Origin of the sequence: Mesorhizobium sp. SARCC-RB16n (genome assembly GCF_008520305.1) — a bacterium.
In the GTDB taxonomy this organism is placed as follows: Bacteria; Pseudomonadota; Alphaproteobacteria; order Rhizobiales; family Rhizobiaceae; genus Mesorhizobium.
The window spans coordinates 1-57,671 of the sequence record NZ_ML703300.1 but is presented as its reverse complement, the minus strand read 5'-3'; the positions used below and the strand labels follow the sequence as shown (position 1 = coordinate 57,671).

Annotated in this window: 54 protein-coding genes and 2 pseudogenes (1 of these 56 running past the window's edge); 23 read left to right on the top strand and 33 right to left on the bottom strand. The window is 59.3% G+C overall.

Annotation, left to right across the window (positions count from 1 at the left end; genetic code table 11):
• A protein-coding gene (locus C7I87_RS32215) for an IS110 family RNA-guided transposase (RefSeq protein WP_306440525.1) crosses the window boundary here: on the bottom strand, positions 1-695 show its 5' portion. The gene continues 529 nt to the left of window position 1, outside the view; only the first 695 of its 1,224 coding nucleotides appear in the window; it begins with the start codon at positions 693-695; its stop codon lies beyond the left edge, outside the window.
• Positions 696-940: 245 nt separating this feature from the next.
• Between C7I87_RS32215 and C7I87_RS36900 the strand changes: the two are divergent.
• From C7I87_RS36900 to C7I87_RS32185, 5 genes and pseudogenes are all read left to right on the top strand, one after another.
• A pseudogene (locus tag C7I87_RS36900) lies at positions 941-1,231 on the top strand (transposase); the annotation flags it as partial.
• Between the two features lie 575 nt (positions 1,232-1,806).
• Complete coding sequence (locus C7I87_RS32200) at positions 1,807-2,604, top strand: hypothetical protein (protein WP_149907996.1); 798 nt, start codon at positions 1,807-1,809, stop codon at positions 2,602-2,604.
• A 129-nt stretch (positions 2,605-2,733) separates the two neighbouring features.
• Positions 2,734-2,988, top strand: a complete 255-nt coding sequence (locus C7I87_RS32195) for a hypothetical protein (RefSeq protein WP_246696491.1) — start codon at positions 2,734-2,736, stop codon at positions 2,986-2,988.
• A complete protein-coding gene (locus tag C7I87_RS32190) occupies positions 2,957-3,277 on the top strand; it encodes a hypothetical protein (RefSeq protein WP_149907995.1) in 321 nt (106 codons plus the stop codon). Before C7I87_RS32195 ends, C7I87_RS32190 begins: the two co-directional genes overlap by 32 nt.
• Positions 3,267-3,530 carry a hypothetical protein gene (locus C7I87_RS32185; RefSeq protein ID WP_149907994.1) on the top strand — a complete coding sequence of 88 codons (264 nt, stop codon included), beginning with the start codon at positions 3,267-3,269 and terminating at the stop codon, positions 3,528-3,530. Before C7I87_RS32190 ends, C7I87_RS32185 begins: the two co-directional genes overlap by 11 nt.
• A gap of 27 nt (positions 3,531-3,557) precedes the next feature.
• On the opposite strand, the gene C7I87_RS32180 is transcribed toward C7I87_RS32185, so the two are convergent.
• Complete coding sequence (locus C7I87_RS32180; RefSeq protein WP_149907993.1) at positions 3,558-4,355, bottom strand: hypothetical protein; 798 nt, start codon at positions 4,353-4,355, stop codon at positions 3,558-3,560.
• 926 nt (positions 4,356-5,281) lie between these two features.
• Here C7I87_RS32180 and C7I87_RS32170 point away from each other — a divergent pair.
• Both C7I87_RS32170 and C7I87_RS32165 read left to right on the top strand, forming a co-directional pair.
• Positions 5,282-7,603, top strand: coding sequence for an AAA family ATPase (locus C7I87_RS32170; RefSeq protein ID WP_149907991.1), 2,322 nt, complete (start codon positions 5,282-5,284; stop codon positions 7,601-7,603).
• Positions 7,600-9,546: a UvrD-helicase domain-containing protein gene (locus tag C7I87_RS32165; RefSeq protein ID WP_149907990.1), complete on the top strand. Its 1,947-nt coding sequence runs from the start codon at positions 7,600-7,602 to the stop codon at positions 9,544-9,546. The genes C7I87_RS32170 and C7I87_RS32165 overlap by 4 nt, the downstream gene beginning before the upstream one ends.
• A 153-nt stretch (positions 9,547-9,699) precedes the next feature.
• Here the strand turns inward: C7I87_RS32165 and C7I87_RS32160 are convergent, their stop codons facing one another.
• Together C7I87_RS32160 and C7I87_RS36560 are read right to left on the bottom strand one after the other, a co-directional pair.
• Positions 9,700-10,152 carry a LysR substrate-binding domain-containing protein gene (locus C7I87_RS32160; protein WP_188394080.1) on the bottom strand — a complete coding sequence of 151 codons (453 nt, stop codon included), beginning with the start codon at positions 10,150-10,152 and terminating at the stop codon, positions 9,700-9,702.
• The gene (locus C7I87_RS36560) at positions 10,149-10,283 is read right to left on the bottom strand and encodes a hypothetical protein (protein ID WP_281409078.1); all 135 of its coding nucleotides are present in this window, start codon (positions 10,281-10,283) and stop codon (positions 10,149-10,151) included. Before C7I87_RS36560 ends, C7I87_RS32160 begins: the two co-directional genes overlap by 4 nt.
• A 605-nt stretch (positions 10,284-10,888) precedes the next feature.
• Between C7I87_RS36560 and C7I87_RS32155 the strand changes: the two genes are divergently transcribed.
• On the top strand, positions 10,889-11,524 hold the full coding sequence (locus tag C7I87_RS32155) for a transglutaminase-like cysteine peptidase (protein WP_246696490.1): 636 nt from the start codon (positions 10,889-10,891) through the stop codon (positions 11,522-11,524).
• Positions 11,525-11,630: 106 nt separating this feature from the next.
• Here C7I87_RS32155 and mctP read toward each other — a convergent pair whose 3' ends face one another.
• The 4 genes from mctP to C7I87_RS32135 all read right to left on the bottom strand — a co-directional run bounded on the left by mctP (position 11,631) and on the right by C7I87_RS32135 (position 18,059).
• Positions 11,631-13,145: a monocarboxylate uptake permease MctP gene (gene mctP / locus C7I87_RS32150; protein ID WP_149907988.1), complete on the bottom strand. Its 1,515-nt coding sequence runs from the start codon at positions 13,143-13,145 to the stop codon at positions 11,631-11,633.
• Positions 13,142-13,318, bottom strand: a complete 177-nt coding sequence (locus C7I87_RS32145; protein ID WP_149907987.1) for a DUF3311 domain-containing protein — start codon at positions 13,316-13,318, stop codon at positions 13,142-13,144. Before C7I87_RS32145 ends, mctP begins: the two co-directional genes overlap by 4 nt.
• 204 nt (positions 13,319-13,522) lie before the next feature.
• Positions 13,523-15,112: a putative bifunctional diguanylate cyclase/phosphodiesterase gene (locus C7I87_RS32140; RefSeq protein WP_149907986.1), complete on the bottom strand. Its 1,590-nt coding sequence runs from the start codon at positions 15,110-15,112 to the stop codon at positions 13,523-13,525.
• Positions 15,113-15,464: 352 nt separating this feature from the next.
• Positions 15,465-18,059, bottom strand: a complete 2,595-nt coding sequence (locus C7I87_RS32135) for a putative bifunctional diguanylate cyclase/phosphodiesterase (protein ID WP_149907985.1) — start codon at positions 18,057-18,059, stop codon at positions 15,465-15,467.
• 299 nt (positions 18,060-18,358) lie between these two features.
• Between C7I87_RS32135 and C7I87_RS32130 the strand changes: the two are divergent.
• Positions 18,359-18,759 (top strand): annotated as a pseudogene (locus C7I87_RS32130) (SMC-Scp complex subunit ScpB); the annotation flags it as partial.
• A 164-nt stretch (positions 18,760-18,923) separates the two neighbouring features.
• Entirely contained in the window at positions 18,924-19,016 is a 93-nt protein-coding gene (locus C7I87_RS36895) for a helix-turn-helix domain-containing protein (protein ID WP_246696489.1), read from the top strand.
• Positions 19,017-19,046: 30 nt separating this feature from the next.
• Here C7I87_RS36895 and C7I87_RS36555 read toward each other — a convergent pair whose 3' ends face one another.
• The 4 genes from C7I87_RS36555 to C7I87_RS35455 form a co-directional block, all read right to left on the bottom strand.
• Positions 19,047-19,181 carry a hypothetical protein gene (locus C7I87_RS36555; protein WP_281409077.1) on the bottom strand — a complete coding sequence of 45 codons (135 nt, stop codon included), beginning with the start codon at positions 19,179-19,181 and terminating at the stop codon, positions 19,047-19,049.
• A gap of 126 nt (positions 19,182-19,307) precedes the next feature.
• Complete coding sequence (locus tag C7I87_RS35460; protein ID WP_188394079.1) at positions 19,308-20,258, bottom strand: S8/S53 family peptidase; 951 nt, start codon at positions 20,256-20,258, stop codon at positions 19,308-19,310.
• A gap of 65 nt (positions 20,259-20,323) precedes the next feature.
• Positions 20,324-20,902 carry a hypothetical protein gene (locus C7I87_RS32115; RefSeq protein ID WP_149907984.1) on the bottom strand — a complete coding sequence of 193 codons (579 nt, stop codon included), beginning with the start codon at positions 20,900-20,902 and terminating at the stop codon, positions 20,324-20,326.
• Positions 20,899-21,054: a hypothetical protein gene (locus C7I87_RS35455; protein WP_188394078.1), complete on the bottom strand. Its 156-nt coding sequence runs from the start codon at positions 21,052-21,054 to the stop codon at positions 20,899-20,901. The genes C7I87_RS32115 and C7I87_RS35455 overlap by 4 nt, the downstream gene beginning before the upstream one ends.
• Before the next feature lie 943 nt (positions 21,055-21,997).
• Between C7I87_RS35455 and C7I87_RS32110 the strand changes: the two genes are divergently transcribed.
• The 5 genes from C7I87_RS32110 (at position 21,998) to C7I87_RS32090 (ending at position 29,207) form a co-directional block, all read left to right on the top strand.
• The gene (locus C7I87_RS32110; protein ID WP_149907983.1) at positions 21,998-22,246 is read left to right on the top strand and encodes a DUF680 domain-containing protein; all 249 of its coding nucleotides are present in this window, start codon (positions 21,998-22,000) and stop codon (positions 22,244-22,246) included.
• A 357-nt stretch (positions 22,247-22,603) separates the two neighbouring features.
• Positions 22,604-23,863, top strand: a complete 1,260-nt coding sequence (locus C7I87_RS32105; RefSeq protein WP_149907982.1) for an efflux RND transporter periplasmic adaptor subunit — start codon at positions 22,604-22,606, stop codon at positions 23,861-23,863.
• A 100-nt stretch (positions 23,864-23,963) separates the two neighbouring features.
• Positions 23,964-27,080 carry an efflux RND transporter permease subunit gene (locus C7I87_RS32100; RefSeq protein ID WP_149907981.1) on the top strand — a complete coding sequence of 1,039 codons (3,117 nt, stop codon included), beginning with the start codon at positions 23,964-23,966 and terminating at the stop codon, positions 27,078-27,080.
• 80 nt (positions 27,081-27,160) lie between these two features.
• Complete coding sequence (locus C7I87_RS32095) at positions 27,161-27,838, top strand: response regulator transcription factor (RefSeq protein ID WP_210250680.1); 678 nt, start codon at positions 27,161-27,163, stop codon at positions 27,836-27,838.
• Positions 27,825-29,207 (top strand): sensor histidine kinase, encoded by a 1,383-nt coding sequence (locus tag C7I87_RS32090; RefSeq protein ID WP_149907979.1) that lies wholly within the window; start codon positions 27,825-27,827, stop codon positions 29,205-29,207. Before C7I87_RS32095 ends, C7I87_RS32090 begins: the two co-directional genes overlap by 14 nt.
• 121 nt (positions 29,208-29,328) lie before the next feature.
• Here C7I87_RS32090 and C7I87_RS36890 read toward each other — a convergent pair whose 3' ends face one another.
• From C7I87_RS36890 to C7I87_RS31995, 19 genes are all read right to left on the bottom strand, one after another.
• Positions 29,329-29,820, bottom strand: a complete 492-nt coding sequence (locus C7I87_RS36890) for a GNAT family N-acetyltransferase (protein ID WP_373424809.1) — start codon at positions 29,818-29,820, stop codon at positions 29,329-29,331.
• Positions 29,807-30,697 (bottom strand): phosphotransferase, encoded by an 891-nt coding sequence (locus C7I87_RS32080; protein ID WP_149907977.1) that lies wholly within the window; start codon positions 30,695-30,697, stop codon positions 29,807-29,809. The genes C7I87_RS36890 and C7I87_RS32080 overlap by 14 nt, the downstream gene beginning before the upstream one ends.
• Position 30,698: 1 nt before the next feature.
• Positions 30,699-30,953, bottom strand: a complete 255-nt coding sequence (locus C7I87_RS32075; protein ID WP_149907976.1) for a hypothetical protein — start codon at positions 30,951-30,953, stop codon at positions 30,699-30,701.
• Positions 30,954-31,611: 658 nt separating this feature from the next.
• Complete coding sequence (locus C7I87_RS32070) at positions 31,612-31,890, bottom strand: DNA -binding domain-containing protein (protein ID WP_149907975.1); 279 nt, start codon at positions 31,888-31,890, stop codon at positions 31,612-31,614.
• 776 nt (positions 31,891-32,666) lie between these two features.
• A complete protein-coding gene (locus C7I87_RS32065) occupies positions 32,667-33,107 on the bottom strand; it encodes a Ros/MucR family transcriptional regulator (protein WP_149907974.1) in 441 nt (146 codons plus the stop codon).
• A gap of 499 nt (positions 33,108-33,606) precedes the next feature.
• Positions 33,607-34,371 carry a phosphonate C-P lyase system protein PhnL gene (phnL, locus tag C7I87_RS32060; RefSeq protein ID WP_149907973.1) on the bottom strand — a complete coding sequence of 255 codons (765 nt, stop codon included), beginning with the start codon at positions 34,369-34,371 and terminating at the stop codon, positions 33,607-33,609.
• Positions 34,372-34,415: 44 nt separating this feature from the next.
• Positions 34,416-35,615, bottom strand: a complete 1,200-nt coding sequence (locus C7I87_RS32055; protein ID WP_149907972.1) for an alpha-D-ribose 1-methylphosphonate 5-triphosphate diphosphatase — start codon at positions 35,613-35,615, stop codon at positions 34,416-34,418.
• Positions 35,616-36,416 carry a phosphonate C-P lyase system protein PhnK gene (gene phnK, locus C7I87_RS32050; protein ID WP_149907971.1) on the bottom strand — a complete coding sequence of 267 codons (801 nt, stop codon included), beginning with the start codon at positions 36,414-36,416 and terminating at the stop codon, positions 35,616-35,618.
• Entirely contained in the window at positions 36,413-37,357 is a 945-nt protein-coding gene (locus C7I87_RS32045) for an alpha-D-ribose 1-methylphosphonate 5-phosphate C-P-lyase PhnJ (protein ID WP_149907970.1), read from the bottom strand. The genes phnK and C7I87_RS32045 overlap by 4 nt, the downstream gene beginning before the upstream one ends.
• Positions 37,354-38,460, bottom strand: a complete 1,107-nt coding sequence (locus tag C7I87_RS32040) for a carbon-phosphorus lyase complex subunit (RefSeq protein WP_149907969.1) — start codon at positions 38,458-38,460, stop codon at positions 37,354-37,356. The genes C7I87_RS32045 and C7I87_RS32040 overlap by 4 nt, the downstream gene beginning before the upstream one ends.
• Entirely contained in the window at positions 38,461-39,060 is a 600-nt protein-coding gene (gene phnH / locus C7I87_RS32035) for a phosphonate C-P lyase system protein PhnH (protein ID WP_246696488.1), read from the bottom strand.
• Positions 39,060-39,515 carry a phosphonate C-P lyase system protein PhnG gene (gene phnG, locus C7I87_RS32030; RefSeq protein WP_281409079.1) on the bottom strand — a complete coding sequence of 152 codons (456 nt, stop codon included), beginning with the start codon at positions 39,513-39,515 and terminating at the stop codon, positions 39,060-39,062. The genes phnH and phnG overlap by 1 nt, the downstream gene beginning before the upstream one ends.
• 191 nt (positions 39,516-39,706) lie before the next feature.
• Entirely contained in the window at positions 39,707-40,408 is a 702-nt protein-coding gene (phnF, locus tag C7I87_RS32025) for a phosphonate metabolism transcriptional regulator PhnF (protein WP_149907966.1), read from the bottom strand.
• A gap of 75 nt (positions 40,409-40,483) precedes the next feature.
• On the bottom strand, positions 40,484-41,710 hold the full coding sequence (locus C7I87_RS32020; RefSeq protein ID WP_149907965.1) for an alkaline phosphatase family protein: 1,227 nt from the start codon (positions 41,708-41,710) through the stop codon (positions 40,484-40,486).
• Between the two features lie 27 nt (positions 41,711-41,737).
• Entirely contained in the window at positions 41,738-42,766 is a 1,029-nt protein-coding gene (locus C7I87_RS32015; protein WP_149907964.1) for an ABC transporter ATP-binding protein, read from the bottom strand.
• Complete coding sequence (locus C7I87_RS32010; RefSeq protein ID WP_149907963.1) at positions 42,763-43,776, bottom strand: ABC transporter ATP-binding protein; 1,014 nt, start codon at positions 43,774-43,776, stop codon at positions 42,763-42,765. The genes C7I87_RS32015 and C7I87_RS32010 overlap by 4 nt, the downstream gene beginning before the upstream one ends.
• A 31-nt stretch (positions 43,777-43,807) precedes the next feature.
• A complete protein-coding gene (locus C7I87_RS32005; RefSeq protein ID WP_246696487.1) occupies positions 43,808-45,322 on the bottom strand; it encodes an ABC transporter substrate-binding protein in 1,515 nt (504 codons plus the stop codon).
• Positions 45,323-45,390: 68 nt separating this feature from the next.
• On the bottom strand, positions 45,391-46,272 hold the full coding sequence (locus C7I87_RS32000; protein WP_246696486.1) for an ABC transporter permease: 882 nt from the start codon (positions 46,270-46,272) through the stop codon (positions 45,391-45,393).
• Positions 46,273-46,274: 2 nt separating this feature from the next.
• Complete coding sequence (locus tag C7I87_RS31995) at positions 46,275-47,186, bottom strand: ABC transporter permease (protein WP_149907961.1); 912 nt, start codon at positions 47,184-47,186, stop codon at positions 46,275-46,277.
• 273 nt (positions 47,187-47,459) lie between these two features.
• Here C7I87_RS31995 and C7I87_RS31990 point away from each other — a divergent pair, with 273 nt between their 5' ends.
• The 8 genes from C7I87_RS31990 to C7I87_RS36200 all read left to right on the top strand — a co-directional run bounded on the left by C7I87_RS31990 (position 47,460) and on the right by C7I87_RS36200 (position 55,044).
• On the top strand, positions 47,460-48,236 hold the full coding sequence (locus C7I87_RS31990) for a DeoR/GlpR family DNA-binding transcription regulator (protein ID WP_149907960.1): 777 nt from the start codon (positions 47,460-47,462) through the stop codon (positions 48,234-48,236).
• A gap of 221 nt (positions 48,237-48,457) precedes the next feature.
• The gene (locus C7I87_RS31985; RefSeq protein WP_149907959.1) at positions 48,458-50,017 is read left to right on the top strand and encodes an ABC transporter substrate-binding protein; all 1,560 of its coding nucleotides are present in this window, start codon (positions 48,458-48,460) and stop codon (positions 50,015-50,017) included.
• 5 nt (positions 50,018-50,022) lie between these two features.
• The gene (locus C7I87_RS31980; protein ID WP_149907997.1) at positions 50,023-51,045 is read left to right on the top strand and encodes an ABC transporter ATP-binding protein; all 1,023 of its coding nucleotides are present in this window, start codon (positions 50,023-50,025) and stop codon (positions 51,043-51,045) included.
• The gene (locus C7I87_RS31975; protein ID WP_246696485.1) at positions 51,042-52,004 is read left to right on the top strand and encodes an ABC transporter ATP-binding protein; all 963 of its coding nucleotides are present in this window, start codon (positions 51,042-51,044) and stop codon (positions 52,002-52,004) included. The genes C7I87_RS31980 and C7I87_RS31975 overlap by 4 nt, the downstream gene beginning before the upstream one ends.
• A complete protein-coding gene (locus tag C7I87_RS31970; RefSeq protein WP_149907957.1) occupies positions 52,001-52,942 on the top strand; it encodes an ABC transporter permease in 942 nt (313 codons plus the stop codon). Before C7I87_RS31975 ends, C7I87_RS31970 begins: the two co-directional genes overlap by 4 nt.
• Before the next feature lie 9 nt (positions 52,943-52,951).
• Positions 52,952-53,785, top strand: coding sequence for an ABC transporter permease (locus C7I87_RS31965; protein ID WP_149907956.1), 834 nt, complete (start codon positions 52,952-52,954; stop codon positions 53,783-53,785).
• Between the two features lie 12 nt (positions 53,786-53,797).
• A complete protein-coding gene (locus C7I87_RS36205; RefSeq protein ID WP_246696484.1) occupies positions 53,798-54,277 on the top strand; it encodes an alkaline phosphatase family protein in 480 nt (159 codons plus the stop codon).
• Positions 54,278-54,336: 59 nt separating this feature from the next.
• On the top strand, positions 54,337-55,044 hold the full coding sequence (locus tag C7I87_RS36200; protein ID WP_246696483.1) for an alkaline phosphatase family protein: 708 nt from the start codon (positions 54,337-54,339) through the stop codon (positions 55,042-55,044).
• Positions 55,045-55,149: 105 nt separating this feature from the next.
• On the opposite strand, the gene C7I87_RS31955 is transcribed toward C7I87_RS36200, so the two are convergent.
• Complete coding sequence (locus C7I87_RS31955) at positions 55,150-56,724, bottom strand: putative bifunctional diguanylate cyclase/phosphodiesterase (RefSeq protein WP_149907955.1); 1,575 nt, start codon at positions 56,722-56,724, stop codon at positions 55,150-55,152.
• Positions 56,725-57,085: 361 nt separating this feature from the next.
• Positions 57,086-57,671 (bottom strand): SIS domain-containing protein (locus C7I87_RS31950; RefSeq protein WP_149907954.1); only part of this gene is annotated, 586 nt, incomplete at its 5' end.

Here is a 57,671-nt window from a genome sequence, read left to right as displayed (position 1 = left end):
ATTGCCGCGGCAACGCTTGCAGCCACCGTGACGTCGAGGCCGGGCAACGTCATCAAGCGGCGGATTGTCGGATCCTGGAGCGCATGCACCGCGATATCCGCCTCGACTACCGTCAAAGCCTCGTTGATCTGGTTAATCAAGCCGAGGTGGCGCTGGATGGCAGTGCGCTCATCCGCAGGCAATATTTGCTTCGTCAACCATTTGCGCCCGCTGATTCCGACCAGGTTCCCATGCGGACACGGCGGGATCAGGTGGGCGTGGAGGATTGACTGGATCAGGTTCTTCAGCCGCGAACGCTGGCGAACCAGCTGTGTCCGCCTGGTGACCTGTCTTCGGAGGGCAAGGGTCCCCGGATCCGGAACCCAGACCTCCGGCAGAAAGCCCGAGGCATAGAGCTTCGCAAGGACAGTGGCGTCGATCGTGTCAGTCTTCACCTTCGCGTGCGCGATCATGTGCACCTGCTTGGGATTGGCGATCACGATCCGATCCACGTAGGGTGACAGCACTTCAGCGACGGCCGTGGCATTGCCGGTCGCCTCGATCACCACATGATCATCGTGGGTGAGTTCCCTCCTGGCGAACTCCTCGAGCTTATTGCGCAGCATTTGAACGCGGCCGAGCTTGACGATCTTGCCATCAAGCAACGACACGACTTCGGCGGCTACGCGGTGTATGTCCATGCCGATAATACGCACGGTTCCCTCCATCGTTGGTCACGAACAGGGAGCCAGCGGGCAACACGACAAATACGGATCCGCGCTCGCAGCGCATCCGGGCGAGTCGTAGGGGCGGCCAGATAACGTGCTCGAACTCGCAGTTCATCTGCATACGACGGCCTGCCCGCACTTGCGTGCTCCCGGTGCCCCGTGGCCCGGATGCGCCAAGCTTAACGAAACCTGACGACCGAACAAACGATGGCACCGAGAACAACATGCCGGATAACGGCTTCGTCGAAAGCTTCGACGGCCGCCTGCGCGATGAGCTCTTGAACGAGACGCTGTTCACCTCGCTGGCCCAGGCGCGCGTGGCGACCGCCCTGTGGCGCTCCGACTACAACACCGCGAGGCCGCACTCGCAGATCGCTTGGCAGACACCGGACGAGTTCGCCAGCACCTTCACCCCGCGACGTTCGCTCGCGCTGCGCTACGCCAACGGCTCCGCGCCAGCGCCCGTCGCTCCACTCGCCCAGCAGGGCACACCCAACGCCGGAAACGAACTCAAAACTGGATAGAAACGGGGGGCAAGGTCAGGAGCTTGCAAACCTCCTATGGGGAATGCCGTCACCTCCTGAACGGGTGAAGGGCAAGGCCGACTACGGGAGCACCAACGTTCGCAAGACCAACTACTTCCATTGGCAGCAGTATCTCGGGGTCGAGCACCGTTGCGTTGTGCCGGTGACTAGCTTCGCGGAGCCCAGCCCGGTTGACGTGAAGACCCCGAGACGGGCATCAAGAAGAACTATTGGTTTGCCCTCAGCGAGGACCGTCCGCTGTTCTTTTTTGCCGGACTCTGGACACGATGGCACGGCATGCGCAAAGCGAAGGATGATCCGGCTGACCATGAGGTCTACGGATTTCTTACAACCGAGCCCAACGCCCTGATGGCGCCAATCCACGGTGATCCTCACCACGCGGCAGGAGGTGGAAACCTGGCTCACAGCCCCGTGGTCCGAAGCGCGGCACATGCAGCGGCGAGCCCCAGACGATGCCTTGGTGATAGTCGAGAAGCCGGCCACACAGATCAAGTTTCCGCAGAGGGCCGCAGATGCGGATGGCCAACTCCTTTGCTCTATAGTAGCCAATGGGCATGATCGACCTCTGGGACTTCGACACCTACGATGGTGAGATTTGTGAATATTTGGATGGGTGCACGCGGGTTTTCGCTAGCTATCTGGACGAGGAGAAGCGGTTAGACGAAATCGTTCCACCGGTCGATCCGAGGGAGCGCGTGCATTTCCTGGTTCCAACCAACCGCTACTACGAGGCATATAGGGCAGCGGTAGAAGGTCTTGGCCCGATCATGAGCACCAAGACGTTTCGAGCCTTTCACTACACGCGAATGACCGACGATGAGGTGGCAGCGCTTTGGTCAACTGGCATCGTGACGACCTCTTTGGGTTTTCTTAAGGAGCGCGTGGCTCAGCAAGTCGCCGCCGGCAAGCTGACGCCGGAACAGGGGCAGAGGATTGTTTCGAAAAGTGCGCTTGGGCGTCAGGGCGAGCTAGACAACAGGAGTGGCTTTTGGACAGTCGCTGCTCCGGTCAGTCCAGGCGATAATGCGGCGAAATCTCTGGTGGATCATTGGGGCGGCGAGGGTGCCTACTGGGCGTTCGGGGCAGAAGAACCTGAAATGCTTGAGCTCTTGAAGAGCATCGGATGCGGAAGGATCATTGAAATTGCCGTTCCTCTTTCGGCTGTTAAGTTCGGTGACGTGGGGGCGGGCTCGGCGACCATCGCGTTCGAAGTATTTGCTTCCAGACTTGGCTACGATCGCTCTCGCAAGAGGTTGGATTTTAATATCCAACACGATCTTGCCCCGGATAGTCTCCTTAAGGTTCATTCCGAGGGAGACGAGACGTACCACGGTATGGGAGCAGGCGTTTAGGCTCAGTGGTCCCGCGCGTTCACTCATCCTTCCAGATCACCCCCGCACCATACGGACCCCCGACAAGCCGCCTCACCGCATTGACACGCTCACCGCACCATGCCGCGCGACACGTTAGGAGGAACCGCAATGGCCACGATGCATCTAGACGCCGAATCCAAGGCCGAACTGCACGCGGAAGCCGCGAAGCTAATAGCCCGCTACGAGAGCCCTCTTGAGACCCTCAAGGCGCTGATGGCCTACAACTGCGGGCTTGAGACGCAAATCCTCGCCCTGCCCGTAGGCATCCGGAACTTGTGGCTGTCAGCTTCGACCCGACGCCCCTGTGCTGGCGTGACAGGGCCGGCGCTCGATGCTCGACCTTATCGCCTTCATTGGCAGTAACGCAGCGCTTGTAACCGCCAACCCTGTGGCATTCGCCACGTTTGCCGTGCTGTTTGGAAGCGGTGGGTTTGCTGTCGGGTGGTATTTCTTGACCGAGCGCATCGCCAATCTGGAGAGCCGAATTGCCAGAGGCGACGAGGAGATTACAGGCCTTAAGACCAGACAGATAGTGCCAGAGCAAGGGGGTCCACTGGTGCCGCTATTTCAGATGACTGAAGTGCTGCCGCCTGCGCCGCTCGACTTCAGCCGGCTCTTGGCCCAACCGAAAGAGAGCCCCGATGTCAGATAACTTGCTGCCCCAGCACAAGGTGCCCAAGCTAATCGTCGTCACCGCCTTTGATCGCGATGAGACCGGCGACCTTCAGCCTGTCTTTGGATCTGCCGAGCAGCAGAGCGAGGAGCGGGCGATAAGGACCGCGAGGGGCCTTGCAACGAAGCACGCCGGCGTCATCGCGTGGTCGCGTGAGGCCAACCCATCGCTTGGCGAATACGGTGAACCCACGACACCTTTTGTGGGTGGCGAGGTGCCGGACATGCAGTAGGAGCCGTCACGACAAAATGCTGCACCACTAGCGCATGGAAGAGTCGGGTACGTTGAATCCTAGCCCGCCGTCCGGGGACAGCCCTAGGTGGATCACTTCGGGGGCAATCTTACTATGAAGATCGGCGAAACGCCTATCGTTAGGGCTGGAGCCCCTCGAAGCGGCCCGCTGTGCTACGTAGGCGATTAGATCCGCGACCTCCAAAAGCGGGGGCTTATCGCCTTCACCGGTCATCAAATTGACCCGATCAGCCTCTCCGTCTTTGCCCACACTTACGAAGAGGCTTGCTGCTCGCGAAGCCTGATGAGCTCCGACAATCCACTCAATCTTGGTCTTGTCGTGGTCAGCCCAGAAGCGAACGTTGCGAAAGCCGGGATTCTTTGAGAGAGGCAACAGCGCACCTTGGGCGCATTGCGCCGCAAACTCCTTGTCCCGCATAAGATAGTTCTTCATTCCAGGAATAGGTGGAAGTCCCCCAGAACTCTGTAAAGGTCCTACAAGAAAGTCCTTCGGGAAGTCGGCCTTATTAGCTATGGCCACGATGCGCCGAACTGGCCCCGCAGCGATCGAATCTGCGATAGCTCCGTAGAGCGCGAACACATCGTCGTTGTCCAGGGCTGCCCATGCGGTCTTTTGTCGGGCGCCGGGATGGAATATCTCCCTGCAATGGAGGCGATCCGCCTCAGTACCTCCCTTGCTGCGCTTAGTCTCCGCAATTTGTCCTTCTACTTGCGCCTGGCGGCCTTCAGGCATCGAGAGCACGGCATACGTCACATGTGTAGTGCCGCAGCTTTCATCCCCGAATGCGTGGTGGAATTGCGACATAGCGGCCCTCACGGAATCTGGCTCCCGAAAACAACTACCATGATTGTGTAGCTTACCCAACCGTTGAGTATCTGCAATGCGCCACTCGGAACATGGCTAATGCCGCGCACAGCCTGGCCAGCCGTGCCTAAATCGTCGATCCGAGGGCTATGCTTCTTCGCGCACGCCCCTGGACTTACAGGTCAGCTTCCCGGCCCAGAGAGCTACGCGCACACTCGCCTGAAGATTGATGTGGTCAAGGCGGCGCGCGGGCTATGGGCTTTCGGGCCGAGCTTGAGGTTTGGGGGACAGACGGAGCAGGCGCAGAATGGATAGCAGACGTGCTGGTTTTTCTGACTGACGGCAGACAGGTCGCAGTCGAGGTTCAACTCTCAAGCCAGCACTTGGACCATTTTCTAGCCAGGACGCAACGCTATCAGCGCTCTGGTGTCCGGTGTTGTTGGATCATGTCCGAGAGGCCAGTAGCTTGGCGGCTGACAAAGACGCTCATTTATAAAAACAGCCAGTACCACCGTGAGACCGGGGAGTACTTATGCGATTGCGAAGAGTTAGTGCTATTTGCGATCGAACTAGCAGGAAAGGACACTTACCCCGATGTTTTGCCATTGATCAGATTCGGTAGGGGCCAGCACATAAAGTGGATGGCGCTGACGGAAGCCATCGCCGGCATGCTGCACGGATATCCTAGCTGGCAGCTACCAGATTGGCATTGGGAAGGGCCTCCCATCGGTTGATTGATGCTCAGCGCAGCCTGCACTGGGCGAATGCGCTGATTGGTGGCTGGCAGCCTCGAATTCTAGGGCAGGTCGCGATCATATTGATACCTGAAAATATTATTCATGCTACGGTACAAATCGGTGGGAACATTGAAGAAGAGGTTCCGCTCTGCGTGTAACTAGCTATATAAAGGCTGGAGGGAGACAGCCATGCACATCGAGTTTGTCGAGATTTCAAATTTCCGGAAGCTGATTTCAACGCGAGTTGGTCTTTCAAAGAAAACAACAGTCTTTGTTGGGGCCAATAATAGCGGAAAAACGTCGGCAATCACGGCGCTTCGGTACTTTCTAGTGCAGCGAGAAAAGAATAGTTTCGCTTTCAACGATTTCACTCTGAGCCATTGGCCCACCATCAATACCATGGGCCTGGCTTGGGAGCAGGCGCTGGCGGCACAAGATCCGATGCCTAACCCAGATTGGAGTGCGGTGCTGCCATCGGTGGATATCTGGCTTGATGTCCCCGAGACCGAACTGCACTACGTGCAACCGCTCCTGCCCACGCTCGAATGGGCCGCTGGCCGTTTGGGCGTTCGTGTCCGGTATGAGCCGAGCGATGCCAAGCAGCTGCAGATGGATTACGTGTCGGCTCGCGGGGACGTGCTATCGCTCCAAAAGGACGCAGCGGCGCTCGCCAAGGGGGCGGCCGCGCCTGCGTTCGAGGTCAAGCTGTGGCCCGAAAACCTGGTCGATTTTCTCCAGCGGCGGCTTACAAGCTATTTTACCCATAGATATTACGTATTGGATCCGGAGGCCATAGCAGATCCGGTGCACGGGGTAGCCAAGCCTCAGCAGCTTGACGGCAACGAGCCAATCGAAGGTGATCCCTTCAAGGGGCTCATTCGCATCGACGAGATCAGTGCCCAGAGGGGATTCGGAAACGGTGAAAACGGTTTTGAGGATGACAAGGCTGCTACGGCTTCCGGTTCTCGGAAGCTGTCCACCCAGCTGCGGCAGTACTACGTCCACCACCTTGATCCGTATGAGAAACCGGACGCGAAAGACCTGCACGCACTAAGGGCGATCGAGCAGGCCCAGCAAGCTTTTGACGGTCGCCTAACTGACGGGTTTGAACGTCCACTCAAGGAAATGCATACACTAGGATATCCGGGTGTCACTGATCCAAGATTGAATATCTCCACACGACTGCGCCCGGTGGAGGGGCTCAATCATGAGGCCGCAGTGCGTTTCGAGATCGCGGTCCATGATGGAGAGAAACACGTTAATCTCCATCTACCGGAAGAATCAAACGGTCTCGGATATCAAAATCTCATATCGATGGTTTTTCGCTTGATGGCGTTTCGCGACAGCTGGATGAAAGTCGGCAAAGCGAAGGCAAAGGCGGGGGATGAAACGGTCATCGCGCCCCTGCACTTGGTCCTTATCGAAGAACCCGAGGTGCACCTCCATACGCAGGTCCAGCAGGTCTTCATCCGCCAAGCATACAAGATCCTCCGCAATCACGACGAGCTTGGGGCCAAAGAACCTTTCCGCACCCAGATGGTAGTAAGCACACATTCGAGCCACATCGCGCATGAATGCGAGTTCGACTCGCTCAGGTATTTCCGGCGTCTACCAGGAGATGCAACGAGTATTCCGACCTCCTGTGTCCTGAACCTCAACGACGCATTCGGTGGCGATCCTGAGACAAAACGTTTCGTCACCCGCTATCTTAAGGTGACGCACTGCGATCTCCTCTTTGCCGATGCGGCCATTTTCATTGAGGGGCCAGCCGAACGCATTCTCGTTCCTCATTTTGTGAACGAGCATGCTGAATTCGCCAAGCTGTCCGAGAGCTACATCACCTGGCTCGAAATCGGCGGAAGCCACGCCCACCGCATGAGATCACTGGTCGAGCGAATTGGTCTCACAACCCTTATAATCACCGACCTCGACTCTTGCGATGCTGACGGAAAGGTCGCGGTCCCAGTCAGGGGCCAGAACTATACCTCCCGCAACCAGACCCTTCGAACCTGGTGTCCGGCTGCCACTCTGCTCGATGAGCTTTTGGACAAGCCTGACGTGGACAAGATTTTGACCTACACCAATGAGCGCTTCGCCGTTTGCGTGGCTTATCAGAGTCCAGCGCAAATCACCTTCAAAGGCACAGCGACAGAGGCGCTGGCCTATACGCTTGAAGATGCGATCGTCTATGCGAATTTGCCACTCTTCGCTGGTCTCGATGGCACAGGTCTTATTGCAAAGTTCCGCAAAGCCATCACGGACAGCGCAGATAGTGCTGCATTGGCGGTAGAGCTGAAAGAGCATTTGAAGGAAGGGAACAAGGCGGAGTTTGCGTTGGACCTGCTTGAGATTGAGAACCCGATCGCACTCGTTCCACCACCTTACATCCGTGTTGGGCTTCTATGGCTGGCCGAACAGCTTGAACACAAGCAGCTTGAACTCGGCATCGTGAAAGTGATCGAAAATCCCCTTCCAGCAGCGGTACATGAAATGGCCGGAGTGGCGGCATGACAGAGCTGATCCAATCCAACTCCAACATGAACATGGACGATCATGTTGATGGAACGATAGCCGATGCCCTTCGGCTGGACCACCCCAAGAGCTTTTTCCTGTTCGCCGGGGCTGGTTCCGGCAAAACCCGGACGCTGGTGAACGCGCTCCAACACATTCGCGAAAAATTTCGCGAGAAGCTTCACCTGCGTGGCCGCCAGGTCGCGGTCATCACATACACGAACGCTGCCTGTGATGAGATCATCCGGCGAACGGAATATGACCCTATCCTCGTTGTCCGGACCATCCACAGTTTTGCCTGGCAGCAAATCCAAGGGCTTAACACCGACATACGAACATGGCTGCGCGACGCGCTCCAGCGCCAAATCCTTGAACTTCGGGAAGAGGAGATCAAAGGCCGGCCTGGCACAAAAGCGTCCATATCCCGCCTGGCGCAGATCGAATCCAAGGGGCATCGTCTTGATCGTTTGGATCAGATCAAAACATTCACCTACAATCCCAACGGTGACAATCGAGAACGAAATGCGCTGAACCACAGCGAAGTGATCAAGATTTTCTCGTCGTTCCTGCAGACCAAGCCCCTGATGCAAAGGCTTCTTGTCGAAAAGTTCCCGTTCCTTTTCATCGATGAAAGCCAAGACACCCACGGCGCCCTCGTGGATGCATTACTCTGCGTTCAGAAGGCACACAAAGACCGTTTTAGCCTTGGTTTGATTGGGGACACGATGCAGCGCATCTACGCTGACGGAAAAGACCGGATCGAGGATGAAATACCCGCGGGCTGGGCAGTTCCAACAAAAAAACTCAATCATCGCAGTCCAAAACGTGTCGTTCGCTTGATCAACCAGATCCGTTCGTCAGCGGACATACATACCCAAGAGCCACGGGACGACGCGATCGAGGGGTGGGCTCGTCTCTTCGTATTCCCCACAGGCACCGACAATAAACCCGCTCTGGAGCAGAAAATCCGGGAATACATGGCGGAGATCACCAGCGATCCGCTTTGGAAAAGAATTGATAATTGCAAAATCTTGACGCTCGAACACCATATGGCAGCACGCCGGATGGGTTTCGAACGGATGTTTGAGGCCTTGGCATCCGTAGACGAATTTCGCACCAGTTTCCTGGACGGCACTTTCGGTCCCACCCGCCTCTACACACACTGCGTGCTGCCGTTGGTCACTGCTCAAAAAAAGAGAGACAAGTTTGCAGCCGCCAGAGTCTTACGGGAGCTGTCGCCGTTGCTCAGCAAGGAGAGCCTGAAGGCTTCGCAAAAACCGGCGGACCAGTTGGCTGCAGCTCAGTCAGCAATCAACCACCTTATGGGGTTATGGGAGGCCGGCGAGCCATCCTGCGGCCAAGTGCTGGAGAGCATAGCCGCGACAAAACTTTTCGACATACCCGAAAGGCTCAAGGCAGTTCTCGCGGTGCGACTGACCTCGTCGAAGAATGTGAAGGCCGAAGACGAGAGGGCCGACCCGCCAAGTGAGGATATGGCGGCGCTGCTGGAGTTCCTTGAGTGCCCATTCTCAATGATCGAACCGTACGCCGCCTATGTTGCCCATAAGGCACCTTACGACACGCACCAAGGCGTGAAGGGGCTCGAATTTGATCGCGTCATGGTCCTAATGGACGACAGCGAAGCTCGAGGCTTCATGTTTGGCTACGAAAAACTGCTCGGTGCCAAGGCTCCCACGCCCAGCGACCTTAAGAGCCAGCAGGAGGGCAAAGACAATTCCATCGAGCGAACGCGACGCCTTTTTTACGTAACATGCAGCCGCACTAAGAGGAGTTTGGCTTTGGTCGCCTACACAGAAAACCCAGCCGCGGTGAGGGCGCACGTCTTAAGCAGCCGCTGGTTTGATGCGGGCGAAGTACTGCTTGCCATTCCAGACTTAGAGGCCGTTCGAAGTCCGCTAGGTGTCGAGATCATCGGGAGGTAGGGGTCGTTTCGGGCAATCGGCAGGTAGCGCAAAAACGCCGCTGCTGTCGGGCGAATATGTCGTCGGCATCGACAGATCGTCAAGTCATGTCGATATAATCGCAATGTATCGACGTATCGCATACCTCGCAAGCCGTCCGTCCAAATGAGAAGGCTATGACTTCTCCCCATTCTCGATGGGGCGAAAGATCAGCGCCATATCGTAAGGCGCAAGATCCCAACCGGGCAGCACCCTGATCAGGCGGCCAGCGGTGAGGGCCGGCTGGCACACATACGCGGGCAGCAGGGCCACTCCGTGCCCTCCCAGACTTGACTGGAACAGAAAGCCAGGGAGTCGCTCCTGGCCGCCGCAGGCCACCAAGACACGCTGGATGGTGGACAGTTTGCGGACAATGAAATCCTGGTTGGAAACGGCGCCAACCCGAAAAGCGAAGTCAACCCGCTCGCGAATGAGGTCGAGATGGCGGTTAGTGGCCAGCAGCTCGATCGATACGCGCGGAAACTTCCTCGCGAAGCCGCCGAGAAATACGGGCATGAAATAGGAAGCAGTCACCTCAGGGCAGGTGATCTTCAACGTCCCAACGGGCTGTTCCTTGAGATTGATCACTGCAATTTTCGCCGCGGCGATTTCGGCGCGAACTCGCCGACAATCAAGATACACCTGCCCGCTGCTGGTTGCGTAAAGCTGTCGGTATCAGCAATCTCGGCCACGAGGATCATATCATCCACGTCGTCCACGGGGGCTCTCATTCAGATTTGGAGAGGTTACCTATTAGCGGTTCCAGGACCGCGTCGAGCTGCGCAACCTCTTCCAGCCGATCGCAACGAGGCCTGGAAAGCAGATACTGCTCCTATCCGAGCGGATAGATAGCATGTACCAATGCCAGGCTTTCCCAGTTGGCGGTGTGGGCGGCCGTCGACAATGCCCCGCTTTCCTGGCGCCAGAGACCTAATCATTTGGCTATGCCAGTCGCCGCTATCGCTGCGTTCGCGGTGAAGGTGTTGCTATAGGCGGCGGGCAGCAGCGGCGGTCGTTCCACGCTATTCGCCACTCTCTGGCCGTGTTGTGGCATCCACGCGCATACCAACCACACTGGTCCAGTGAACCGGAGTAACGGCCGCTTCATGCAATTATCTGCAATTCTAGGGATTGAAGTGGCCCAACGTTAACCTTTTATTAAACATTTAATTGACCTCGGCCGCCGTTTTGGGATTAGCTCATTGGCCAATATGGGCGTTGCGGCGTGGTGGTGACGATGATGAGGCGATGGCCTGTCGTTGGGATGTTTTCGATATTTCTTGGTTTGGCTTCGTTGGCGAATGCTGGATCCGTCGGGCCACAAATGGCCACGCAACCCTACCCTTCGTCGTTCAGCAGTTACGCGATTGCCTTTGACGCGACACAGCCTCGCAGCACGCCCATGGGTTCCGCGACCTTTGCCGCCGTCGGGGGAAAGACGAGCATTCCGTACGGCTGGGTGGATTTCTGCGGTCGGCGTCCGGAGCAATGCGAGGTCCCGGCCCTACCGGCGGTGAACCTCAAGCTCACGCCAGGGACCTGGAGTACCCTTGACCGAGTCAATCGGGAGGTGAACGGCTACATCGTACCGGAGAGCAATCTTGAGCATTGGGGCACGAAGCTGGATCATTGGGACTATCCGGTCGACGGCAAGGGCGATTGCAAGATCTACGCGCTGTTCAAGCGCAAACTATTGCTGGACGCCGGATTCCCACGGCAGGCTTTGCTGATGACGGTTGTTTACGATCTGCATGGCGAAGGCCATGCCATCCTCACGGTGAAGACCAACAAGGGCGATTTCATCCTCGACAACCTCGTCAACAGCATTCGCTCCTGGGATGCCACTGGGTATTATTTTGTCAAGCGCCAGTCGCAGCAGAATCCCAACATCTGGGTATCGATCAACCTACGAGGCGATGCAGCTTTTGGATCCGGCCACAACCGCAACGCGGTGAATTGATCCTGAGCGAAGGCGCTGGCAGCCGACCCACGCCCGGTCAAACTGGAATTTGCCGACCGATTTCGGATTGATTATTGGATATGGTTCGACAGCCGGCCTTTCGACGTCAGGCTGTGCTGCGAGCATCCAGGAAATCAGCGTTGGCGATGTCGCCTTCAACCTTCGTGCGAAACACGAACGAGAGTGCGGTCGCGACAACAATGTTGGCGATCACGGCGATGACGCCATTATAGGCGCCGTATCCGAGAATGGTCGATGTCGGCACCCAAGCCGTGGCCCCCCAGGCCAGATAGGACCCCAGGCCGAAGCCGACGACCCAGCCTGCCAGCAGCGCCTCGCCACTGTACCAGCGCGTGTAAAGGCCAAAGATCACGGCCGGGAATATCTGGATCATCCAGACGCCGCCGAGCAATTGCAGGTCGAGCGCGAACTTTGTCGGCATGAGGATGATGACCGCCAGGGCACCGACCTTCACGATCAGCGACATCAGCTTGGCGAGCTGCGATTCCTGCAGCGGCGAGATGGCCGGATTGACGAAAGGCCGCCAGACATTGCGCGTGAAGGTGTTCGCCGCGCCGATCGACATCACCGCGGCCGGCACCAAGGCGCCGATGGCGATTGCGGCAAAGCAGAAGCCCGCGAACCAGTCCGGGAACATTTTCAGCAGCAATTGAGGGATCGCGTCCTGCGGGTTGGCGACTTCGATGCCCGCTGCATGGGCCATCAAGCCCATCAGCGCGATAAGCCCAAGCAGCAGCGAATAGGCCGGCAGTGTCATGGCATTGCGCCGGATCGCCTTGGGCCCTGATGCCGACAGCACGCCGGTCAGCGAATGCGGGTACATAAACAATGCCATTGCCGATCCGATGGCGAGCGTGATGAATGGCCCGATCTGCGCCGGCGAGAGGGTTAGACCCTGGTTGGCTTTGCCGGCATATGCCTTGGCAGCCACATCGAAGACCGCGCCATAACCACCGAGCTTGGCCGGAATGATCACCACCGCGGCGATGACGAAGATGTAGATCATGATGTCCTTGACGAAGGCGATCATGGCAGGCGCGCGCAGGCCGCTCCTGTATGTGTAGAGCGCCAGGATGACGAACGCGATGGTCAACGGCAGATGCGACATCATCCCCTGGCCCTGAAAACCCAGCGCCTGGATGACCTTCTCCATGCCGACGAGCTGCAGCGCGATATAGGGCATGGTGGCGAGGATGCCGGTGAAGGCGACCGCGAGTTCCAGCCCCTTGTTGCGGTAACGCCCGAAGATGAAATCGGCCCCGGTGATGTAACCCTTCTCGCGCGCCACGTTCCACAAGCGCGGCATTGTCAGGAAGACGAAAGGATAGATCAGGATCGTATAGGGCACGGCAAAGAAGCCGTAAGAACCGATCGCATATACGACCGCAGGCACCGCGATGACGGTATAGGCCGTGTAGAGGTCGCCGCCGAGCAGGAACCAGGTGATCCACGCGCCAAACCGCCGGCCACCAAGGCCCCATTCGTGCAGCTCGTCGAGATTGCCGGATTTCCAGCGGGCAGCGACGAAGCCAATGACCGTTACTATCGCAAAGAAGAAGACAAAGACGACCGTCGCGGTCCAATTGAGATGATCGATCACGCGTCGTCCCCTCCGATCCTCGATGCAGCCCACATGAAGATCGACGAGACCGGAATCAAGACCAGCAGAAACCAGAAAAAGAAGGGAATGCCGGCAAGGGTCGGCTCGATGCTGTTGTAGAGCGGAACCCAAACGCTCAGAACGCAGGGTATGATCAGCAGAACATATTTCATGGCCGATCGTTCCTCCCAGAAGCACCGGATCAAAGACAGGGTGTCACCATAATCTATCGCGATCCGTGGGCAACTCCGGTGGCGAGACCCAAACAGAATTCTTTAAGGCCACTCAAGCTAACGCCCGGCAGGCTGGATTCTCCATCTTCGCAGCCAGGCGAGAAGTCGCTGCAGTTCGATGCGGAGAACATCCACACAGGGGCCCTATTGCGACCGCTTCAGCGCGAGCACCGTCCCTACGCCCGAATTGTTCTTCTGCTGCCCGCGTCGAAGCATTGATGAGACAACGTCTGCAGGTACCGGCCGGCTGTAAAAGAACCCCTGCACTTCGTCGGCACACCTCTCTTGGTTCAATAGCACGGCCTTCTCATGGCTATCTACCCCTTCGACAGTAACGGTCACACCGATCTCAGTAGCTATTTTAGAGACGCCCCGAAGGATGTTTAGTGCCTTTTCATTGGAACACGCGTCATCGATGATCGTTTTGTCTACTTTGATCTTGTCGATCGTGAACTGGCGCAAGTAATGTAGTCCGCAATAACCAGAACCGAAGTCGTCGAGGGCAATCCGGATGCCACTCCGGCGTAGTTCGTTCAGGATCGGATTGATGAAGGTCGTATCACTTATAAGGACTGATTCCGTGATCTCGAGGTCGAGCCTATGGGGATCCAATTGGGTGTCAGCCAAGGTCCGCTTGACCACGGACTCGATCTCACTGCGAAAGAACTGAACTGGAGATACATTGACGGCGACGCGCACATGGGCAGGCCAGTCCCGGCATGCGAGGCATGCCTGTTGGAGCACCCACTCTCCTATTTCCACAATGGTGCCCGTGCGTTCGGCAACAGGGATGAATTCGCTAGGGGTAATCGTCGTGCCATCAGGCAACGTCCACCGGAGCAATGCCTCGACGGACTGAATTCGCTCTGGGTGCGCTCTTTGAACGATCGGCTGAAACAGAAGAGACAATTGCCTGTCTGAAATGGCAGTCGACAGCGCGACTTCCAGGTCTCTGCGCCGGCTCGCAATCATTGCCATCTGCGGGACAAACAGTTCACCAAATGTGCCTCTGGCTTTTGCCTTGTAGAGAGCCAAGTCCGCGGCCTTGAGGATTTGGCTGCCGTCACTTCCGTGAAGCGGCGCTATCGCCGATCCCACAGTGACGTCGACGACAACGTGCTGGCCATCCAACTCGTAAGGCTTGGACACTGCATTTCTGATCCGCAGCGCAAAATCAACGGCCTCGGATTCCACCGAGACCTCGCTTTGCACAACGACGAATTCGTCGCCTCCGAACCGCGCAACAAAGTCGCTGGCACCGATGAGCTTTCGGAGATTGGCGCCAACCGCGTTCAACACCGCGTTGCCGAAGTCGTGACCAAGGGAATCGTTGACCTGTTTGAACCGGTCGATGTCAAAAAAGTGGACGGCAAAGCCTCGCTGCTGTCCATGCGGAGTCAGACGCGCCTGCAGTTCTTCTGAAAGTGCGAACGAGTTCGGCAGTTTTGTCAGGTGGTCGGTGAGGGCTTGGCGCCTGATGACGCTATTGGCAAGGCGCAGTCTGTATGAAGTCCGATATGATGGATAGAGAAAAATCGGCGCCAATATGGCCGAAATGAATAGTGCCGCAAAGATCTGGTACCAAATAGTCGGGTAGTAAACTCCAATGACAACGTATAAGCCGGCTGCCATTGCGGTTGCGAGAATAATCACCAGAATCGACTGAATTAGCGTTAGCCGCGCCGGCTCACAGTCCAGGCTGCCATCGAAAATTGCTCTGGCGTTTTTCCACATGGAGGAAAAGCTTATGCTAATGTACTAACTAAAAGTTCCGTCGAAATGCTAAACTCTTACTTATCGGCTGCCGTCATGACCAACTGGCCCATCTCGCGCGGGCAGAGACAACTAGGATTCAGGACGGTCACGGTTTCATCTCTTAAAAAACACTTCATTCCTTGTCCATACCGCCGCTCGGAAACGCGAAGGGCCGGGTTGAATTTGGGTCGAATCCGCCGGGCTTCAGCACGGCTGTGCGCCCGGCGGGACCTTCGCCGAAATCCCTCGACGTGGCCCAAATCAGCTCCCGCAGAATGGTTCAATCGCATCGCAACTTGCTCTGGACGCCGGCGCTCCCTGCCGTTTCCGGTCACGGCCGGTTCAGTCGAGAAACTGGACCCTGTGCCTTCAGCGCAGGTCGGCAATCCCGTCGCGCGCCGCGCGCCGTCTCTTCGAAATACGCGCCGATGATGGCGGCGACACTCTCGCTGGCAACCGGCGGGCTGAACAGGAAGCCCTGCAACTCGCCGCATTTTTCGGCGCGCAATGCCTCCAGCTGCGCGACCGTTTCCACCCCTTCGGCCGTGGTATCGATGCCCAGGCTGGCGCCGAGGCCGATGACAGCACGGACAATGGCAAGCGACTCTGGACACCGGCTGATCTCGCGGACGAACGACCGGTCGATCTTGAGGCGGTTGAACGGAAACTGCCTGAGGTAGCTCAGGCTGGAGTAGCCGGTGCCAAAATCGTCGAGTGCGATGCGCACGCCGAGCGAGCGAAGCTGCTTGAGAATGGCTAGGTTGTTGCTGCTGGCCGACAGCAGCACCGATTCGGTGATCTCGATCTCCAGCTGGTGCGGCTGCAGCCCACTGCCGGCCAGGGCCAGTCCGACCGTTCCGACGAGGTCCCCTTTGCGGAACTGCACGGGCGAGACGTTGACGGACAGCACCAGCTCGGGCGGCCAGGTTGCCGCCTCCCGGCATGCCACCGCAAGCACCCAGCGGCCGAGCTCGTCGAGTATGCCGGTTTCTTCCGCGATCGGGATGAAATCCGCGGGCGATACCATGCCCCGGCGCGGATTGTGCCAGCGCAGCAGGGCCTCGAACCCGCGCAGCTTTCCGGTTTGCGTCCGGATGATGGGCTGGTAATGCAACTCGAACTCACGGTCGATTTCGGCGCCGCGCAGCTCTGTCTCCAGGGAACGCCGCTCGCGCTGGCGCATGTCCATCCCGGCTTCGAACCAGCGGAAGGTACCCTTGTCCGATTGCTTCGCTCGATAAAGGGCAAGATCGGCGCATTTCAGTAGGCTATCGGTGTCGGCGGCGTCGTCCGGGACTAGCGCTGCGCCGATACTCGCACCAATCGCTATCTCGGCGCCGTCGACCTTCCGTATAGCGGTGAGATCGCGGATGATGCGCTGGCCGAGCTTCTCGACATCGGAGCGGCATTCGACCGCCGGCATCAGGATCGCGAATTCGTCGCCACCGAGCCTGGCCACCAAGTCGGTCTTGCGCACCAGTTCTCTCAGCCGGGCGCTCACCTCTACGAGGAGTGCGTCGCCTGCCGCGTGTCCGAGAGTGTCGTTGACCGTCTTGAAATTGTCGAGGTCGATCAGCACCACGCCGAACCGCCGTCCGTTCTGCTCGAGGTTGTCGGCCGCCCGCTCCAGCTCGCGCGTGAAAACTGTTCGATTGGCCACTCCCGTCAGCGGATCATGGTGAGCGAGGTAAGTGATATGGGCTTCGGCGCGCTTGCGCTCAGTGATGTCGACGATTGTCGATAGTATCGCCACCTGGTGGTCTACGAGGGTCTCGCTTGTGTACTCGATCACATCGAGCTCGCGGCCGTCGGCGGTGCGGTGCCGGAGCACCAGCTCGCGACCGTCCCTCTCGCTGTTGGTGGTGCCACCCACGCGGATTTCGGCAAGGCTGCGATCCAGGAAGCCGCCGCGACTGTAGCCGTAGAGGCGCAACGCCGCTTCGTTGACGTTGAGAAAGATGCCGGTCGACTGGCTGCGCACGAACATCGGCACCGGATTGTCGTCGAAAAGAGAGCGGAACAGGGTCTCGCGCGCCTTCAGGTCGCGAATGTCGGTCAGTGTGACCGCCAGCACGCCGCCGGCGATGTCGACGCCGACCTGCAGAGCGACCTTCTGCTCTCCCAGCCGGTAGGCGAGCTCGAAGCTCGATATGCGCCCCCCGGAACCCGCGCGCAGCAGCTCCTGTGGTATCTCGCTTATGCCGACCTTGGCCAGCGCGTCCGAGAACCGGGTGAACTGGAGGCCGTCGATGGTCGATCCGAGGAAGCCCGCCGCAGCCTCGTTGATGCTCAGGATGTAGAAGTCAGACGTTGCGCCATGCCCATGTTCGATCGGGCTCAGCCCGATGATGCCTTCCTGAGTGGAGTTGATGAGCAGACTGGCAAGGTCGACCTGGCTCGCGCGCGGGCGAAGGAATAGAAGGAAGTATTCGCCCGGCCAGCGGCACGACAACGGCAGTGCGACGATCTCGATCGTGGAAACCTTGCCGTCGACGACCCAGTGGCAAACCGAGAGCCGCGGCTCGCCTGCTGAGCAGGCCTTGTCGATGGCGGAGCCGGTCGCGAGATTGAAGGCATATGGCAGTTGCTCAAGGCTGCGCGCGGACTCTGCAATGCCCACGATCGCGCGGAAGCGCTGGCCGCAACGCAACAGGGAAGTTGGCTCGGTGCCCAAACGACGGACCACTGCGATCTCATCCGAGAAGCGGCCGACGCCGCCCAACGCGATCTCTTCATAGGGCGGCAGCGCGGCTGCGCCGCAGGCGGATTGCCAGCGGCGCAGGATGAGCCTCACGTCGTCGAACTCCGTTTGGGCCGCTACGCTCTCCCCTGCAACGTCGACCGTGCCGAGGTTCGTATGATCCAGCCCGTCCATCGAGTCGGCAGCCACCTTCTGCAGGGAAACGTTTCTGGGAGCTGCAATCATGGTCGCGTCTCGCCTGTTCTGCTGCGGGTCCAATCGGGTCGAAGGGGAAGAACCTCCGCCGGCTAGCAAGCAGTCTGAGGGTAGCGCAGCTCCGGATCGGCCGGAGCACCCGCATTCTAGGCGAGCCCGTGCCCCAACTCGTCGCGGAACCTATGGCGAGGACCCTTAACATTCGACTAAATGAAGCGTCATGATCCTGTTACATCGAGTGCCTCGTAGAGACGGTTGTTTCGACTGCCTGCTCGTCGACCTCTCGCACTGGCCTGATCATCGTCGGCGCGCACGTCAAAGGCACGGCCGCGGGGCAGGGGACGAAAGAGCTGTCGCAGGCGGAGGCTCTCGTGCTGATGTGCATCACCTATTTCCAGCCGATCACCCGTGGTGAGCTGTCTTCCTTTTTCGGCAAGGAGGTGTCGCGCGACCTGATCGGTGTGCTGCGCGCTGAGCAGCTGATCGCCTCGGGGCCACGCAGTCCGCAGCCGGGCGCGCCCTACACCTATGTGACGACCAAAACCTTCTTGTCGCAGTTCGGGCTCGACACGCTGCGTCAGCTGCCGGATTTCGAGGCGCTTGAGGACGCGCCGGGCTGCTGTCGAAGGAGAAGCTGCTGGCAGGCGATATCCCAACCGGGCTGGCGGGCGGGGAGGGCAATTGCGAGAAAGAGGCAGAGGACGATGTGATTGAGGACCCACTGTCCTGAATGGTCGTTGCCGCATTGCACCCCTCAACCACAGCCGCCAAGTATGGCCACGAGTTCTGCGGCAGGCGAAGATCGGGGTCATCGGCCGCAACATGATTGCCTTCGAGAAGGTTGCGCTGTCATGACCACTGGTGTCGACCGGCACGGTCCAGTAGGCGCTGAAAGTGTCGGGACAGGGCGCGCTCGATCTGGTCGGCGCGGTCAGCCAGCGCGAGATGACGGGCCGGGGAAATTTCCGGGCGTGGGGGCTCATTTAGGCTCAGAAAAAAGAAGAGCGCAATCGTACGCTAGAGGCGAAAATGGTTGGGGTTGCCATTGCCGCTCTGTTGCCAGCTATCGGCGTAAATGGACAGAGCGTCGCAGTCGTCGCGTTCTTGTTCGACCATCCCAATACTCCTTTCGATGAAGTCGGTGGTACGCATCGGGTTCCGCCCGGAAGCCGTCCGCGATGAAGTCGAAGCCAGCCCTTGGCTGCGAATGCTACGAGGCGATTTCTTGCGGCGCGCAACGCCTCGTAGCAATTTCAGGTCGGCGATCCACCCACTCTTTTATCTGATCGAAATCGGCGCCAGCGCCCTCGAGAGGCTGGCCTCGCCGCGGCCGTAAGTCTCCGGCTTATAGTTGACGAGCGTGTCAGTCCTGGCTGTGTCCAGCAACAGATTTGTGATCTGGGTCGGTGTCGCTGTTGTGAATTTGCTGCCAAGGATGGCGGCATAGCCCGAAATCACCGCCGTCCCGAAAGATGTTCCTCGTAGGCTGGTTTTATCATCTTCGACACCGACAGTCAGGAACTGGCTCTGCAGGTCCGGATTGGAACCGGGGTAATTCGAATAGGAGGCCAGCTTAGCCTTGTTCCCGGGAGTGCCATTGTGGTCGAGCGCACCTACAAAAACTGTTGTTGGCATCCCCACCAGCTCGAGAGCTAGGAAGTCCATTTCTTCCCCCTTCGGGGTCCCGATCGGGATGCCGTCGTTGTCGGCAGCTTTCGCGATGAAGGCAGTACCCTCCCGGGCCACGTCGACAATCGACCGATCAACCGGATCCGAATTTACTGGATGCATACCGCCGTAGCTCAAATTGAGAACATTCAGGCCATTCTGCAGGTTGACCGGGATATCGTTCTCATAGTCATGCTCGAACATCTTTGCCCCAGGGGCCACCATGCGGGCCGTGTCGGCCATCCAATTCCCGTGTAACTGGCTCTTTCGGCCAAGGCCGAGATCCGCTTCCATTTCGTCATTGGAGGTGAAGTCATCTACGATTGTCACCGACACACCGGAACCGGTGTAGCCTGATGCCCAAGCCTGGCCAATATCCGGGCTCATCCAACAAAAGGTGCCGTCGGCGTTTTGTGGGCAGCCCGAGCTACTGCCCCCCGCAAGCTCTGCGGCGGTGCCCCCATCGCTGAGGTCACCTGCAAAACCACTTTGTGCCGTCAGGCAGAGGAAGAGCCCCAGTCCGGCAACGAGCGCTACCGGCAACGATTGTATCTTGCGCATATCAATCTTCCTGTCTGGATTTGTTGTTCATTGGCAAAATGTCCCGCCCATGCCGTTCACCATCATCAGAACTGTTGCATGAACCGGAGTTCGAGGTTCAGTCGGCTTGGGTGGAGGTTTGATAGAAGTTTCAATGTGCGCGCAGGCTGGAGTTGTGAAGCCGCAAGGCGGCAATTCACCGCTTGGACGCCGCCAATCGCGCCATAGTCAGCCGTGCAAGGTTGTTCCGTCAGGTTCCCGCCCAAGATGGATCTGACGGTGAGAGAAAGCGTCGTGGACGGTCTCGGCCGCTTTCGCACAACAAAGCCGAGTTCCACACTTGGGGCGATGCGGACCTTTTCGGCACGCTGACCCGTGCTCGCGCCCCACAGCAGACCGAAATCGTCCGACAACTGCGTCAACATTTCAAATCGCATGTCGATCCAGCTGCTATGGAACCACTTATCGAAGGGCACCCAGGTGCCGTCCGACAGCTGGTAACCGCCCTGGCCTAGGCGCCGGACGGCTTCGGTGAGCTCTGAACCCTGATGGATGCCGACAAGGCTGGTCTCCTGCCCGCTCGCAGTCGTCGCGCTGACCAACATTGCTATGACGAAGAAGATGGAACCGCCGCCAACCGAATACACAGCTGCTACGCGCGTCATTGCAGCCGGCAGCCAAACTCCGGTCGATCGACAGGATCCCGGTAGTCCTTTGAGAAGTCGTCAAACTCTCCAAGCGCCTCAACTGCAAATGCCAGGTCGCCAAGCGGCGACGCAATCATTCTCAGTGAAACCACTTTTCTCCAGTCCTTCATTTGTCAGCGCTGCCTTTTCGCCCATCTCTTGAATGGCGCCCTGCCCGCAGGGAGGAAGTAGCGGGCAGGGCGTGCCGCCCATGGCCCGGTTGGATCGGGCTACAGCACAGCGGCGGCAGAAACTGATTAGGAGACCTTCCTGACGACAGACTGACGTCAACGTCTGGTGCGTGAAATATGGTGGCTCGCGGCTGGGCCCCATTGGCTGGCGGCACTTCTAGGGTCTCTTTCGTTTTTTGGTGTCTTCGCACCGATCATCGAGCGGCCGATGTTTCGCGGCCTTTCAATTGAGGTCTCCCCGGGTTCATGCCTCGGTCACGTGGTCAGCGCGGCGGCTGCCAACGTGATGCTGGTCCAGAGCGGCAACCGAAGTGCCAATCTGAATAACTGCTCTAATGGATCGTTTGGCTATCAAGCGAAGTGACGATTTGACCCCTCCTATTGCCTCGGCTCGCCGGCGGCGAAGGCGCTGATCTAGAGCCGGATGATCTTGGGATCCGGGGAGAGGCTCGAGACCCTGGTGCCGGCACCAGCGGCAAAAGTGCCGCCAGTCCTTCGGGTGGGCGTTGCGAGCGGCTTCATAAACCGCCGAGCCACACCACCTGATGGAACAGGACCTGGAGTGGTCGGGACACAACCGAACTTCGATCTTTTGAACTATAAATAATTGTATAAGGTAACGCGTTCTAACAGGACTGGGTGAATGCCGGCTTGGCTCCGGCACAAGAACAGTCGTCTAATCTCCTGATAACATTCAGGAAAGTTGTCGCCCTCGCAGTCCAGTGCGAAATTTCAAGGGCCGGACTCGTGGCGCGGACTGAACATCTTTGTGATTGGAAGCAGCCGCTAGGTAAAACCACTTCGGGGTGGTCCGAGCGACGCAAACTCCTCCCAAGGGTACGCCACTTGACGGACGAAACCATGAAGTACCGGAGTAATTGAAATGAAAAAGATCGCACTCACCGCGGCCGCCATCCTCATTGCCACGGGCACCGCGTTTGCCGGCTCAGACCACTACGGCTCCAACAACGCCAACCAGCCGACTGCCCCGATTGGCAATGTCGACAACACGTTTACGGGCTCCATCCAGAAGTCGGATAGGGCGTCGGATGCGGGGAGGGATGCAGCTCAGCGTAGTGACCTCACGATCAATGCGCCGGCCCAGTCCGGCCAGGGAATCTGGGGTCGTTAATCTAACCTCGCAGTACATAGAGTGGCGGGCTTGGCCCGCCGCTCTTGCTTTTTGCGCATTGCTGGTATCGGCGACCGACTCTTGCGTAGATCCTTCAGCCTGAGGCGACCCTGCGGCGATGCGCTACCGGTGCTGCAAGGCGTCGGAGAATTCAGCGAGAGCCCCCGCCACATCCGCAGGTTCCGCGAGGGCAGACGTTGGGCTTCCAACCCTGTCGCCAGTCTACATTCGCGTCGAACGCACCTGGCCGCACCGCCCCCCATTCTTAACAGGGATTTTAATAGCGGAGCCGGCTCTTCGGCGTAATGCTGCAGTGCAACAAGACAGTGCCAACGCGGTTTCGACCAGGAGAGCTCAATGAGCGAACAGCTTTCAGACAAGCAGCAGGAGCCGATGGAGCCGGAGCCCGTTCCTGCGGCGCGGCCTCGCCGCTCGCGTTTCTTCCGCCTGTTGCTGGCCATCGCCCTATGTAGCGGTGGCGCTTACGCTGCCTATACCTATGTCGGCGCGCGTCCTTCGGCGGCGGCAGTCCCCCCTGCGGCACCGACGCCCCCCACACCGGTCAACGCGGCTCAGGCACAGTTGGGAAACGTTCCAATCCGGGTCACCGGGCTCGGAACGGTCCAGCCCTTCAACAGCGTGACGGTCAAGCCTCGTGTCAGCGGGCAGATCAAAGACATCGTGTTCACGGAAGGCCAGACGGTGCATGCCAACGACGTGCTTGCGCATCTGGACCCGAGCGCCCTAGTCGGCCCCCTGCATCAGGCCGAGGCCAATCTGGCCAAGGATCAGGCTCTGCTCGCCAATACCCAGGCCGATCTGCAACGCATTTCGCAACTGGCACAGAAGGGCTTCGCGTCCAGCCAGACCCTCGAGACGCAGAAGGCGCAGATCGCCCAGACCGAGGCCATGATCCTGGTGGACAAGGCCGCCATCGAAAGCGCGCAGACCCAGCTCGATTATGCCACGATCTCCTCACCGATCGATGGCGTGGCCGGTATCCGGATGATCGATGAGGGCAACATGATCACCCCGAGCGATCCCGGGATCGTCACCATCAACCAGCTCGAGCCGATCTCGGTCGTCTTTACGGTTCCGTCAGAAGCCATTGGCGACTGGCCGGTCGGAGCGCCGGCCTCCGCGGTCGCCATCACCGCCTTGGCGGCAAACGATGACAGACCGCTCGGCTCGGGAACGTTGAGCCTCGTAGACAATCACATCGATCCGGCAACGGCGACCATCAGATTGAAGGCGACTTTCCCGAACAAGGATCATCAGTTGAAGCCGGGCCAATTCGTCAAGGCTCTGTTTCAGAGCGCGCTCCTGTCCCAGGCGACCTCCGTTCCCTCTACCGCCGTTCAACAATCGACCAATGGCACCTATGTTTATCTGATCAAGCCTGGAGACTCGACGCTGGTTCAGCAGCCGGTGAAGGTCAAGCGAGTAGCTGGTGACGTCACCGTCATCGCATCGGGCTTGAGCGCCGGCGATACGGTGGTGACCGACGGGCAATACAGCCTGAAGCCAGGGATGAAGGTGTCGGCGCTGTCCGACAGCGCCGTATCGCAAAACGCCGCGGCTCCGCCCGCGATCGTGGCGACCAGCCAGACCCCATGAAGCAGCACGGCCAATCCGCTGCGCGCAATCCTACTGCAGCCGGTTGGGCGGCGCCTGGATCCAGGCCGATCAATGCGCTTATCGAGCGAAGGACCGCAAGTTGAACATCTCCAGCATCTTCGTCCAGCGACCCGTGGCAACCGGATTGCTGACCCTTGGCATCGTGCTCGTCGGCCTGGTCGCCTACATGCTGCTACCCATCTCCTCGCTGCCGCAGGTCGACTTCCCCACCGTCTCAGTGCAGGCCACGTTGCCCGGTGCCAATGCCGAAACCATGGCGAGCACGGTCGCGAGCCCGCTCGAGCAGCAATTCTCGACCATCCCCGGCATGGCCCAGATGACCTCCACGAGCACCCTGGGCAACTCGAACCTGACGCTGCAGTTCGATCTCAGCCGCAATATCGACAGCGCGGCTCAGGATGTTCAGACGGCGATCACGGCGGCCAGCGGCTCGCTGCCCAAAACCATGCAGAGTCCGCCCACCTACCACAAGATCAATCCGGCGCTGTTCACCGTCATCTCCATCGTGATGCAGTCGGACACGATTCCGCTGCCGTTGGTCATGGACGCCGCGGCCAATACGGTCGCCCAGACCTTGTCGCAAATCCCGGGCGCCGGCTTTGTCGACATGCCTGGCTCCTCGAAATCCGCCATGCGAATCCAGGTCGATCCGACCAAGCTCGCGGCTCTCGGCATGAGTCTCGAAGATGTTCGCTCAGCGCTGACGCTGGCTACTACCAACGGCCCGAAGGGCACGCTTGACGGCGCGCAACGCTCAGTAACCCTGGACGCCAACGACCAGCTCCTGACGGCCGGCAACGTCAATTCGGCAATCATCGCGTACCGCAATGGATCTCCCCTACGCATCAGCGACATCGGCAGCGCAATAAACAGCGTTGAAAACACAACGCTGGGCGCCTGGTACAACAACCAGAAGGCCGTGCTGATCGACGTGCATCTGCAAGCAGGCGCCAACGCCGTCGATGTCGTCAAGGGTGTGAGGGACGCGCTGCCCGGACTGCGATCGCGGCTGCCGCCTTCGGTCAGTATCGCCACGGTGGGTGATTCCACGGTCGCCGTTCGTACCGCCGTTGCCGACGTTCAATTCACGCTCATGATCACGATCGGGCTGGTCGTTCTCACCATTTTCGTCTTTTTGAAGAGTTTCAGCGCGACCGTGATTCCGGCCGTCACCATTCCTGTGTCCCTGATCGGCACCTTCGGCGTGATGTACATGCTGGGCTATACGCTCGACAACATCTCGCTGATGGGACTGACCATCGCCGTCGGCTTCGTCGTCGACGACGCTATCGTCGTGATCGAGAACATCGTCCGGCATGTCGAGAATGGCCTATCGCCATTGCAGGCCACCTTGAAGGGGGCGAGCGAGATCGGCTTCACGGTCGTTTCCATGACGGTCTCGCTGATCGCGGTCTTCATCCCGCTGCTGCTGATGAGCGGCATGGTCGGCCGGCTGTTCCGTGAGTTCTCGGTCACGGTCGCCGTGGCGCTGATCATCTCGGCTGTCGTTTCGCTTACCCTGACACCGATGATGTGCGCCTTGATGATCAAGGGCCACGAAAAGGAGGCCAGACCCAACCGGCTGTCCCGGCTGCTAGAGCGCGGCTTCGACGTTATTCAGCAGGGTTATAGCCGTTCGCTGCACGTCGCGGTCGGACATCCAAGACTTGTCCTGCTCTGCTTCTTGGCGACCTTGGCCCTGACGGCGCAACTGTTCCTCGCAATTCCGAAGGGGTTCTTCCCGCAGCAGGATCTCGGATTGATTTCCGGATCGACACAGGCCGCGCAGGACATCTCCTTTCAGGCCATGGCAGCCAAGCAGCAGCAGGTGGTCGATCTTATCCTGAAGGATCCCGCCATCGAGACTGTCCGGTCGACCCTCGGCGGGTCGGGGCGCATGAACTCCGGCAACCTGCAGATCGCCCTCAAGCCGTTTTCCCAACGGTCGCTCTCTGCCGATCAGGTGATCTCGCGCCTTCGCAAGGAAACGGCGGGGGTGTCCGGCATCAGCGTGGCGATGCAGGCGGTGCAGGGCATCAACGTCGGCGGACGCAGTTCCCAGACGCAGTTCCAGTACACCCTGCAGGACCCCAATCTGCCTGAGCTGTACAAATGGGCGGACACAATGACCGCCGAGCTGCGCAAGCTGCCTCAGGTCCGTGACGTTGCCAACGATCTGCAATCAGCGGCGCCGCACGCCGACATCGTCATCGACCGCGATACGGCGTCCCGCCTCGGCGTCACCCCTCAGGCCATAGACGACACGCTTTATGATGCGTTCGGTCAGCGTCAGATCGCGACCATCTTCACCCAACTCGACCAGCACAAGATCATCATGGAAGTCGATCCCCAATACCGGGTCGATGCCGGTGCGCTGGATGCTCTCTATGTCGGCAACAATGTGGCAAAGCAAATCCCGCTCAGCACCTTTGCCAAGGTGGGTGCTTCCGTGGCGCCTCTGGCGATCAATCACCAGGGCTTGTACCCCTCGGTTACGCTGAGCTTCAATCTCGCGCCGAATGTTGCCCTCGGGGACGCCGTGACCGCCGTCGACGCCATGCAGGCGCGGCTTGGCATGCCGGCAACGGTGCAGACAGGCTTCCAGGGTACGGCGCAGGCGTTCCAAGCTTCGCTGGGGACGCAGCCAATGCTGATCGCGGCCGCATTGATTGCCGTCTACATCGTCCTTGGCGTGCTCTATGAGAGCGTGATCCACCCGCTCACCATTCTGTCGACGTTGCCCTCGGCAGGTGTCGGCGCGCTTGCCGCGCTCATGGTCCTGGGAGGTCAGCTCGACGTCATGGGGCTCGTTGGCATCATCCTTCTCATCGGCATCGTCAAGAAGAACGCGATCATGATGATCGACTTCGCGGTGTCGGCCGAGCGTCAAAGAGGTTTGTCGCCGAAGGAAGCCATCATCGAGGCTTGCATCCTGCGGTTCCGCCCGATCACCATGACCACGCTCTGCGCCTTGCTCGGCGCTCTGCCGCTTGCCTTGGGCACGGGCGTTGGCTCGGAACTGAGGCGCCCGCTCGGCATCGCCATTGTCGGCGGACTCTGTGTCTCCCAGATGCTGACCCTCTACACCACGCCTATCATCTATCTCTATATGCAACAGTTTGCCGGATTGATAACAGCCGTCAAACAGCGGATGATCGGACATCGGCCGGCCGATCCCCCTGTGCTGGCGCAATAGCGGTGTGCCGGCCATGCTCGCTCCCGCCCCGAACGAGTGCGGCTGCGCCAGACGCCAGCCAGGAAAGAGGACCCGCTGCGGTGATGAAGGTCCTTGTCGTCGAAGACGATGCGGAGACAGCAGAAGAGATCGTCGACGAGTTCAGTGCAGCTGGATTTGACGTTGTGCGCGCGGCGAGCGGCCCCGATGGGTTGGCCAAGGCTCAAACCCAGGTCTTTGACGTCATTACGCTCGATCGCCTCCTGCCCGGCCTTGACGGTCTGAGCCTGCTCGAAATCTTGCGCGGGGGCGGCGTGGATACGCCGGTTCTTGTCCTCAGCGCGCTGTCCAGTGTCGATGAACGCATCAGAGGATTGAGGGCAGGAGGAGACGACTACCTCGTGAAGCCATTCTCTCCGGCGGAACTGCGGACGCGCGTCGAAGTTCTGGCGCGCCGATCTCCCGATCCGCGCCTGACGATCCTTCGACTCCACGATCTGGAACTCGACCTTCTGACGCGCACGGTGCGACGCGGCTCGCGCGAAGTCGATCTCGTGCCGCGCGAGATCAAGCTGCTTGAATACATGCTTCGTCATGCAAACCAGGTCGTCACCCGGGCCATGCTGTTCGAGCAGGTCTGGCACTATCGCTTCGACCCGGGAACCAACCTCGTCGACGTTCACCTCGGTCGCCTGCGCCGCAAGATCGATCAGCCGGGTGAAGTGCCATTGATCCATACGGTCCGCGGCCGGGGATTCGTCCTTCGTGCACAAAATTAGGATTTTGGAGACGGCAAGCTTCCGCCGTACCATCGGGGCAGCGGCGATCCTGGCTGTTGCGCTCTTGTCGATGGCCGGCTTCCTCTACCGGGAGACCGTCGGCTACCTCACACGCCAGATCGACGATGCCCTGATCGCCGATGCCCGCTCCTTTGCCAACAGCGATCCGGCCTCGCTTCCGGCCCGCATCCAGAAGGCATTGGCCGACGACCGGCGCCGGGAAAAGGCGTTCGGGATCTTCGCCATCGATCGCACACGCCTGGCCGGCAATATGGCGGCGTTGCCGCCAATATTGCCGGGCCTCGACAATCCGCAAACTTTGACGCTTTCCCTCAACGATGGGGAAGGCTCAACTTCCGAGCACGTGCGTATCGTCTCAACCAGTCTCAAGAACGGCAACCTGCTCGTCCTCGGCCACGCGACGGAATCGGTCGACGAGATAAGGGAGATCATCGTGCGGGCCTTGTTGCTCGCAGTGTTCCCGGCATTGGCCATATCGCTGATCGGCGGGGTTGTGATGAGCCAGGCAATGTTGCGGCGCGTCGAAGCCGTGCGCCGCGCCTGCAGTTCCATCATGCAGGGCCATTTCGACCGGCGATTGCCGGTTCACAAGCGTCAGGACGAGTTCGACAAACTGTCGGTGATCGTCAACGCTATGCTCGACGAGATCGAGCGGCTCGTCGGCGACGTGAAAGGGGCAGGGGACGCAATTGCCCACGATCTCAGAACCCCGCTGACGCGCCTGCGCTCGCGCCTCGAGCGCAGCATGCGTGCGATTTCGGACGACGGACCTGTCAAGGAGGCGATGCAGAAGTCCCTGGGCGATATCGACCAGTTGCTCGCGACCATCGCCGCCCTGATGCGCATTGCCGAGGTCGAGCAGAGCCGCCGTCGGGAGAATTTTTCCAAGGTCGATCTTGGCGAGATCGTTACCGCCCTGGCCGAATTCTACCAGCCGATTGCGGAAGAGCGCGGCCTCGACTTCGTCGTCGCCTGTCAACCAGCCGCGCTGGTTGACGCGGATGGCGACCTTCTTTTCGAGGCCTTGGCCAATCTGGTCGACAACGCCGTCAAATTTACGCCGGCGGGCGGGCGGGTCGGACTAGAACTGGTTGCGGCGCCTACAGGATCCATCGTGCGGGTTTGGGATACTGGCTCCGGAATTCCAGCTGAGGAGCGCGGCAACGTGCTTCGCCGCTTCTATCGCCTCGACCCCAGCCGCCAGACGCCCGGAACCGGCCTGGGGCTGAGCCTGGTCTCGGCGATAGCACGGCTGCACCAGTTTCCCTTGAGCCTGCGCGATTCCGACAGCGGCGGTTTGAATGTGGAACTGTTCTGTCAGGTTGACGGAGACGCCGAGGTTGCGTGAGTTTCGGGGTTGTGCGCGTCTGCTGCTCGGATGACTGGAACTTCCTTCAAATAAGCTTTTTGTGTGATTGGCGACGCGATAATGCGAACTGTGCCCGCTTGGTCAGACGGAAATTGATGGCTCACCAATGTGAAACACACATCAAGAACCCCGCCATGCTTTTATGCACACCGCGCTCGGGAAAAAATGGCGCAAGTAGCCGAAGCGATACGAGATTCCTGGAGTGAACGACCGCTTCGCAGCAACCGGGGCCGCGCCGTCCCAGTTCGGAAAACATTTCCCTGAGCAGCGCCGTTCCAATCCCACGACCCCTGGCGTCAGAACGGACGCCGACTTGAAGCTCCCACCTGCCGCTCCTTTTTTGGCAGCAGATCGCGAAGCCCACTACGGCGTCCACATCAGACGCGACTCGGAAAATGAATTTTCGCGAATTTTGCCGTAGTTCACCCAAATTCGCATCGACAGTCGCCGCGACGGTCGCCTTGTCCGGGGAAGTAGGTGCAAATGCGCTGAACGAGTCCGATAGGTATACGTTTTCAAGGCCACGTCTGTCCCCGTTCCGTGGAGATCGAATGGATATACCAGGAGCAGAGAGTTGATCAGCCCCACTCATAGCGGTCAAATCGATCACTCATGACGAAGCTGATCGTATCTCGTGCGTAGTTGATTGCGGCGAGCGTTGTTGCGCGATCTGTGCGGATGAACGCACTTAGAAAATACAGATTATTAATCTCCTTATTTAGATAAGCGCGTTTCAGCTCATTCTGAGTAAAAACGATGTTGTACTCGCTCCGGTATGATCCAACAAAGGAGCGGTATGTGGACGCTGCATCAACGTTAGGTTCAGCAAGAAGGCACCACAGAAACGTGGCTATATCGGACGCCAGGTCGTTCATTCCGGCGAACTCGAAATCGAACAAGATGGCTGTCCCATCGAGGATGATCGAATTGCCGATGCGTGCGTCGCCGTGACATATGCCCGTTGATGGATCTTGGGTCCCCAAATCGATCCCATCGATGGCTTTCGACAGCTCATCGATGACTGGCTGGAAAATGGGCTTTATCAACCGCACACTTTTCGATCCAGAGCGTTTTTCCGGTGTCGCGATATTGGCCCTGTGTAATTTAGCAAGCGATTTCCCAAAGGCGGCGGCGTGGGCCGTACATGGCTCTGCCGGACGGCCCGTGATGGTTCGCGTCAGAAGCGCGTGGTATTCAATTCCATCGATATCAACCGGACCAAGTACCGGCCGACCGCCGATTTCGACAATCTCGCAGCATGGGACGTCTGAAGCGTGAAGATCTTGCACCAGCGCTGTTTCGCGACAAAGATCCGACCTGGAGTGCAACTCCGTCGGACTCAGCCGCATGAAGACGTCCTCATCGTGGACTGAGAGCCGCAAAATCTTGTTGACACCGTCTGACACCAACTCGATGGCGCAGGTATCGGATGCCAGAAGTCGGCTAACTATTGGTTGATAATCGACCACGTCAAAAATTCCATCGAACGAATTTTTCTACTGCATGTATAATGGACAAGATGGGCCCATAGGGGTTTCCTGCGCTGGCCAGATCGCCAACGGTGCGGTCGTTGATTGCGCCACCGCGTACTATCTCCAAATCAACCAGCCGAGCGTTGGGAAAATCATCGAAGATTTTGTCGCGGTTGAGACAAAGCGCTTCGTGTGAAGCCCCTTCAAGGGTCTCTTTCTCATACACACCAAAAATGTCTTTATCGTCGAGCAATTGCTTTACGGCTTGCTGAAGTGCACGCTTTTCGTGTCGCTCATTTGCCGTTGCGGTCAGAAGGCAGCGGCAAGTCTTTCGTCAAAGAGAGGGAATGTCGGCCAAAATCCATAGACCAGCGACGCCTTCCGCAACTTCGATGCGCCGCCACAAGCGAAGAAGCGCTTCGCCGAAATTTTTGCGCGCCCCGGGATCGCCGGCTGATCATTAAGCTTGCGATGGCGGGATCGAACCGAGACCTGAACATGCGCAGCTGCTGGTCGGAATGGCGGAGCCTTTCGATCGCGCCTTAGCCTGGTGAAATTGTGGATCAAGGTTCGGGCGCGACGGCTATGTTGACTGTCTGTTGGCATGGTCTCGGCTGCTTCCAAGTACGGCGGGAGTGTAACTCAAGCAGCTTTTCGATTGTTAGCCACACCTTGCTGCGTGCCGGGGATGTCGGCGCGGTTCAAGCCGCGTCGCGGTTTCCGAGCGGCTGGACGCGCAGCCGCAATGACTTGGCAGCCTTGCGTTTGAATCCTGATCCCTCCCAATGCAATCGAAGGCAAGGCCGGGCGGGGTGAGGCGCGTCTGCCGCGACCATGTGAGGATTTGTTGCCGGGCCTCCGCGTAGTGACCAACGATTTTAAGTTTCCGTAATCGTTCGTCGCCTTGAGGATCAGTGCGGTGCACCGCCCGCAAGAAGGTAGCGATAGCCATTCGCGGTCATCCATCGAGCGCGTGCGAGGTGCGTTTCCCATGCCCTGAATGCTCGCTCAGGCTCCTTCTGAGGATCAATATGCAAGACGATCCTGGCCACCTCGCGCCAGTCAGCATCCTCGGCCGCGGCGTCGAGAAGGCGAATGTAGGTGAGCAGTCGCTCCTCATCGTAGCCTGTGAGGACGGAAGAGGTCGGCGCCTCGTCGGCGACATCGGGATCGAGCAGTGGCTTCAGCATGGTGATCTCGCACGAGCTTACTGGGCGGGTGATGGCTCTGGCAAAACAGTACAACTACCCCTGCAGCCAAGACAACCCCAGATTGGGCGTTAGGGACCAGGCGCAGGCGCCTCCGGCCCGCTCGGGGCCGCTCCGACACACACTCCACGGTTTCGTCAGCCCGAAAGGCGAGCTCCGCAGTGGACGGAGAACGAATTGCTTCAGCGCCGTGCCCAACTGCTACGGAAACCTCATGAGAGCGCGAATTGCCCACAACGAGGATATTCCACGGCTGCTGTTGCAACGCTTTCGGCAGCTCTCTGACGAAGAAGTGGGCCCAGGAAGGATGGGCACGGCTGAAGTGCTCTCCGGAGCGAAGTGAGCATATGGCGGGCAGAATGCTCCAAGGTCAGGTTGCTCACGGCGTCACCAGCTACCACGTTGAAGTTCTATCGCGGTCCCGGCTTTGAAGAGAACAAGTCGGGCCTCCAAATTCGGCGCATTCCACCCTTGGGTCTCGTAGCGCACAACAACCGCGGCTAAGCCACGGTGGCGGCACAAAGAGATTTCTGTTGCCGCGCTTTTGAGTTATGCGCAGGAGGTCTTGCCTCATGCGTGGTCACTTCGCTGCCGCCCATTACATGGCCACGGTCGCAGAGCCGCAGATACTGCACTCCGGCTTAATCACCTCGTCGACGAAAGCAGGACTTTCGCTCGCCTTCATGGACCTATTCGTAGCGGCCATCGCAGGTCACCTCCTCTGTTGACCTGTAGGACAACGGCAGCGCGACGACACCTCAGGCCTTTGCCTTGCGTTTCGCAGCAGGCTTCTTGACCGCAGTCGGCTTCCTTCCCAAACCCAGCGATTTTGCCAGCGCCGATCGGGTTGCCGAGTAATTCGGCGCGACCATCGGATAATCTTTCGCCAACCCCCATTTTGCCCGATATTCAACGGGCGTCATCCCGTGCCGGGTTGCAAGATGACGCTTGAGAGACTTGTATTTCTGGCCGTCTTCAAGGCTAATGATGTAATCCGGGAATACGGATCGCTTGGGATTAACTGCTGGCCTGGGGGCGGGCGCCTCTGTTGGTCTCTGCTGGTCAATATTAGACAGCGCCGAATTCACGCTGGCGATCAAGTCGGGCAGTCCGGACACTGGCACAGCGTTCTTCTGGACATAAGCGGAAACGATCTCCGCAGTAAGTTCGATAAGGTTGTTGGTAGGGCCTTCTGACATCGTGAGATCCTCAATTCAAACCAACACGCTCATATCCTCCAATCTCGGGATATGCAACTAATACGGTCGGCCAGATGTGGACCTGATTCAAACCGAACTGGGCGGAAGCGGATGAAATCGTGTCGCTATAGTGTAAGCATAGGTTCCACAATGACGTCTCTGCGAAAGCGCAGGCATTCTGAACGAAGCCTTTTAGACCAGCCTCTCCAATGCCAAACCAGCTCAACAGGTTCGACATTCTGTTCAGGTTCAAGTCTCACTTCGGCGCACTCTCACAAATTGCTCACTGCGCAATCCATGAAGGCTGCTTGCCCCCGCAAAGGATTGTGTAGACTCACGGACGCGGAAGGCTGGCAATGCTAGCGCTGTGACAATGTCGCGCTATCTGCGGCGCCCTTCGCCAAGGCGCTTTCAGGTGGTATGGAAACTGTAGCGGACAGGCTCGGCTGTCACGGCGATATCGGTTCGATCCGCGGATGATGCTCGCCGATTTGGCCGGTCACACTACTAGCGCTCCGACCGATGTGCCTGTGGCGAACTTCGACGAAGGCACAGCGGGTTCGGCCGACCTTCCAACCTCAAACAAGCGGTCGGCGACGGCGTTGCGCACCTCTTCGTCGTGGAAAATACCGACGATGGCTGTGCGGCGTGATTTGGCCTCGCGGATCAATTCAACCACCGTCTCGCGGTTGGCAGCATCCAAAGAGGCAGTCGGCTCATCAAGAAGCAAGATTGGATAGTCGATGATGAAGCCGCGGGCGATGTTGACACGCTGCTGTTCGCCGCCGGAGAAGGTGGCGGGCGCGAGCGACCAAAGTCGCTCAGGGATGCGCAGTCGCGTGAGCAGGCTCTTGGCGCGTGCCTTGACCTCATCGGCCGGCATCCCCTTGGCGATGGCCGGTTCGGAGACAACGGCGAGAGCCGTGACGCGCGGAATGACACGAAGGAACTGACTGACATAACCGATCGTGCTGCGACGGATTTCGACGACTTCCCATGGCTCAGCCGCCAGTAGATCGACGGTTTCGCCTTGGTGATCCACCAGGATCTGTCCGGCGTCCGGCTTGTAATTGGCATAGAGGGAACGCAATAGCGTCGACTTTCCAGCGCCGGACGGCCCATGCAGGCAGACGCATTCACCAGCTCGCACGGTCAACTCGATGTCTTTGAATACGGGCAGAATGATCCCACCCTGCGTGTGGAGCGTAAAGGCCTTGGTAAGACCGACGGCGCGAAGCGCTTGACGCTCAAGTGCATGTTCCATTGAATTTCCTTTGCGAAGGCATACGAGGAGGAGCTCAGCCGGCGTTAGAACACCCGGGCGCCTTCCTTCCACACGCCGCGCACCAGGGGCACGTCACCGATTTCAACAAAGTGGCAAAGATCGGCTCTTGCTCCGATCTTGATCGCGCCGCGATCGGTAAAGCCTGTGGCCAAGGCGGGGTTCAAGCTAGTTGTGGCAATCGCCTTGGGAAGGCTCATCCCAATCGGGTCCCGCGTGAGCTGGAGGGCCGCATGCAACATGCTCGCTGGGACATAGTCGGATGCAAGAATATCGAGGTGACCAGCGGCCGCCAGCTCACGTGCGCTGATGTTTCCCGAGTGAGAGACCCCGCGCACGACATTCGGTGCTCCCATCAAAATGTGGATGCCGAGAGAATGCGCGGTTTCTGCAGCAGTCCGGGTCGTTGGAAACTCGGAGATTGTCACGCCGGCGCGGTGCGCTTCCCGAACATGCTGAGGCGTCTCGTCGTCATGGCTCGCGATCGGCAATTGCCGTGCACGTGCAATGATCCTCGCTTGATTCTGAGGTCCAATCGTACGGGACGCTTCGATCCATTCCGCCACGCGGCGGTCGGCGTCTTCTTCCGACCAGCCATAGTCTCTGATCTGCATCGCCCGGAAGCGCTCTAACTGAGGCGACTGGCGATGACCAGGCGCGTGGTCCATGACGGATACGAGCTTGACCAGCGGATTGTCGCCGTGCCGTTCGAACGCCGACACCACGCCTTCATCGGTTATTTCACAGCGCAGATGGAGGAAGTGATCCGCGCGTAGGAGGCCAAGTTGTTGAGCGGTCCCGATAGCCTCGACGATCAGAGGCACGATCCGCGTCCTATCGCTCTTTGTTGTGTCATCGCGCGTCATGGAGCCCAATGACAAGGAATCGAAGACCGTTGTGATGCCGGCTGCCGCAACCACTGCGTCGTGGGCCACGACAGCCGAAAGCGGGTTCCAGATCACCCCGACGCGCGGCAACGCGTGCTTTTCGACATTGTCCGTATGAAGATCGACCAGCCCTGGCGACAGGTAACCGCCTTCGAGGTTCATCGCCGTTGGCAGAGAGCTCCGGCCAGCGGACACATCGCGGACCAGACCGTCCCTGATGTGGACAGTTCCCTCAAAGGATTCGTCGGGCAGAACCAATCTGGCGCCTGTCAGCGTCAGTTCTTTCGCTTGGCGTTTTGCAGCCTGGCTGCTCCAGGGAGCATTGTTTTCGAAGAGCATCTAAAGCACCGAGGAAACGAGAAGTTGGGTATAGGGGTGGTGCGGGTCATCCAGGACCTGGTCGGTCAGACCTGTCTCCACGATATTGCCTCGCCGCATGACGATGATCCGGTGGGCCAAAAGCCGGGCGACGGAAAGGTCGTGCGTCACCAGCACGACGGCGACGCCGATGTTCATGACCAGGCCTCGCAGGAGGTCGAGCAAGCGCGCTTGAACGGAAACGTCGAGGCCGCCGGTGGGCTCGTCCATGAAGACGAGGCGTGGCCTGGTCACGAGGATCCTGGCAATCTGCAAGCGTTGCTGCATGCCCCCGGAGAATGTCTTGGGATGATGATCGGTTCGTGAGAGATCGATCTCGACTTGGGTGAGCCAGTCTTGAGCCTCGTTTCGGATGTCGCCATAGTGCCTGGCGCCGAGGCCCATCGGCCGCTCGCCGATGTTGCCGCCGGCACTCACCGCCATCCTGAGACCGTCCCGCGGGTTTTGATGGACGAGGCCCCAGTCCGTCCGCATCAGCCTGCGACGCTCTGGTTCCTTCAGGGTGAGGACGTCCGTCGGCCCTTTGTCCTGCATGGCGTAAACGACAGAGCCCTTGTCAGGCACCATCTGCCCTGAAAGACAATTGAGCAGCGTTGACTTGCCCGATCCTGATTCCCCGACGATCGCAATGATCTCGCCTGGAAAGAGGTCGAAGGAGATATCCTCGCAGCCCAACGTCCTTCCATAGGCCTTCGTCAGGTGGCTGACGGACAAGAGCGGCTGTCGGCGGCCTGGCCGTATTTGTCTTGAGACCGCGTTCATGAGTTCGGCCCTTTTTCGGCTTCCCTCGATGGATGAGCAGGCGAGCCAGAGGTCCCGTCATTCGAACTGGCTTGCTGGCTTTCCTTTCGCGTCGCGCAGTAGTCGGTGTCGGAGCAGACGAACATGCGCTGCCCTTTATCGTCCATCAAGATCTCGTCGAGATAGCTTTCTGTTGCTCCGCAAAGCGAGCAACTTTGGGTCCATCGCTGCACTTTGAATGGATGGTCATCAAAATCGAGACTGCGCACCTGTGTGTACGGCGGGACAGCGTAGATTCGCTTTTCACGGCCGGCGCCGAAAAGCTGGATGGCTGGATTCTTCCCGAGCTTCGGGTTGTCAAACTTGGGGATCGGCGACGGCGACATCAGGTAGCGTTCATTCGTCATGACCGGATAGCTGTTGGTTGTCGCGATATGGCCGAAACGGGAGATGTCTTCGTAGAGCTGAACGCTCATCAGACCGTATTCCCCGTAGGCATGCATCTTGCGCGTCTCGGCTTCCCTCGGCTCCAGCCGCTTCAATGGTTCTGGAGACGGTACCTGATAGATGAGGATCTGCCGTTCCTCGAGAGCCGTTTCGGGCACACGGTGGCGAGTTTGGATGATGGTGGCCGCACTCGTTTGTTCCGTAGTTTCGACGCCGGTAACCTTCTTGAAGAAGCGGCGAATGGACACTGCGTTGGTCGCATCGTCGGCGCCCTGGTCGATCACCTTCAGCCTGTCATCCGGACCGATGATACTGGCCGTCAGTTGGATCCCGCCGGTTCCCCACCCATAGGCGAGCGGCATCTCGCGACTGCCGAACGGAACCTGAAAACCAGGGACAGCCATCGCCTTCAGGATGCACCGCCGGATCATCCGCTTGGACTGCTCATCGAGATAAGCAAAATTGTATGCTGAGCGGCGGCCGCCGCGGGCTGCACCTTCTTGATTGGCGGTCATTCCGCAGCCTCCTTGTCCAGATGGTCGCCACTCTTTTCCCGCCGCAATTGTCGTATGAACTGCAGGTCGGCCTGGAAGTCGACGTAGTGCGGCAGAGTAAGGTGCGAGACGAAGCCAGCCGCTTCCAGATTGTCGGTGTGGGCCAGCACGAACTCCTCGTCCTGGACTGGATAGCGCGCTTCCTCGCCCAACTCCCGGCAGCGCAAGGATCGATCGACGATCGCCATTCCCATGGCCTTGCGCTCGCTCTTTCCAAAGGAGAGGCCGTATCCCCGGGTAAACTGAGCAGGTTGAAGTTCTGAACCGCCAAACAGATCGAGCATCTGGCACTCGGTCACCGTGATGTCTCCGATGGAAACCGCAAAGCCGAGTTCCTCCGGCACAATCTCGACGGCGACATCTCCAACGCGCGTTTCCCCGACATAGGGGTGGGCAGCGCCATAGCCCCGTAGCGCGGAATACGCCAAGCCGACCACGAACCCTTCATCGCCGCGAGCGAGATTCTGCAACCGCTGATCGCGCCCCGCCGGAAGACTGAGCGGCTCTCGTGTCAGATCGAAAACGGCCTGCTGCCCGGCTGGCGCTGTTTCGACTTCGATCAGGCCTTCGTCACGAATGCTGTCGAAAGCTCGACCGACGCCGGATTCAAGCGGCCTGTCCGCGATGTTGGCCTTTGTGTCCTCGCAAGGCGCAGGATCGAGAAGATCGAAGTCAAGGAGCCGATGCGTGTATTCGTAGGTCGAACCAAGCACGTGGCCACCGGGTATGTCCTTGAACGTTGCCGAAACGCGTCGCTGGATGGCCATTTGTGCCGTATCGAGCGTGTTTGAGACGGCGAAGCGCGGCATGGTCGTGCGGTAGGCGCGCAGCAGAAAAATTGCTTCGACGGCATCGCCTTGCGCCTGTTTCAGCGCGAGTGCGGCAAGTTCCCGGTCATAGACGGAGCCCTCGCACATCACCCGGTCGACGGCCAGGCCCATCTGCTCGGCAACCTGACGGACCGTCAGCTCGGGAACAGCAGCGTCTCCGCGGCGTTCTTCCGCAATCAGGCGGTGCGAGTTCAGGATCGCCTGCTCGCCTCCTTTAACGGCAACATAAGCCATCTAAACCTCCACTGAAACGCTGCGGGGAAGGGCGAGCACCGAACTGCCGCAGGTAAAGAGAACATCCACGCCGATTGGATAGAGCTCGTGGTTGGCCTGCCAGTCCTCCCAGAACCAGGAGGGAAGACTTGGGATAGCCAGCGAGATGTCGCTTTGGATACCTGGGCCGCGCAGCCGCACCAGCGGGCCACCGTCAAAAGCCGGGACCTGAATGACAAGCGTTGTCGAGCATTGCGGCTCCAGGTCGGTTCCGAGTGCGAACTGATCTAGGCGCGGCATGCTCGCGGGATTGCCAACGATGGCAAACGAGGATGCTTCTGCACTGGTGACCGTCACGCCGCAGTGGAACGCGAGAAAATCTCGGACCGGCTTCGAATCTGCCACCGGATCAAGCCAGATCGGCGTCTCAAAGTCGGTCAGTGTCAGGCAAACCGCGATGGTCGCGGGATCGAGAGGGCCGATCCGCGTGTTGGCGCGAGAAAGCACTTGGGCCCGTCCGACATATCCAAAGGCATCCAGGATGCATCGAAACGTATGCTGGCTGTCGAAGACGGGATCTCTAAAGCCAGGCTCGATCCCCGCGGTCTCCATGGCGCTCATCAGTCAGGCTCTCTGGCTTGGGACATTGCGAAGAAGTCGACTTTCGTCGAAGCCGCCTTGCGGCTTTTGAGATCACGGCGCAGGGATTGCGCGTGCTCGAATTCGGAGACGACTTTCAAGCTGGCCGAAGCAGTCTCGTCGCCTCGTTGCAACAGCGCATCAAATAGCGCCGCAAGTTCCGCCTGGCGCTGATCGCGACCGAGGGTAAATGCAAACCCCGTCGTGCCGTCGATGAGCTTGAGGGCACAGCGTGTTGTCGTAACCTCGCCGAGATTGAAGGAGGCCTCGGTTTCGCCGGTCCGCCCACGCACAAGAACAAGGCCGCTCTCTGGCGGCCGCAGCCAAATGTAAGCGGGCGCATTTGGCAGATCCAGGTATGCCTGTTCGAGCTCGTCGCGGCTGGCGCGCGCGAGGACCGCCATCCATCGCTGCCTTCGTTCAACTTCGTTTCGCACTGGACGATCACCATTTGTCAGAGACTTCACGCCGCATATTCTGCACGGGGCAGACCGCGAAGACTAGATGTCTAGGTATCTATGAGACGGTTGCGACGGTTTGATGACGGGCGGCTATTTACCCGGTGAATAAACGGCAAGCTGCTCGCTTCACAGCTGCGGCCAACGCGCCCCCCGCGTCAGGGCGCGTCTCAGGTGTCGGCCTCGATCAGGTATTCGTATCTGTCGCTGCGGATGGCGCTGAACGCGTATTTTATCGGCGCGCCGTCAGGCGTGACGTCGACATTGGTCTCATAGAGGACGGGACTGGACGACGATATGCGCAGCAGCTGAGCTTCCTGCTGCGTCGGCCGGCGCGCCGTTATGCGGGTCCACTTGCGCTTGTATTCGGCGATCCCGCAGCGTTTCAAGGCCGCGGTAAAGGAGTTCAACCCTTCGAACGCGGCCGCGAGACCAGGGACCCTGTCGACGGGATGGTAGCTCGATCCGGTCGCCAGAGGCCACTCATTGATGAACGAGATGGATTTCACTTCGGTCACGAGGGCCGACGGGGCGATCTTGAGATGATCTGCAATATCGGGTCCGACGGAGACCTGGGCGATCGACAGGATTTCGCGCTTAACGGATTTGTTCTGGCCAAGCAGTTTGTAGGTGAACCTCGGATCGCGGTCCAATTTGTGCGACACAAAATCCTCCGCAACGAAAGTGCCGACACCATGTTGAACCCGAAGAGCACCTTCGGCTTCCAGCGCCTTGATTGCATTTCGAACGGTATGGCGATTGACACCAAATCGCTCTGCCAAGACGAAGTCGCCTGGTAACCGTCGATCTTCGAATGCACCCGCGTCGATATCGCTGAGAAGGCCCGCGCGAACGATTTCCCAACGCTTCATGACCCACCATTGCCCTTGATGATTCTCATATGATCTACCTCTCGCAGCAGGGAAGGTAGATCATACCGATCCCATTCAGAAAAGCGCGCGATCGGGGAACAGGTCAAGCGGAAGCCCAAGAATGGCCGCAAGCGTGGGCGTCAAGCGCGTAGCATCGGCGATCTCTTCCAAACCCTTGGGCACCCCAGCACCGGAGAAGATGCACATACGGTCATCGGCAGGCAGGCCTGGCCGAAAACCGTGGGTGGATTTGTACTTCGGGCGGCCGAGCGGCTCACCGGAAGAATGATCGTGCGGGATCTCCTCGAAGTCACACCCTTCCGGTGCCATGAATGTGGCGATTTTGTCCGCGAGATCACCGGGTACATGGTCATTGCCCCACGGCTGGGCACCATGCGACGACAGCCTCTCCGTCACATGCTGGCGTTCCTGTTCGTCTTTGACCAGGACGTGCAGCGTGGCGCCTTCCGACTGCCACACGGTTTCAGGAATGATCAGACCAGGGAAGATAGACCGCCCGATGTTCCCATGGCCGTGATCGCTGACAAGGACGATCGCATAGTCCTGGCGCCTGTCCGCCCGGCGAAGGCTTTCCAGGCAGGTGCCCACGAGAGCGTCCGCGAAAGCCACGGCGAAGTGAGCCTCCTCGCTTTCATAGCCAAAATCATGCTGGAAATAATCGGTCGTATTGATCTCGGTTATGAGGAAATCCGGCGCCTCCTTCGACTGTAGCAGCCTGGCAGCCGCGCCGATGGTCAGCTGGTCGCCGCTCAGCGTGTCGGTTGTCGGCGACGACCCGTCTGATTGATCGGCGCGCCTCGTATAGGAGGGGAGGGGAACAGCGGCCAACCGGTTGCGAGGATCCTTCACCCTCAAAAGCGTCGAAATGCTCCCATCTCTCGGCATCTTGGTGAACCCTGGGCCGCGCAGCCAGCAGGGTGGCACATAGATCGACGCGTCTTCCGGTTTGATGAGCGCATGGCCAATGCAGGCGACATCCAGACCCGCGCGCGAAGCAAGCGTGGCGATCGTGGGTACACGGACATGTTCCGGTTCGGCGCCGACAAAAGCGCCGTTGTCCAGAACCCGGTTGCCGAAGATCCCGTGTTTGTCAGCTCCAACCCCCGTCAGGATTGACGCTCGACCCGGCATCGAGACGCCCGGGACCGGAGAGCGCATGCGCCGGACCAGAAATCCATCGTCCGCCAGTGACGAGAGGTTCGGCAAGCGGCGGCGGTGATTTTCGAAATAATCGGCGCTGACGCCGTCGATCATGATGAGAAGAAGCTTCTGCCGTGTCATGTGGATCTGCCTGCTGGAGTAAAAAGATCAATGTTTGATGCATGCCACCCAATGCGCGGCTGCGACCTGCCGAAGCTCTGGCGCAAGTTGTGCGCATTCCGCACTGGCTTTCGGACACCTGGTTCTGAAGACGCAGCCGGTGGGAGGATGAACAGCGCTCGGGATCTCGCCTTTCAACGGTACCCGCGCATGCCGAAGTTTTGGGTGCTCGACGGGAAGCGCGGACAACAGGGCTTGGGTATAGGGATGCGCGGGCGCATTTCGAAATAGCGCCGGCGGCGCGATCTCCATGACTTTGCCGAGATACATGACCACGACGCGATCGGCGACGTGGCTGATGACACCCAAGTCATGGGAGATGAACAGGATGGTCAGGCCGAGCCTGTCCCTCAAATCGAGAAGGAGATTGACGATCTGAGCCTGGACCGAGACATCGAGTGCCGATACCGGCTCATCGGCGACGATGAAGTCCGGTTCGGTGGCAAGGGCTCGGGCAATCGCAATGCGCTGGCGTTGCCCGCCGCTGAAGGCGTGGGGGTGACGCGAGGCGTACTCTGGAGCGATCCCGACTTGCGACAGCAGCTCAAACACCCGTTCGGCCCGCGCCCGCTTCGTCAACTCCGCATGGTGGATCGACAGCGGTTCGGCCACGGCTTCACCGACGGTCATGCGCGGGTTCAGGCTGCTATAGGGGTCCTGGAACACCATCTGCATGTACCGTCGGAAGGACCGCATCTGCGCGCTGGACAAGGTCGTCAGATCGGTCCCGTTGAACCGGATCCGCCCGGAGCTCGGAGCGACAAGACGCAACAGGCCGCGACCGAACGTCGTTTTGCCTGAACCAGACTCGCCGACCAGCCCGACGATCTCACCGCGAGCGATCGACAGCGATATCCCGTCAACCGCCTTGATCGACTGTTTCGCAGTGAACGGAAAATGACGGCGCAGCGGCAGATGCACTCGAAGGTCATCGACCTCGAGCAAAGCAGCATTGCTTAGGGATGCAGCGGCTGCCGCCCTCTCGACCTTGTCAGGACTGCGCGCGTGGGCGTTCATAATGCTGCCTCCGGGACTGGAGCAAACGCTCCGATCTGACGCCAATGGAAACAGCGGACGCTGTGTTCGTTGATTGTCTCGAGTGCCGGCATGCTCTGGTCGCAGCCATTGCCGGCGTAGCCGCAGCGTGGACGAAACGAGCAGCCATCAGGTAGATTTGCGAGGTCTGGCGGATTGCCGGACACGGCCGCGAGCCGTCTCGAGGATACCCCGGCATGAACGCTCGGCCGCGCTTCCAAAAGGCCGCGCGTGTAGGGCATGCGCGGGGCGTCGAAAATTTGGCCGACAGCGCCTTCTTCGACGACGCGGCCGGCATACATGACCAGAACACGATCCGCGATCTCGGCGACCACGCTGAGATCATGGGTGATGAACATCAACGCCATCCCTGTCTCTTGCTGCAAATCGTGGAGCAGGCAGAGAATTTGCGCCTGGACGGTCGCGTCGAGCGCCGTCGTCGGTTCATCCGCGATCAGCAGTTTTGGACGACAAGCGATCGCGGTCGCGATCATCGCTCTTTGGCGCATGCCGCCTGAAAGCTGATGCGGGTAGTCGTCGAGCCGCCGCTCCGCGTCAGGGATCCCGACGCGGTCAAGCAATGCCTTGGCCTGGCGCCGTGCCTGACGCGCATCGCAGCGTCGATGGGCGCGAAGCACCTCAGCGATCTGTTCCCCAACGGTGTAGACGGGATTGAGCGCCGTTGCGGGTTCTTGAAAGATCATGGCGATATCGCTGCCAAGGAGGGCACGGTGCCGCTTTGGGGAAATCTGGAGAAGGTCCTCTCCTTGAAAGAGGACCTTCCCCGCTACGATGCGTCCTAGCGACTTCGGTATGAGGTTCAGGATGGAAAAAGCGGTTGCCGACTTGCCTGAGCCGGATTCCCCGACCAGGCAAACAGTGCTTCTCTGCTCGACCGAAAATGACACGTCCTCGACTGCTTTGACCGTGCGGCCTTGCGAGTAGAAATAGGTGCGCAGGTTTTCGACGCGCAGAAGTTCACGCTGGTTCATCCTGACCTTCCCTCCTGGTTAGGACTGGTGATCACTTCTGGAAGTGAATGTTGGCGGCACGGAAATCCATGGTGTATTCCGTGTTTGGCAGCCACTCGATCCCGGATCGAACCCCGTAGAAATCCGGCGCGCGATAGAGGTAGGTGCCGGGGGCGTCATCCTCGAAAATGTCGATCATCTTCTGATAGATGTCGTAGCGGCGCTTGACATCGAGGGTCGTCTCGCCCTGTTCGGCAAGCTCGTCGAACCGGGCCTCGTCTTTCCAGAGGTCCTTGGACCAGGTCATATAGAGGGTCACCGCAGGATCCGTGGGCACGACCCAGTCCGAGCTGTTCTTGACGGTGACGACCGGATTGTCCTTTGCAAGCTTGCTCCAACCTTCATCGACGCGGACACTGGCATTGACGCCGATCGCCTTCCACATTTCAACGACGGCTTCGGCGACAGGGACGCCGTTGGTGTAATAGGACGGATGCGTCACGTAGTAGATCGGCTGTCCCTTGTAGGACGACTCCTTGAGCAGCTGTCGGGCCTTGTCCTGGTCGAAGGGCGGCGTCGGGCGATTGGGATTGTAAAGGCCGGGCTCCCATCCTTCGTACTGCGCAGAATGCGGGATCTTGGCCTTGCCATCCCATAAGGCGTCGACGAGCAACTGGCGATCGATTGCCAGATTGAGCGCCTGGCGCAGCTTCTTGTCGGCCATCACTGGATTGTAGGTGTTATATTTGATGTAGTGATGGTTCGCGAGCGTGCTGCGGACTTCGCAGCAACCGAGACTTTCGACGGCCTTCAGTTGGTCCGGCGGCAGGCTGTTGACGATATCGACTTCGCCATTGGCAAGTGCCGTTATGCGAGCCGAAACCTCGGGAATGGCCTTGAATGTCAGTTTGGAAACTGTCGGGCGCCCGCCGAAGTAGGTATCGTTTGCCTTCAGCTCCATGCTCTCGTCAGGCTGGAGCTTGACGAAGGCAAAAGGACCGGTGCCCACGGGCTTTTGTCCGAAGCCACTTTCCCCGACGGACTCGAAGTATGCCTTCGGCACAATCTCGCTGCTATGGTAAGCCAACAGTTGCAGCAGGATCGGACTTGGCGCCTTCGTCGTGATCCTCACGGTCAGATCATCGACGGCGTCGACCTTCTCGACGACCTTGAGAAGGTTTCTGGCTTCGACATAGTCGGAAGCCGGGTCGAGAATACGGTCCAGGCTGAACTTGACGTCAGCGCTGGTCAGCGGCTGACCATTGTGGAAGGTCACCCCAGGTCGCAGCGAGAACTCGGTGGTGCGATCGTCGATCTGTTTCCAGCTCTGCGCCAGGCCGGGAACCAGTTCATAGGACGTGCGGTCCTTGCTTTTGGAAAAATCCCGGGCCACTAACGTGTCGAACATGTTGTAGGTAATCGGGATGTCAACGTTTCCGAGCGCCATTCCGGGATCGAAGTTGCTGCGAACCGTGTTGACGCCGACGGTGAGAGGGGGCCGCGTATCCTCCTGCGCGACCGCGAAGGTCGGCAGCATGATGGCCATAGCCAAGAGTAGTCTTCGCATTAGGGGTCTCCTTGGTGAGGGAATGTTGTTTGGTCTTTCCTGCAGGAAACGGGTCGGAGCTGCGCCTGTCAGGCGCGGCCGCGGGGATCGAGGGAGGCGCGCAACCAATCGCCGATCATGGCTGCCGCAACCGTGATCATCACGATTACGACGCACGGGGTTATCGCCAGCCATGGTGTGGTGATCAGGTAGTTTCTCGCCTCGCCGAGGAGGGATCCGAGGGAAACGTTTGGCGGTTGAATGCCGACCCCAAGAAACGAAAGCGAGGATTCCAGCACGACGATCTCGGCAAAGCTCAGGCTGGCAAGCACGATGACGGGCGACAACGTATTGGGAAGGACGTGACGCATGGCAATGCGCCAGGGCGAGGCACCCGAGCTGCGGGCTGCTTCGATAAACGCGCGTCCATGCAGCGCCGCAACTTCCCCGCGGACGACGCGGGCATATTTATAGTAGTCGGAAAAGCCGATGATCATCACCAGGATAAGCGGACTGGTGCCGGCAAGGGCGACTGCCGTCAGAGCCACCAGAGTGGTTGGCACGGCGGCCTGTGCGTCGACCACAGCCGAGAGGCACTGGTCGATCCATCCTCCTGATGTTCCCGCTATCAAGCCGCCGAGCGTGCCGGCGACCACGCCGACCAAGACACCAGCGCAGGCAATGAGCAACGTCGTGCGCGTCGCAAACAGGAGACGTGCGAGCATATCGCGCCCGAGATGATCCGTTCCCAACAGATGATCGGCGCCCCCGCCGACAAACACTGGCGGCCGCAGCCTGCTCAGCAAGCTTTGCGTGGCAATGTCGTAAGGAGCGATCGCGGGAGCGGCGACAGCCAATAAGACGATGACGCAGAGAACGAGGATCGAGACGGTTGTCACCACCGGTATGCCGTGGCGGCTTGGAGCCGGAAGACGTGGATCGTCGGGCGACGCGTGCACAGCGATGGTCATGATCATTTCCCCCGCACGCGCGGATCAAGCAGCCCATAGGCGAGGTCGACAACAAGATTGGCGAGGATGATCGCCGTCGAGAACATCAGGATTCCGAATTGAAGCACGGCAAAGTCGCGCTTCATGACGGCGTCGATCACCAGGCGGCCAACGCCCGGCCACGCGAACACCGTCTCGGTGACGACCGCGCCGGCCACGAGGCCGCCGAACTGGAGGCCCAGAATCGTCAAGACGGGTAGGATCGCGTTTCTCAGTCCATGCTTCAGCACGACGACTGCGGGGCTCAAGCCTTTGCTGCGGGCATAGCGCATGTAATCCTGTGCCAGGACCTCAAGCATGCTGCTTCTAACGAGGTGGGCGATGTTGGCTGAGCTTGCAAGCGCAAGCGTGATCACCGGCAAGACCATATGTTTCCAGGTGCCCATGCCGCCACTGGGCAGGAGCCGCAGCGACAGGCTGAAGATCAGGATGGCGGCGATGCCGACAGCGAAATTCGGCAGCGCCTGCATCACGACGGTTGCGGTCGTAAGCGCGCGGTCGAAGAGGCTGTTGTGGCGGAGCGCTGCCCAAATGCCGCCACACAAGCCCATGGCGACGGAGAGCAAGAACGCCGGGATGGTCAAAAGCAGGGTGTTTGGGACGCGCTCGAAGAAAAGGTCGGCTACCGGGCGGTTGGAAAAGAAACTGCGGCCGAAGTCGGCTCGAACAAGCGCTTTGCCATACCGCAGATATTGCGTCGCGATGTCATCATTCAGTCCAAGCTTTTCCCTAAGCTCCACGCGCTGCTGTTCGGGCATCTCGGCGGGCATAAGGTAATATGTCGGGTCCCCGGTGAGCCGTGTCGCGACGAACACGACGCTGACAATCGCCCATAGGGTCAAAGCGCTGCGCAAGGCTCTTGACAGGAAAAACATCGGACCTCCTCTGTCGCAGCGAATGACCTGAAGCCATCTGTGATGACCAGATGTCTAGGTACCTTTCATAGGTCCATCTTGTAACGCTTTCATGACGCGTCCAGCCGGTGCGCCGGTCGCCACGAGCAAAGCTCCGGCGTCGATGGAAATTCGATTGAGTTTCTCGCCTCAAAGCCGGGGCCAATTTTGGCCAACGCTCGGCCCCAGCGCTTGTCCCAGTGACATTTGCTCGTTGACTTGGTTAGTCTCCGCCAAGGCCAAATCGAGAGAACCATGTCGTTCAGTCACAGCCGCCAGAAAAAACTCATCGAGATGATCCACGCGGACGGCGAAGTGCGCATCCGCGACCTGATGCTGCACTTCAATGTCTCCGAAGAAACCGCGCGCCGCGATATCAAACAACTCGAACAGGACGGCTTGATCGTGCGCGTCCATGGTGGGGCCGTCGCCACGCAGCAGCCTAAGCTGTTGGCCGTCTCGTCGCGCGCGATTTCTCAGCGTGCGGAAAAGAACGCTATTGCCGAGATAGCGCTCGGTCTTCTCAAGCCCGGGCAGAACCTCTTCTTGGGGGGCGGCAGTACGGTGCTGTCACTGGCTCGTCGCATCTCGGCCTTGCCGGAGATGCGCATCGTCACCAACATGGTCGATATAGCGATCGCAGCTGCCGACGGCCGTCGGCATCGCGTCGTCATGCTGGGGGGTGAATTCGATCCAGACTTCCGGACCGTGACAGGGTTCCTTGGTCTGCGCACGCTTCGCGAACAGCAGATCGATGTTGCTTTCATTGGGGTCAACGCCGTGCATCCCGCATTAGGCGTCTTCGACCATGAACAGGTCGGGCAGGACCTCGCCGCGACACTTTCCGAACAGACGCGGAAAATCGTCGTTCTCGCCGATCACACCAAATTTGGCTTGTCGGTGCGTTACAGGATCCTGCCCCATTCAGCGATTTCCTCGATCATCACCGACCGGAAGCCGGCACTGGACGTGCTGAAGCAGATCGAAGCCGCTGGTGCCCAAGTCCTATATCCGCAGCAAAAGCCGTCGTAACCCGGCATAAATGACCCTGACCCTGCTGCGGCATGTTCCTCGCAGGAATGCGGTCGTTTCACGACAGTTTGTGAAATGCCTTTGCGCCTCCATTACAAACCAGCCATAATCCGTCTTAAAGCCACACAAAACCTTCACATAACTGCGCTATGTCTCTGCCCGTCTCGGGAAGAAGCGGAGTTCGGCCGGCTTGCCGTCCGACAAAAGGAGAGGCTACTGATATGCAAACGACACGTCGCACATTTCTCGGCATGACGGCGATGGCGGCCGGCGCATTGGCCTTGCCGCGCACGCTCCTGGCTGCCGGCCAGCGCCCCAGCCTCAATATTGCGGTACAGGATCTGCGTACCATTCTGGAGCCGGTGGACGCATCCTCCATCGCCAATGTTTCCTGGCGGGTGCAGTACAGCATCTACGATCAGCTGCTGCGGACCGACTATAACGACAATTTCCGCCTCAACTACGCACTTGCCAAATCGCTGAGGCAGATCGATGCGCAGACGCATGAAATCGTCTTACGCGACAACGTCAAATTCCATGACGGCTCGACAATGACGGCCGATGACGTCGTCTTTTCGCTAAGCCCGGAGCGGCTGCGCGGCGAGAAGGCCCCAGGTGCTGCTGTCTTCGCCAACTTCCTGTCGTCGATCGCCGATGTCCAGAAAGTGGACGATCAAACCATCCGCCTGGTCACCGCTACGGAAGATCCCGTTTTCGCCAATCGCCTCGGCGCCTGGGGCTCACAGATTGTCAGCGCCAAGGCCTGGAACGCCGCCAAGAACTATGACGCCTGGGCAGCAAAGCCGATCGGCACGGGTCCCTATAAAATCGGAGACGTGCGGACCGGTGACGAGATCACGCTGGTTGCCCACGATGACTATTGGGGCGGCCAGCCGCCTTTCGCCTCCATCCGGTTCAAGCGCCTGCCCGAGATTGCAGCCCGCATCGCCGGTCTCAAGGCCGGCGACTACGACATCGTGACCGATGTCACGCCCGACCACATTTCCGAGATCGATGGCGTCAGCGGCCTTGCCGTGACGGGGGGCGAGGCCATGTGGTTTCGCTTCCTGACCTTCGCTCCGCTCAAGACGCCAGTTCTGAAGGATGTCAATCTGCGCCGTGCACTGGCCTTCGCCATCGATCGCGATGCGTTGGCCGATGGTCTTTGGAATGGTCGTGCCAAAGCGCTCAATGGCTGGCAGTTGCCGATCTTCGGGGCGATCAACGATCCCGAGCGCAAAGGCGTGTCCTTCGATCCGGCCATGGTCAAGGAACTGCTCGCCAAGTCGTCCTACAAGGGCGAGGAGATCCCTTACCCGACTGTCGGGACCTACTACCCGATGCAGCTAGCCGATAATCAGGCGCTGGTCGAGATGTGGAAGGCCGCGGGCATCAACGTCAAGCTGATGATGTGCGAGAACTGGGATCAGGTCGGCAACATTGGTGGCATCAATGACACCTCCGGTGGAGCTTTCTACGCCGACCCCGTTTCGATGCTTTGGCAGATCATCGGGCCGACCAATGACCTGCAATCGACCGGCGCCTGGACCAACGACGAGTTCAACAAACTCGGTCACGAGCTCGAAACGACGACCGATCTAGCCAAACGCAAAGCCGCGTTCAAGCGCATGCAGGACATCGTCGAGATCGACGATCCCTGTATCACGCCGCTGCACTCGATGCCGTTCATCTACGGCCAGAAGAAAGATGTTGTCTGGCAGCCAAATCCGCTACCGCAAATGTATCTCGGTCCAAAAATGCCGTCTGAGCCGGTGGCTTGAGCTCGATGCTCACCACATTGACCAGGAACAGCGCGGGACCCGCGCTGTTCCGCCCTGATCATCCTCTACCCAGGCCTGCCATCAAAATCGCCGGCCTGGAGGTGGCGTTTGGCGGCTTGCCGGTGCTGCACGGCGTCGACCTGATCGTCAACAAGGGCGAGGCGGTCGGCATAGTCGGCGAGTCCGGTTGCGGCAAGTCGGTCACCTGGCGGGCCGTGCTCGGCCTGCTGCCAAAATCCGCAACCATCAGCGGTGAAGCTTGGGTGGACGATATTAACCTTGCCGGTGCGCCGCAGCCGGTTTTGGATAAGGTGCGAGGCGGTCGCATCGCGATGATCTTCCAGGATCCGGCGAGCGCCCTCAATCCGGTCCACCGCATTGGTGCCCAGATCACCGAGACACTGCGCCTGCATCGGGGGCTGACCGGCGGCGCCGCACGCACTGAGGCGAAACGGCTGTTGGACCAGGTTGGCATTCCCGACGCCGCAAGCAGGATAGATGCTTATCCGCACGAACTGTCAGGTGGTCAGAACCAGCGGGTTATGATCGCCATTGCGCTTGCCGGTCAACCCGAGCTGCTTGTCGCGGATGAGCCGACGACCGCGCTCGATGCCACGGTTCAAGCGCAGATCCTGCTGCTGCTCAAACAGATCCAACGCGATACCGGCATGGCGCTGGTCATGATCAGCCACGATCTCGCTGCGGTCGCAGCGGTTTGTGACCGGGTGAGTGTCATGTATGCCGGGCGGATTGTCGAGGCAGCGCCAACCCGAACGCTTTTGACAGATCCACAACATCCCTACACGCGTGATCTCATCGGGGCGATCCCTCCCTCGGACGGGCCACGCACCAGGCTCACGTCAATTCCAGGGGTGCCACCCTACGGCGTCTTGCCCTCGGGCTGCGCCTATGCGCCCCGCTGCCGAAATGCCGATCCCCGATGCAGCACCATTGGACCCGATCTTACGACCGTTTCGTCGCGGCACGTCGTCCGTTGTGTCCATGCCATTTCGGGGGCGCGCCAGTGACATTGTTGCATCTCAATGAGGTTAGCCGCCGATACCCGATCGGGAGACAAGTCTTCGGCCGGAAAAAGTCGCTGACGGCCGTCGATGGGGTGTCGCTCGAGGTCAGAAAAGGCGAGACCACTGGCGTCGTCGGCGAATCTGGCTGCGGAAAATCCACCACTGGACGCATTGCGCTCGGTTTGGAGCAAGCCGACAGCGGGCAGGTCCTGTTCGAGGGAATTCCACTCCCGCCGGCTGACACAAAGGAATGGCGCGCAAAGCGGCAGCGCATGCAGCTTGTCTTCCAGGATACACTGGCAGCGCTCGACCGGCGCATGAATGTCGGTGATTTGATTGCCGAGCCCTTGATCATTCACCGGATTGGGCAAGCTGAAGATCGTGCCGAGCGCGTTCTCGGGCTTCTGCAAGCGGTCGGTCTGACCCAGCATCATCAAGCGCTTTATCCGCATCAGCTTTCCGGAGGACAACGCCAACGCGTGGTGCTGGCGCGCGCGCTTGCGCCAAACCCCTCGCTGCTGGTTTGCGATGAGCCGGTGTCGGCGCTCGATGTTTCGGTTCAGGCGCAGATCGTCAACCTGCTCATGGATCTTCAGCGCGAGCGCGGGCTGGGCATTTTGTTCATCAGCCACGATCTCAGGATCGTTCGACATGTCAGCGACCGCATCGTCGTCATGTATTTGGGTCGGGTCGTCGAGGAAGGACAGGCTGAAGTCGTGATCGATCAGCCTGCTCATCCATACACCCGCGCCCTTGTCTCGGCGATGCCACGACTTTCCGGCGGCTTTGCGCACTACGTGCCCTTGGCCGGCGAGCCGCCAAGTCCGGCCGAGCGGCCGGCGGGATGTCCCTTCCATCCGCGCTGTGCTCTGGCGCAAGATGTATGTCGAAAGAGCGAGCCACCGGTCCGAGCAACGGGACACAACCGACGAGTTGCGTGCCATCTGGTGGCAAACGGATGACATCCCTGGCTTTTTACATTGGCCCCAAGATACTTCGGGCCGCGCTCTCGATCGTGGTGGTCGTCACGCTGACATTCCTGGTGCTGCGTGCCTCAGGCGATCCCGCGCTGCAAATCCTGGGGCCGAGCGCTCGCGCTCCGGATCTCGAAGCATTCCGCCAGCGGTGGGGATTGGATCAGCCTCTTTACGTCCAGTATGTCCGCTATCTCTGGGCAGCCCTGCATGGAGACTTTGGAAACTCGATGCTGGGCGGCAAGCGCGCAATAGAGCTGGTGCTTGAGAGGATGCCTCTGACGTTGACGCTGATGCTTCCGGCCCTCGCGCTCAACGTGTTGATCGGCATCCCGATCGGCGCCTATGCCGCCATGCATCGTGACAGCTGGATCGACAGGTCCGTGATGATGCTGACCGTGCTCGGCTTCACGGTGCCGAGCTTTGTGCTAGGGCTAATCTTCATCCTGATCTTCTCGGTGACGCTCGGCCAGTTCCCATCGGGCGGCGCTGACAAATGGCAAAGTGCCGTCCTGCCGGTGCTCACCCTTGGCATCGGCGGCGCAGCGGTCATCGCCCGCTTTACCCGCAGCGCGATGATCGAGGTGTTGTCACAGCTCTATGTGGTGGCTGCCAGTGCCAAGGGGGTCACCTGGCGCCAGGTCATCCACTATCACGCCTTTCCCAATGCGCTCATCCCCGTGCTGACCCTGTTGGGCCTCATGCTTGGTGGGCAAGTGGCCGGCGCGGTGCTGGTCGAAAACGTCTTCGGCTGGCCAGGCATTGGCCAACTCCTGGTGGTTTCGGTTGGAAACCGCGATCTCGCGGTCGTGCAGGTGATCCTTTTCCTGGTTGCGCTGACGATGACGTCAGCCAACTTGATGATGGATCTGCTCTATGGCGTCATCGATCCGCGCCTGCGGACCAATCGCTCCGCATCGCACTGAGCAAGCCGCATGCGGAAGAAACAAAAGATTGACCGTCCGACGCTGATTGCGTCGCTCTGGCTTTGCCTCATGCTCCTGATTGCAATCGCCGCTCCGCTGATCGCGCCGCATGACATCACCGCAATGGATCTCCGCCACCGCCTGGCTCCGCCTGTCGGTTTCGGCGGCACCGCCGCGCACCTGTTCGGCACCGACGATTTGGGCCGTGACGTCGCTTCCCGTTTGTACTTCTCAATCCGCACGAGCTTGTTGATCGCCTTCGGCGCAACGCTAATCAGCGTCTTCGTTGGAACGGCAATCGGGTTTGTCGCGGCATATTTCCGCGGGCTCATCGAGCATTTCCTGCTGCTGCTGATCGACGTTCAGGCTTCACTGCCGTTTCTCATCGTCGCGCTTGCGATGCTGGCCTTTTTCGGCAATTCGCTGGTGCTGTTTGTCGGCCTGATGGGGCTTTACGGCTGGGAACGCAATGCCCGCCTGGCGAGGGGACTGGCATTGGTTGCGGGCGCGCAAGGCTACGCCGGCGCAACACGTCAGCTCGGCGCTCATCCCATGCGTATCTACCTTCGACACATATTGCCAAACAGCGCCGCCACGCTCCTGGTTGCGGCGACCGTGACCTTTCCGGAAATCGTTCTCGTCGAAAGCGGCCTGTCATTCCTCGGTCTGGGTGTCCAGCCGCCGATGACCAGCCTCGGCGTTATGGTTGGGACCGGCCGCGAATACATCACACGCGCTCCCTGGATGTTGCTCGCCCCCAGCATCGTCATCGTGGCGACGGCTGTGGCGGTCAGCGTCCTTGGCGATTACCTGCGCGACAAACTCGATCCGACGCTCAGCTAATGGATGTTCCCGATGCAAAAGAAGCTCATCTCAGTCCTCGTCGACGGCGTCAGCGCTGACACATTCGAAACCTATGCGCACCGGTTTCCGAACATGAGACGGTTGGCCGACAGCGGCCTGCGCGTTCGCCGCCTGAAATCCGGGATTCCAGCCACTTCCGTGCCTGGCCGGGCGACGATGTTGACTGGCGTTGGCCCGGAAGTGCATGGCATCTACGGCAATCACATTTTTCGGGGCGACATTTTCGTAGCACCTCTCGCCGCGGATTTGCAGGCCCCAACCCTTGCAACACACGCCAACAAAGCCGGCCTTGATGTTGCGGCCATCGGTCAGGCGCTGGTTGATCCCGCCGACACATCGATCCATGTCTCGCCCTGGTGGTTGCGCGGCTTCGTGACCGGTCACCGCTTCAGCAAGATGGTACCTCGGGAGACTCTCGCCGCCTGCCGCGCCATTTATGATGCCAAGGGTCGGCTTGCCGCGGCTGGCTGACAGACATGGAGGCATTCCTCAATCCGGTCGATGAGGGCGCGCCGCAATTGATCGCGGGCTTGGCGCTCGATCAATTTCTAAACCGCGCAGCGGTTGCCCTGCTTGGCTCCGATCAGCCGCCGGATCTGATCCTGACAGAGATCGAGATGCCGGATGCGTTTCAGCACTCTCTCGGCTACGACAGTCCTGCTGCGATCTGGTCCATCGAATTCGCTGACATGTTGATCGGCAACCTGCTGGCGGCTCTTGATCGCACGGACCGGCGCGACGATTATGTGATTTCGATTGCCAGCGACCACGGGCATGGCGCGGTCGATACCGCGATCTTCCCCGAGGCGGTCATTCCAGACATGCTCTGGATGACGGAGGGAGCAAGTCTTTACGTCTCTCTGACGAACCCCGGCGACTTGGAGAAGGCCACCGAGCGATTGTCGGATTTCGGTGTTGAACGCTGGAATGATCTACACTTGCCGGAGCCTCTGCGCGGGTCGATCGCCATGTTCGTTGCGCCGCCAGGGCATTCCTTTGAGGAGCGGCCAGTGGATGCAACAGGCGAATTGACCGCTCTCGGCAAGCCGCGGTCGATTTCCACGCATGGCTTTCGGCCAGGCAGCCGGCAGGACGATCGCATGTTCATTCTCTCCGGTGGCAACATCGCGCCGCAGATCATTGAGGAGGCGAATGCCAATCAGTTCGCGCCGACGCTGGCGAGCGTGCTTGGCTTGTCACAGGCGCCCTATGCCGCGCTTTCTCTCTTGAGGATTTAGCGCTGCTATCGTTTGAGGATAGATCCCGCAAAATGCGAAGACCCGATGGCATCGCCCCCGGTTCATTGGCCGCACAGGTCGAGGTCTCGCCGTCCATGTCAGCTTTCATCTCAAGGAGCTGGAGCGCACCGGTCTCGAGTTGTGCTGCCCGCGCCGAAGCATTGACGAGACAACGTCGGCCGGTACCGGCCGGCTGTAAAAGAACCCCTGCACTTCGTCGGCACACTTCTCTTGGTTCAATAGCGCGGCCTTCTCATGGCTATCTACCCCTTCGACAGTAACGGTCACACCGATCTCAGTAGCTATTTTAGAGACCCCCCGAAGGATGTTTAGTGCCTTTTCATTAGAACACGCGTCATCGATGATCGTTTTGTCTACTTTGATCTTGTCGATCGTGAATCGGCGCAAGTAATGTAGTCCGCAATAGCCGGAACCGAAGTCATCGAGCGCAATCCGGATGCCACTCCGGCGCAATTCGTTCAGGATCGGATTGATGAAGGTCGTATCACTTATAAGGACTGATTCCGTGATCTCGAGGTCGAGCCTATGGGGATCCAATTGGGTCTCAGCCAAGGTCCGCTTGACCACGGACTCGATCTCACTGCGAAAGAACTGAACTGGACACACATTGACGGCGACGCGCACATGGGCAGGCCAGTCCCGGCATGCGAGGCATGCTTGTTGGAGCGCCCACTCTCCTATTTCCACAATGGTGCCCGTGCGTTCGGCAACCGGGATGAATTCACTCGGGGCAATCGTCGTGCCATCAGGCAACCTCCACCGGAGCAATGCCTCGACGGACTGAATTCGCTCTGGGTGCTCTCGTTGAACGATCGGCTGAAACAGAAGAGACAATTGCTTGTTTGAAATGACAGTCGCCAGCGCGCCTTCCAGGTCTCTGCGCCGACTCGCAATCATTGCCATCTGTGGGATAAACAGTTCACCAAATGTGCCTCTGGCTTTTGCTTTGTAGAGAGCCAAGTCCGCGGCCTTGAGGATCTGGCTGGCATCACTTCCATGAAGCGGCGCTATCGCCGATCCCACGGTGACGTCGACGACAACGTGGCGGCTATCCAAATCGTAAGACCCGGACACTGCATTTCTGATCCGCAGCGCAAAATCGAGAGCTTCGGATTCCACCGAGACCTCACCTTGCACAACGACGAATTCGTCCCCTCCGAATCGCGCAACAAAGTCGCTGGCACCGATGAGCTTTCTGAGATTGGCCCCAACCGCGTTCAACACCGCGTTGCCGAAGTCGTGACCGAGGGAATCGTTGACCTGTTTGAACCTGTCGATGTCAAAAAAGTGGACGGCAAAGCCTCGCTGCTGTCCATGCGGAGTCAGGCGCGCCTGCAGTTCTTCTGAAAGTGCGAACGAGTTCGGCAGTTTTGTCAGGTGGTCGGTGAAGGCTTGGTGCCTGATGACGCTATTGGCAAGGCGCAGCCTGTATGAAGTCCGATATGATGGATAGAGAAAAATCGGCGCCAATATGGCCGAAATAAATAGTGCGGCAAAGATCTGGTACCAAATAGTCGGGTAGTAAACTCCAATGACAACATATAAGCCCGCTGCCATTGCGATTGCGAGAATAATCACCAGAATCGACTGAATTAGCGTTAGCCGCGCCGGCTCACAGTCCAGGCTGCCATCGAAAATTGCTCTGGCGTTTTTCCACATGGAGGGAAGCTTATGCTAATGTACTAACTAAAAGTTCCGTCGAAATGCTAAACTCTTACTTATCCGGCCCACGTCATGACCAACTGGCCCATCTCACGCGGCAGAGACGACTAGGATTCATGACTGTCACGGTTTCGTCTCCTAAAAAATCACTCCATTTCGTGTCCACACCGCGGAAGGGTCGGGCTGAATTTGGGTCGGATCCGCCGGGCTTCGGCACGGCTGTGCGCCCGGCCTGACCTTCGCCGAATCCCTCGACATGGCCCAAATCAGCTCCCACAGAATGGTTCAATCGCATCGCAACTTGCTCTGGACGCCGACGGCCCCCCTGGCCAAGGGACTTTTCGCTCAAGCTTGCAGCCTATTCCACCGTCACCGATTTCGCCAGATTGCGCGGCTGGTCGACGTCGGTGCCCATGAACACGGCAGCGAAATAGGCCAGCATCTGGATCGGCAGCGCGTAGATGATCGGCGAGATGATTTCCGGCACATCCGGAAGCACGATCGTCTCCATCGTCTTCACGCTCGCCTGTGCCGCGCCCTTGGCATCGGTGATCAGGATGATCTTGCCGCCGCGCGCCGCCACTTCCTGCATGTTGGACACGGTTTTCTCGAAGGTGCGGTCGTGCGGCGCAATCACGATGACCGGCATGTTCTCGTCGATCAGCGCGATCGGCCCATGCTTAAGCTCGCCCGCGGCATAGCCTTCGGCATGGATGTAGGAGATTTCCTTGAGTTTTAGCGCGCCTTCCATGGCCAGCGGGAAATTGGTGTCGCGGCCGAGATAGAGTACATTCTTGTAGTGGGAAAGCGCGCTGGCGACGCTTTCGACCTGCTCTGCCAACTCTAGCACCTGGGTAGCCAAACGCGGTGCTTGGGAAAGATCGTGCACCAACTGCTTTTCCTGGTCGCGCGAGATCGTGCCGCGTGCCACGCCCGCCCGCACC

Coding starts and splice junctions, on each gene's coding strand:
- C7I87_RS32200 (WP_149907996.1), top strand. CDS start 1,807: ATGATCGACCTCTGGGACTTCGACACCTACGATGGTGAGATTTGTGAA.
- C7I87_RS32195 (WP_246696491.1), top strand. CDS start 2,734: ATGGCCACGATGCATCTAGACGCCGAATCCAAGGCCGAACTGCACGCG.
- C7I87_RS32190 (WP_149907995.1), top strand. CDS start 2,957: ATGCTCGACCTTATCGCCTTCATTGGCAGTAACGCAGCGCTTGTAACC.
- C7I87_RS32185 (WP_149907994.1), top strand. CDS start 3,267: ATGTCAGATAACTTGCTGCCCCAGCACAAGGTGCCCAAGCTAATCGTC.
- C7I87_RS32180 (WP_149907993.1), bottom strand. CDS start 4,355: ATGTCGCAATTCCACCACGCATTCGGGGATGAAAGCTGCGGCACTACA.
- C7I87_RS32170 (WP_149907991.1), top strand. CDS start 5,282: ATGCACATCGAGTTTGTCGAGATTTCAAATTTCCGGAAGCTGATTTCA.
- C7I87_RS32165 (WP_149907990.1), top strand. CDS start 7,600: ATGACAGAGCTGATCCAATCCAACTCCAACATGAACATGGACGATCAT.
- C7I87_RS32155 (WP_246696490.1), top strand. CDS start 10,889: ATGGCCACGCAACCCTACCCTTCGTCGTTCAGCAGTTACGCGATTGCC.
- C7I87_RS32145 (WP_149907987.1), bottom strand. CDS start 13,318: ATGAAATATGTTCTGCTGATCATACCCTGCGTTCTGAGCGTTTGGGTT.
- C7I87_RS32140 (WP_149907986.1), bottom strand. CDS start 15,112: ATGTGGAAAAACGCCAGAGCAATTTTCGATGGCAGCCTGGACTGTGAG.
- C7I87_RS32135 (WP_149907985.1), bottom strand. CDS start 18,059: ATGATTGCAGCTCCCAGAAACGTTTCCCTGCAGAAGGTGGCTGCCGAC.
- C7I87_RS36555 (WP_281409077.1), bottom strand. CDS start 19,181: ATGCGTACCACCGACTTCATCGAAAGGAGTATTGGGATGGTCGAACAA.
- C7I87_RS35460 (WP_188394079.1), bottom strand. CDS start 20,258: ATGCGCAAGATACAATCGTTGCCGGTAGCGCTCGTTGCCGGACTGGGG.
- C7I87_RS32115 (WP_149907984.1), bottom strand. CDS start 20,902: ATGACGCGCGTAGCAGCTGTGTATTCGGTTGGCGGCGGTTCCATCTTC.
- C7I87_RS35455 (WP_188394078.1), bottom strand. CDS start 21,054: ATGAAGGACTGGAGAAAAGTGGTTTCACTGAGAATGATTGCGTCGCCG.
- C7I87_RS32110 (WP_149907983.1), top strand. CDS start 21,998: ATGAAAAAGATCGCACTCACCGCGGCCGCCATCCTCATTGCCACGGGC.
- C7I87_RS32105 (WP_149907982.1), top strand. CDS start 22,604: ATGAGCGAACAGCTTTCAGACAAGCAGCAGGAGCCGATGGAGCCGGAG.
- C7I87_RS36890 (WP_373424809.1), bottom strand. CDS start 29,820: ATGAGTGGGGCTGATCAACTCTCTGCTCCTGGTATATCCATTCGATCT.
- C7I87_RS32070 (WP_149907975.1), bottom strand. CDS start 31,890: ATGCTGAAGCCACTGCTCGATCCCGATGTCGCCGACGAGGCGCCGACC.
- C7I87_RS32065 (WP_149907974.1), bottom strand. CDS start 33,107: ATGTCAGAAGGCCCTACCAACAACCTTATCGAACTTACTGCGGAGATC.
- phnL (WP_149907973.1), bottom strand. CDS start 34,371: ATGGAACATGCACTTGAGCGTCAAGCGCTTCGCGCCGTCGGTCTTACC.
- C7I87_RS32055 (WP_149907972.1), bottom strand. CDS start 35,615: ATGCTCTTCGAAAACAATGCTCCCTGGAGCAGCCAGGCTGCAAAACGC.
- phnK (WP_149907971.1), bottom strand. CDS start 36,416: ATGAACGCGGTCTCAAGACAAATACGGCCAGGCCGCCGACAGCCGCTC.
- C7I87_RS32045 (WP_149907970.1), bottom strand. CDS start 37,357: ATGACCGCCAATCAAGAAGGTGCAGCCCGCGGCGGCCGCCGCTCAGCA.
- C7I87_RS32040 (WP_149907969.1), bottom strand. CDS start 38,460: ATGGCTTATGTTGCCGTTAAAGGAGGCGAGCAGGCGATCCTGAACTCG.
- phnH (WP_246696488.1), bottom strand. CDS start 39,060: ATGAGCGCCATGGAGACCGCGGGGATCGAGCCTGGCTTTAGAGATCCC.
- phnF (WP_149907966.1), bottom strand. CDS start 40,408: ATGAAGCGTTGGGAAATCGTTCGCGCGGGCCTTCTCAGCGATATCGAC.
- C7I87_RS32020 (WP_149907965.1), bottom strand. CDS start 41,710: ATGACACGGCAGAAGCTTCTTCTCATCATGATCGACGGCGTCAGCGCC.
- C7I87_RS32015 (WP_149907964.1), bottom strand. CDS start 42,766: ATGAACGCCCACGCGCGCAGTCCTGACAAGGTCGAGAGGGCGGCAGCC.
- C7I87_RS32010 (WP_149907963.1), bottom strand. CDS start 43,776: ATGAACCAGCGTGAACTTCTGCGCGTCGAAAACCTGCGCACCTATTTC.
- C7I87_RS32005 (WP_246696487.1), bottom strand. CDS start 45,322: ATGCGAAGACTACTCTTGGCTATGGCCATCATGCTGCCGACCTTCGCG.
- C7I87_RS32000 (WP_246696486.1), bottom strand. CDS start 46,272: ATGACCATCGCTGTGCACGCGTCGCCCGACGATCCACGTCTTCCGGCT.
- C7I87_RS31995 (WP_149907961.1), bottom strand. CDS start 47,186: ATGTTTTTCCTGTCAAGAGCCTTGCGCAGCGCTTTGACCCTATGGGCG.
- C7I87_RS31990 (WP_149907960.1), top strand. CDS start 47,460: ATGTCGTTCAGTCACAGCCGCCAGAAAAAACTCATCGAGATGATCCAC.
- C7I87_RS31985 (WP_149907959.1), top strand. CDS start 48,458: ATGCAAACGACACGTCGCACATTTCTCGGCATGACGGCGATGGCGGCC.
- C7I87_RS31980 (WP_149907997.1), top strand. CDS start 50,023: ATGCTCACCACATTGACCAGGAACAGCGCGGGACCCGCGCTGTTCCGC.
- C7I87_RS31970 (WP_149907957.1), top strand. CDS start 52,001: ATGACATCCCTGGCTTTTTACATTGGCCCCAAGATACTTCGGGCCGCG.
- C7I87_RS31965 (WP_149907956.1), top strand. CDS start 52,952: ATGCGGAAGAAACAAAAGATTGACCGTCCGACGCTGATTGCGTCGCTC.
- C7I87_RS36205 (WP_246696484.1), top strand. CDS start 53,798: ATGCAAAAGAAGCTCATCTCAGTCCTCGTCGACGGCGTCAGCGCTGAC.
- C7I87_RS31955 (WP_149907955.1), bottom strand. CDS start 56,724: ATGTGGAAAAACGCCAGAGCAATTTTCGATGGCAGCCTGGACTGTGAG.